Here is a 57,671-nt window from a genome sequence, read left to right on the forward strand (position 1 = left end):
CTCGTCGACGTGCACCGTGCCGTCCATCGGGTGGTTCCCGCTGGACGCCATGGCCTCCCTTACCTTGAGCATGAACAGGCGGGCGGTCTTTTCGGTGACACCGTAGCGCACGCCCATGCAACTGGCCGACAGGCTCTTTGTACTGGTCGACATCTCGAAACAGATGAAAAAGGCCTTTCGAGGACCGAACTTGACCTTATGGAAAAGCGTGTTGGCAGTGGCCGAATCGGTATGGCCGCAGATGTTGCACGTCCTCGAAAAGTCTTTTCTTACCTGCGCTGCGACATGGTTACATTTGACGCATTTGAAACCCTCTTTCCATTTGATCCCGGCGAGATACTCCTTGCAGTCCAGATCCGTTTTGAAGCGATCGGAGAACTCTAGAAGGTTTTGACCCTTGAAAATATCCATATAAACCCTATATTTATTGAATTCAAAAGTATGAATTTATCTACTGACCTTTATATCTTTTTATCGGATGTTGTCATTGTTTTAATTGTTTCTTTTCAGAAGTCGGTACTATAAATCATATTTAGAAAAATTGATTTTATTGACCCCAACTTGAAATTTTTACAATTGCTTTAATTGCCCTATTGTTATTTCCAACCGACGCAAGAGGTCATCATAGGTAAAAATATCAATTATGTTTTTGTACTTACGTTTGATGATTTCAAAATCTGCCAATTGATGTTTGTCCATGCCGATGTCACGACCCATGATTATCATCCCGTTTGGATTTGTGATTTTTATTTCTAATCCAAAAGGTAATTTCTCTTTGTATTTTTTGGTTAGTTTCTTTTCTCCTTGCACCCCTGATTTATTAAGATAGTAGATGTACTTTTCGATTTGCATAATCGTACCGGACAAATCTCGTTTTGGAATATGGTTGTCCCTATATTTTCCGGTGGTTACTATGCTCTTTTCAAAAGGAATTTTAATTTCTATAATATCCAAGTTTCCCATGAAATCAATTAGGCCATAGTCAAGCTTTCTTGTCTTTTTGTTGTATACATCTTTAAACCTTACCTCATCAAAAACAACAATATATTTTGGGAAGAGCATAAGAATGATTTGGATGATTTCTTCCTGCCATTGTTTTTCACTATACCTAACTTCATTATTGAGCATAGTCCGCAACCGGTCAAGCAAGGTTTCGTGCTTAATGATTTCAGAGTCTTTGAAAGTTTTCCTTAAATCGCTTTTGTAAACCGGAGTTTTCTTTCCGATGTAGGAATGATAACTCATTTCTCTGTCTAGTACATTATCAAAGTAATCTCTAAGTATTGCCGTAACTTTAGCCTCTCGGTACAGTTTCACCTCGTGTGTGGTTGGAAATATTTTAGTTAACTCAATAAAGGCTTTATAAGGTAAAATATCTTCCTTATCGCCTCCGATGAAAATGTCTTGATAAATTAGTCTATCAATTTGATTTAGAAGGGAAATCTTGGTTTTTGCGATGAAGTGTTTCTCACTTAAGGGCAAATCTTTATGGAAGTAAAAATCATTTTTAAGTCCAAAGACTGTATTGTCGATTTTAAAGTAGTCGCCGACAAGAAATCCAATTTCAAAAAAGTATTCTGGTTCCTCAAAATCTTCTTCCACTCTTTTAATCAATATCTCTCTTCTAACGTTGAATACTTTTTTAATCAAGAATGATTTCTTTGAAAGAAGTTTGTCATCAACCCAATAATTGGATTGGAAGTCCGAATAGTCATATTTCAGAATAAGTTTTTTATCTATTTTTTGAATTTCAATCACTAGGGTTTATCATTTATAAGCATTTACGTGTTTGAATTAATTCATGCTTTGATTACTGGTGCTTATGGCACTATAGAGATTTAAATTTATCCAGTTTGTTGAGCATCCAGATTATAGCTTTCGTAGATTTTGGAAATGTTTCAAGTATTTTGAAAAGACACCTCTCTAGCCACGTGGGATTTAGATTGCTTTTAGAGGCCTTCTTTCCAATTGCCACCGGAAACGTCTTTGAACTAAATGGAAAAAATTTAGGCATTCTACCATCAAGGTCTCCATCCTCATTTATCCACGCTTCTCTAATATTTTGAAATAGGCCTTTCTCTAAGGGTATTTTAGCATTCGGATTATGAAAAATAGAAACTCTCTCATTCCAGTCTTCCTTTATGTCTCCGGGTATTATCGACTGAGAAAATTCTACAGGATGTGCATTCGGGGTCATGTCAAAGGCTAAACCAGCACGCTCCATAATAATTGTTGTATCAGATAACCCGCTTTGATATCCCATCCGATTAAATTTATGCAGATCGCTATTATTGCTAAATATTACAGCACTTATATTTTCCGTGTAGGGCAGGGAAAAGAAGTTGGCCGGTATTTCTTTTTCTCCGTACGTATGCACCTTTACCTGTTTCACTTTTTTCGGGATTAGCCCCTCTGAAGTCGAATCTGCCTCATACGCTAATCCGTATAAATATTCTATAATCTTCGCGTCGGGTAAAAAGCTTGCTAAATAATTATGGGCAGGCGTTATCGCCAAAACAAGAGGTTTGCCTTTAACCCAGTCAAGTTCCCAATATTTTTTCTGTAGTTTAGAATAAAGAACACTCCCCATGGGTATAACATAGTGTTCTATCAATTCTTTTTGAACGGCTAAGTCATTATCCTTTTGAGCTTTTAAAATATACTCTTTGGTAAACTTATCTCCATCTACTTCACTTGATAGACTTGCTTCCACGTGAAAATCGGTCCCGTTTTTGGCCACATGAAAATCAGGACGGTTATGAGCGTCATTAAACGTAAAACCGTTCTCTTTGAAGAACTTGAACAAAAATATTTCCCAAAGTCGTGAATGGAAACCAGTCGTTTGAAATTGCTGAATAAAGTTCCCGTCACTATCGGGCATTTCAGCCGCAATTTCTTCAATTAAAAGTTTAGCTGGTTCAATTGGCAAATGCTCACACAGTAGTTCGAATACTGGATGTAGTTTATCCTCGGCAACAATATGTTTAAAAATGTCTTTCAACCTTAGCGATCTTTCGTGGTATTGCTACCTAATTCATAAGTATGTAAAATAGGTATTTCTGCTTCGATTCCTACTTAAAAGCTTTTCATAAAGTCTATCAATATTTGATTTTCCAATAGATTTCATTAAAAAAAGTATCGGCCTCCAACATATTTTTAAGCTCTAATTTTAGTGAAATCTCTTTTACAAGATCGCAGTATTCAGAGTAATCTACTCCTTTGTACGATGATGAATGTGCTTTGATTTTTACCTCACCCTCTTCCTTTAATACTGTGATCGGATTCCGATTTAAATTGGCAAAATCAACAGAATTATAGGTCATCATAATTTCGGTTACATAGTTGACGGCCGCGCCATTGACCTTCTTGACCATTTCTTTCGCCCTATCAAAAACAATATCTGCATTTTGATTCTTATTGTCACGGATATAGATTAACAGTTTTCGAAACTCCCTAAAATGAGGATAAACTTTGCGTCTAAGCCTAAATAGGCTGCCAGAGTGCCAAAGACTATATGCTTCTTTGCTTCCGACAAGTAAATCCAAAAGTGGTTCGAATTGTTTTTGTGTCAAACGGGGATTGTCCGCAATTTGGTTTAAAACCTTCTTGGCTTCTCTGTAATTGTTTTGCTTTTCCTTAAAGTTTTTTTGCCGCTCTGGAGTATTGAATTTTTTAAAATGTTTGACCAAGTTTGCATAATCGAACGCAATTTGAGATTTTGTTTTGGTGGGGATTGATTTGGATTTTTTATTGTGTCGTTTTTGCTGGTCAAAAAATGACTCATATTGTTTGATGACCAGTAAGTCCGCTTCATCGGCATTGGAAGGATGAATCATATAGTTAAAATAACCTATTGCATCTGTCCATATATCGTCTTTTGTTTCGCAATCTATATTAATGGATGATTCTTTATTATTTTGAAGTCCACCTTTGGTCATATTCGCGGAACCGGAAATAATGGAACAACTTTTTTTGGATTTGAACAAATACAACTTGGGATGAAAAACTGAATCTTTTGAATTCGCTTTTGCCAAATAGATTTTTGATTTGGAATGTGACCTGAACATATTACGAAATTCGAGTAAGGCCTTTGGTTCTGTCAGGGCAAAATTTTGTCCAACAACAACAGTCAATGTCCTTCCTGATTTTAGAAACCTAGTAAGAGGTTTTGATAGAATAGTCAGCCCTGACATTTTTAAGAATGCTACTGCAAAGTAGGCTTCATCTGATTGCTTTAGCTTTTCAGATAGTACTACACAATGGTTATTTGTTTCATTGATATTCGCTAAAAATCTCATTTTCTAATATATAGGTTTAGCCTGTTTTCTACTTGATATTTTAAAAAAATCATAAACTTTGGAACGATAATCAATAGACAATCATTAAATTTACATCAAATAATAATTTTAACACTACACTTATTAATAAATAATATACATCCTCTAATAATAATTTAAGCACAACATCAATTAATAATCAGTGAACAACGTTGAAATCTAGGTTTAAAAAGAGATATCTGTAAAATTAAAATATACAAATGGCAACACCGGGAGAGAAATTAGCTGAATCATTGGAAAAGTTAAAAGCACTTCAAGATTCGGGCATTGTTGCGATAAAGGCCGATGATTTTTCAAGGGTTCATAAGGAAAGATTGATAAAAAATGGATTTATAAAAGAAGTGATAAAGGGATGGTACATTGCCACACCGCATGACGAGCTACAGGGCGATAGTACTTCTTGGTTTACCTCTTTTTGGGACTTTTCCGCAAGATATCTACAAGATCGTTATGGTGAAGATTACTGTGTTTCAGCCGAACAATCCCTTATGTTCCATGCTGGAAATAATGCTGTTCCAGGACAACTGATTATTAGATCGACTAAGGGAAACAATTCGGCTACAAACTTGTTATTTGGGACCTCTATATTCGTTATGAAATCACCCTTGCCCGATGTTGCTGAAATCGAGATTCGTGAAGGAATGCGAATCGTTAGTTTGGCTTCTTCAATCGTACATAGTACCCCTTCAATATTCACGAAACAAGCCATTGATTCAAGAACAGCACTTATGATGATACAGGACGCGTCCGAACTTCTACCAATCCTGTTAGAAGGTGGGCACTCAACCATTGCAGGAAGACTGGTAGGAGCGTACCGAAATCTGGGACAGGATAAAATCTCGGACTCGATTTTAAAAACGATGACAGCGGCCGGGTATGATGTTAGGGAAACGGACCCATTTACAGCACCATCCCCAATTAAATTTGACCCAAGGGAACGTTCCCCATATGTGAATCGAATAAAATTGATGTGGGAAGAAATGAGGGAAGTTGTGATTGCAGTATTTCCGAAACCTCCGGGCATACCAGAAGATTTGAAATCATACATGGAAAAAATCGATGAAATTTACGTAACCGATGCCTATCATTCCTTATCCATAGAAAAATATAAGGTAACACCGGAACTTATCGAACGCGTTCGAAGTGGTAATTGGAATCCCGAGGATAATGAAGAGGACTTAAAACAAAAGGATGCCATGGCCGCTAGAGGTTATTGGCTGGCATTCAATGCGGTCAAGAAAAGTATACAGCGGATTTTTGAAGGAAAGAACCCGGGTAATGTCGCAGATGAAGAACATGGCGATTGGTACAGGGAATTATTTGGCCCTAGTATTACCACTGGAATATTAAAACCTTCTGATTTGGCGGGGTATCGAAATGCACAAGTATATATTGGACAGTCCAAACATACCCCTGTCAATGTGCATGGTGTAAGGGATGTGATGCCATTGCTCTTTGAGTTGCTGGCATCTGAAAAAGAGGCCTGCGTACGCGCTGTGCTGGGGCATTTTTTCTTTGTGTACATACATCCTTATATGGACGGTAACGGTCGTATGGGTCGTTTCTTAATGAATACGATGCTTATTTCTGGGGGGTATCCTTGGACGGTAATACCCATTGAAGAAAGGGATGTCTATATGAAGACACTTGAAAGTGCGAGTGTTGAAAATAATATTGAGCCTTTTGCGCAATTCATAGCTTATTTGGTAGATGCTGGGCTAAAAGGGAAGCCCATAGCAAAGAAATTGATATAAACGTATTTATCTGAGAAATGCGACCAATATTCCAAGGATATGATTTATCCATTTGTACAGCTATCAAATTTCAATTCGGAGTTGTTCACGCGAGCAAGGAAATTGATTCGCGGAAATAATCAAAACCATCCGTGGTTATCACTCTCCGACGAACAATTGTTGCAAAAGGCAGGGCTTTGGAAAAAGGGCTATGCCACTGGTAAAGAAGGGTACACTTTGGCAGCTATTTTGCTATTTGGTAAAGACGAAACCATACAGCAAATTCTAACACACTATAAAATCGATGCTTTGGTACGCAAAGATAATGTTGAGCGTTATGACGATAGGTTGTACTGTACCACCAATCTAATTGATGCGTACGACGAATTAATGGATTTCGTTGAAGAACATCTTTCGGATCCTTTCTTTTTAGAAGGCACACAACGAAGAAGTTTACGAGGAATTATTTTCAGGGAAATTATCGTGAATCGCGAATATACCCATGCACTGCCGGCCACTTTCATTATTTATAGGGATAGGGTCGAAACCGAGAATGCGAACAATCCGCATGGAGAAGGGGTTATCTCACCGATTGATTTTTCGCCTTTTCCCAAAAACTCTTCAATCGCCAAGTTTTTTATGCAATTGGGCAGGTTCGATGAATTAGGGTCAGGTATTTTAAATGTAAATAAGTACATCAAAGCATATTCGGGAAAGGATAACCCTCTATTTATTGAAGGAGCAACTTTTAAAACTATAATACCTGTTCCTATTCGTGGAGCAATTGAGGGAGGAATTAGTGGAGCTAATGAAGGAGCAATTGAGGGAGCAATTGGAGGAGTAACTGATGGTGTAAAGGAAAGACTTGTTCTTCTTTTAACTGCTATCGCCAGTATTGAAGGTAAAAGAGTTCCTGATTATAAAGAAAAAACTAATCTTCCTGAAAGTTCAATAGAAAGATACATTGCTCAGCTTCGCAACGCTGGTCTAATAGAATTCAGAGGAGATGCTCCTCAGACCGGCGGGTATTTTTTGAAAGATACAGTAAGACAATTGATAGATTGATTCAATATACTGCATTACAAATACTTAAAATCAGTTCTCCCCGTTAAATAATTATGGTTTTGTATATGTGTCTATTGAATTGAAAATAATGAAGGGAAAGCAAGCAATTTTCATTTTATTTCTACATGCAACAATTGTGTCCTGCAATAAAAAAGAGGTTGCCAAAACCTATATCTCCTTTTATCACTGGAAATCAGAAGCAAATTTTACCGAATCCTATAAAAAAGCCATTGACCCTCTGAAAAGAGAATCGAAGAGGGTTCCATAGTGACACATAAACCAACTGTTTTGTGAAGCGCCGTAAAGATTTAAGGGATTTCTTTATCTTTCTAAATCAAGAAACTAGAAATGGGTTCATGATAGCGACTAGTTGAACAGTACGAAGTGCGAAGAACGAAGAAGGCAAAAAGTAAGATTGTTTTATAATAATAATAAAGTATAGGGCATATGGAATCCGTTATGGAATTTGGTGATTGGATAGTCTTGGGAATGTATTTCCTAGTCCTAATAGGTGTTGCGGTTTGGGTGGTGCTTCAAAAGAACAAGGATACGGAGGACTATTTTTTAGCAGGTAGAAACGTAGGATGGTTTGTCATTGGAGCATCTATTTTTGCATCGAACATTGGTTCAGAACACGTCGTAGGCTTGGCCGGTACAGGGTTTGAGTCCGGAACACCAATGGCACATTACGAGCTACACGCTTGGATCGTGCTTCTTTTGGGATGGTTGTTCCTTCCATTTTATATACGGAGCGGGGCATTTACGATGCCCGAGTTTCTTGAGAAACGTTTTGATAGTCGCTCCCGATGGTTCTTATCCATTTTCTCTCTTGTAGGTTATGTAATCACCAAAGTTTCGGTAACCATATATGCCGGTGGTATTGTTGTTTCCGAGTTGTTAGGTGTATCCTTTTGGGGTGGGGCTATAGGCATCGTAATTTTTACGGGTATTTACACAATCGTTGGCGGAATGAAGGCGGTTATCTATACGGAAACCCTACAAACCATTATCCTAATTCTAGGATCATTGATCATCACTTTTCTTGGCCTACAGGAAATTGGCGGCTGGACGGCCATGACCGAAACCGTAAAAGAAGTGAGTCCACAACACTTTAATATGTGGCGACCTATGACCGACCCTGATTTTCCATGGACGGGATTATTGATAGGCGGCACCATAGTAGGTATCTGGTACTGGTGTACGGATCAGTACATTGTGCAAAGAACCTTAGCTGCCAATAATATTAAAATAGGTCGCAGAGGGGCTATTTTTGGAGCTTACTTAAAACTACTTCCCATATTTATATTTCTGATTCCTGGTATTATTGCTTTTGCATTAACTATCGAAAATCCTGATGTTTTTAGTGTAGACAAAGCAGACCGTGCTTTTCCAATGTTGGTAAAGACATTATTACCCGTAGGATTAAAAGGCTTGGTGGCCGGAGGGCTTATCGCCGCATTAATGAGTTCATTGGCATCCGTATTTAATTCTTGCTCTACAATTTTCACTATAGACATATATAAAAAAATAATGCCGCAAAAGAGCGAAAAACAGCTTCTCAAAATAGGAAAATTGGCCACGGGGGTAATCGTAATTCTTGGAATCTTATGGATTCCCATTATGGAAAAGATCGGTGGCGGTGTAATGTACCAGTACCTCCAAAATGTACAATCCTATATTGCTCCCCCGGTTACAACGGTTTTTCTATTAGGAATTATTTGGAAAAGGGTAAATTCCACTGCAGCCATTACCACCCTAATGAGTGGATTAGGACTTCTTATTGCTAGGTTGGGTAGTGAGATATACTACCAGCCAGCAATTGAACATTTTAAACAGACAGGAGAGCAATTAGCCTCTGGTTTTATATACACTTTTGCCACCATAAATTTTGCTCATATGGCTATTTTTATGTTCATTTTTTCTATGGCCTTATGTATAGGAACATCATTGGCCACCACTGCACCTAATTATCAAACCATAGGAGGTTTGTCTTTTGGAACATTGAGTGCTGAAGATAAGCAGTTGGCAAAGAAAAGCTACGATACTATCGACGTAGTCTTATCGATATTATTGGTGGTCATCGTTATAGGAATACTCATGTATTTTACAGGTTGATTTTCTTCCTTATCCCATACTTTGTGTCTCGTTCTTCCTTGGATGCTGCTTTTTGGCATTGAACACTTTTGTACTGGTCTTCATGTCAGCATATCTAGGGTCGGGAACGTAGTCTTGTTTCTGCATTTTAATGACTTCAATGCTCAAAAAACCGAATTCACTAACCACTTTACCGTAAAAACGGTAGATTCCTTTACCCCTAAAACTATACTGTGCAGCTACAGGCGGAAAAAGAACCGTATCAAAAACTTTTCCTTGCTGATCGATCATTGTTGCAAAATGCATACGCTTTCCCTTACTGGTACTCGTATGCTTAACCGTTACCAGATAGCCATAAATATCGATATGATGATTTAAAAAACGTGGTAGATCATCAACACATCTAGTATTTTTTGGCGCCTCTGCCAATAAAGCGAACGGACTGCAAAGACAGAAACCCAAAAGTTCTAGTTGTGTGAAGGCCATTTCAAGGTCCGTAGTGTGCAATTGCGGAATCTTAAAATTTTGATGCTTTGGCGGAAATAGTTTTGGATGGTCAACTTTTACGTTCTTGTTCAGGAAGAGGTGCGCTTTCCAAAGCAATTTATGTTTGTTTACTCCGGTAAACCGAAATGCATCGATACGGATAAGGATACTGATCTGGTCAACAGTAATAAAGACACGGTCTAAAAAACTTTCTAGGGAACTAAAATTTCCATTCTCCACTCGTTCCTTTAAAATGCGCTCTGCTACACGGTTCTCCAACTCGTGGAGGTAACCAAAGCCCAGGAAAATATCCTTTTCATAAATTACATTCTGCGTAAAACTTTTATTGATACAGGGTGGATGAATGGTGGCACCCAACATCCTAGCCTCGTGCACATAGAATTCGGCACGATAAAATCCGCCACCGTTGTTAAGCACCGCCACCATATATTCCAATGGATAGTAAGCTCTTAAGAACAGTGTTTGATAACTCTCTACCGCATAACTGGCGGAATGTCCCTTCGCAAAAGCATAACCTGCAAAACTGGCAATCTGATTCCAGATTTCAGAAATTAGTCTTTCATCGTAACCTTTCTTCCTACAGTTCTCAAAAAACTTTTCCTTTACCTTTTGAAACTCCGCTCGCGAGCGAAATTTTCCGCTCATACCTCGCCGCAATACATCGGCCTCTCCTAGGTCAAGGTCCGCAAAAAGATGCGCTACCTTAATTACATCCTCTTGGTAGACCATAACACCATAAGTATCTGGCATAATATTCAACATCACCGGATGCGCTAATTTCTCTGCCCTGCCTGCATTCCTGTGCCGTAAAATATACTCGCGCATCATACCACTTTTTGATACTCCAGGGCGAATAATGGAACTTGCCGCGACCAGACCCAAATAATTATCCACTTCCAACTTTTTCAACAGCATACGCATAGCGGGCGATTCTACATAAAAACAACCCATACATTGCGCTGTCTTCACGAGATTATTGATTATCGGATCTTTTATAAATCTCTTGACATCGTGAATATCAAAAGTAACCGCCCCTTTAAACTGATTGTAAGCAATGATCTCTAATGATTCCTTTATTTTAGAAAGTCCTCGTTGTCCTAGAATATCAAACTTAAAAAGACCCACATCTTCGGCGATGACCATATCGTATTGCGTTGTTGGAAATCCTTTGGGAGGCAGGTTGGTCGCCGAAAACCAGTGCAAGGGCTTTTCACTGATCAAGATACCCCCGGCATGGATGCTTAGGTAATTGGGCATACCTTTGATAAGGCGACCGTATTTTAGGACGAGTAACGCTATTTCATCAAGCTTTGAAAAATCGTATTGCCCTTCAGAAAGGGAATCTATTTCGCTTTTTGGCAACCCGAACACTTTCCCCAATTCACGGATAACTCCTTTATCTTTAAACGTTACGTAAGTGCCAAGTAATGCTACATGTTCAAAGCGGTCAAAAATATACTGCGTCATTATTGGGCGATCACGATGCGAAAAATCGATATCAAAATCAGGCGGATTTGCCCGGTACAGGTTAATAAAACGCTCAAAATACAGGTCCAGGTCTATAGGGTCTACGTCCGTAATGCGCAAAAGATAAGCAACGATGCTATTGGCACCGCTACCCCTGCCCACATAGAAAAACCCTTGCTCTCTTGCATGGGTTACGATGTCCCAATTAATCAAGAAGTAAGAGACAAAACCCATACGCTTGATAAGTTTCATTTCTTTTTCCAAACGTTCCATAATACCTACTCCCCCATCAGGGTATCTGTAGGCCAGCCCCTGGTGACATAATCTTTCAATCATTTCCTCATCCTCTTCCCTAGTACCGCAATAGGTTTGAAGATTCTGAGGTTTTCTTTCTTTGGAAAAATCAAAGTGAATACTGCATGAGCTCATCAATCGCTCCGTGTTTTCTAAAATAAAAGGATATTCTGAAAAGGCGGCAGTTAAGTTTTCAATAGGAAACATTTTATTTTCCTCATCACTTTCTTCCGTTTTTTCTAGCTTGCTCAACAGAATATTGTTGGCTATGGCGCGGAGCAATCTATGCGCATTAAAATCAGTCTTATTCCTGAAGGTGACGGGTTGTTGGACCACTAACTTATCCTTCAATTTAGATAATCTTGAAAAAGGTAGTTTCCTAAGGTTTGCAATGGATATTCCAATAAATTCATGCGGAGCAAAAACTTTTTGATTATTCTGAAGTACCTGCTCAAAAGGATACACGATATAGGCGTTTTCAAACTTTGGGGCAATGGGAGCGAACACTTTTTCCTCATGGAGGTCTTCTGAAAGAAAATTGTTCAACTCCAGATAACCTTCATTATTTTTAGCTATCCCTATAAATTGTTGATTTACCCCGTTCCTGAAATCGATTCCCAATAAAGGTTTAATACCATATTCCGGTGCTAATCGCACAAAATTGAGTCCGGCCGAAGTATTGTTAATATCCGTCAGCACCAGTTGTGTCACCTGATTATCTTGCGCCAATTGCAGGAGTACTTTTTCGGAAAAGGTTCCAAAGCGAAGACTGTAATATGTATGACAGTTTATATACAAATTGAATATTAGTTGCTAGTTGCCAGTTACTAATTATTCGTCCTTGTAGACAACGAGGAACTAGTAACCAACAACCGTATTATTGTTTTCGGTGCGCAAGCACGATAGGCGGTTGCCCATTGAACGGGTTGTGCATTCGGCCTATGGTATTCTTGCCCATCGCTGAAGCGCGTACTACACTCTTATCCCCATATTTATTTCGGATGTGGTCCATTGCTTGATATAGGCTCAAGGCCTCTTCAGTATCTTCAAATAAATTAATTTGATAATTACCACTGACCAAATGACTAAACCGGATACCTATTAACCGTACTAACAGCCTTCTGTTATAAAGCGTTTTGAATAGCTCCAAAATCTTTGGAATCAGGATATGATCGGCACTCGTATAGGGGATACGCATTTGCTTGGAATAGGTGTTAAAATCGGAATACCTGATCTTAACCGCAATACAGGCCGTTAACTTTTCCCCACGTCTTAGCTGGTATGCTAAATTCTCCGTCATGGCAATCAATAGACCCCTCAATTTTACCACATCAATAGTATCCTTATCAAAAGTGCGTTCATTAGAAATAGATTTACGTTCACAAAAAGGAACGACCGGACTATGATCAATACCGTTGGCACGCTTCCAAATGATTCCTCCGTTCTTACCCAGTACGCGCTGCATAACATCCATAGGCATTTTTTGTACCGTGCCTACTTTCCGTAACCCAAGATTTCTAAGGGTTTGATAGGTTTTATCCCCCACCATTGGAATTTTTTTAATAGAAAGTGGTGCTAAAAATTGTTTTTCGAGTCCATAATCTATTTTTAATTGATTGTTAGGTTTGGCCTGTCCCGTGGCCACTTTTGAGACTACTTTATTCACGGACAACCCAAAGGAAATAGGAAGTCCTGCCTCATTAATGATTCGTTGCCGAAGCTCGGATGCATATTTATATGATCCAAAAAAACGATCCATCCCTGTTAAATCGGCATAAAACTCATCGATACTAGATTTTTCAAACAGTGGTACGTACGCTTTAATAATATCGGTGACCACATCAGAATGGGTACTATAGGTACCTGCATTACCTTTGATCCTAATCGCTTCAGGACAGAGTTCCTTTGCCATTTTCATGGGCATCCCGGAATGTATGCCAAATCCCCGTGTTTCATAACTACAAGCTGCCACTACGCCACGGTCACTGAGCCCCCCGACAAGTATGGGCTTGCCTACTAAACGGTTGTCCAGTTTACGCTCTACGGACACGAAGAAAGTGTCTAAATCTAAATGTAAGATAGTTTTTTGCATAAGCATCCTGAAAAAGGGATAGCTAATTTATGGAATAATTCCTATTTTTTGGATTATTTCCAATAAATAAAGTATACTTTTTTAAATTGAATACTAATACCCAACATTTTAAGGCAATTAGCGTTAAGTAAAAACCAAACCATTAACTTGTTATTAAAGTCAAAAGTCTAACTTTATATTAGCATTTTTTTCATACGTATCTAGATTATGAAATTCCCCCATATCCTTTCTTTCAGTTTTTTATTCATAAGTCTCTTCTCTTGCTTTTCTCAAGAGGGGAAATCTGCGATTACCATCAATTATCCTACTCAAGGAACAGTGTGGTCCATACCCGAATTAGTGAAATTAGAGTGGGATGTTGAGCATATAGATACTACAAAATCTACACGCTTCTTTCTGGTTCGTGATGAAATGGTAGTTCAGGAACTAGGCTCCTATAAGAATAATGGTTTAGCGGAAAATATAGCACTAGCCAAAAATATTGGGTCTGGAGATAGATACCAAGTTGTTGGCATTGAATTATTTCCTAATGACAAGTATAACATCGCAAAATTTGTAACTCCATTTTTCTCCATTGTAAACGCGGCCTCAGATGCACGAAAAAAAGAACAGGAACAAGCATCGCAAGCAGCTATAGTTCCCAAGAAAAAAAGAGAAAAAAGAAAAAAGAGACCGAAAAAACAACCAAAAACCAAAACACAAAGTACACCAACGGCGATTACAAGGTCAAAAGAAGAAGCTAAGCCAGACATCAGGGAAGAATTTGAGGACCGAAAAATATCCTACACCAAAGAACTGAGTTTTACAAATGAAGACATTAGCATTAAAATATGGGACCACGGCAGGCAAGACGGGGATATTGTATCCATATTTTTAAACGGTAATTCTATTGTGTCCAAACACTATCTGACTTATTGGAAAAGAGAATTCAAAGTAACCCTGGACCCCAATAAATCTAATGATCTTTTCCTGTACGCACACAATCTTGGTGATGCACCTCCCAATACGGTATCTATGGAAATCACAGATGGCACCAAATCTGAAAACATCATCCTTAATTCCGATTTGGAAAGTTGTGAAGCGGTAATGATACGTGTAAAAAAGTAAAAAAAGCCGAGACGTAAATATCTCGGCTTTTCCTTTAAGTACTCGAGGTGGGAATCGAACCCACACTCCAAAGGAACTGGATTTTGAATCCAGCGCGTCTACCAGTTCCGCCACTCGAGCTTTCCCAAATAGGACTGCAAAACTAAAAAATATTTTGGTTTAACACCTAAAAATATAAACATTTATCCTTTAGCAACTCAAATTAATTTTTAAATTTGCACCTCCTTAGAAAACACCTGTGCTGAGCGCAGTCGACGCAGAGATTTCCATGTTTCAGAGGTTACAATATATTTGATTATGCCATATCAAGTTCCAGAACCAAAAATATTTGCTTGTACCCAAAGTATGGTACTTGGCAAAAAGATAGCAAAAGCCTATGGAATGGAGCTAGGTAAAGTCATTACATCGCGTTACAGTGATGGTGAGTTTCAACCTTCTTATGAAGAATCTATTAGAGGTACACGAATCTTTATCATTGGCTCTACCCATCCCGGCCCTGAAAACCTAATGGAAATGTTGCTGATGATAGACGCGGCCAAGAGAGCGTCCGCAAGACATGTAACGGCGGTCATGCCCTATTTTGGCTGGGCACGCCAAGATAGAAAAGACAAACCTAGGGTTCCTATCGCTGCAAAGTTGGTTGCGAAAATGCTTGAAGCTGCAGGGGCAACACGCATTATTACTATGGATCTCCATGCAGACCAAATTCAAGGTTTTTTTGAAAAGCCCGTAGACCATTTATTCGCTTCAACACTGTTTTTACCCTATTTAAAGAACTTAGGCCTGGAGAATCTTACTATTGCCTCCCCTGACATGGGCGGTTCTAAAAGAGCTTACGCCTACTCTAAAGCCTTGGAAAGTGATGTTGTGGTCTGTTATAAACAACGCGCAAAAGCCAATGTGATTTCGCATATGGAATTAATAGGTGATGTTCAAGGAAAAAATGTGGTACTGGTGGATGATATGGTAGATACGGCAGGCACATTGACCAAGGCGGCTGATTTGATGATGGAAAGAGGAGCTATCAGTGTACGAGCAATAACAACACATGGTCTGTTGTCGGGAAATGCTTACGATAAGATAGAAAAGTCTAAATTAACAGAATTGATCATTACAGATTCTATTCCGATAGAAATAAAAAGTGATAAAGTAAAGGCATTGAGTTGTGCTGATCTAGTTGCCGATGTAATGCATAAAGTACATAACAACAACTCTATTTCCTCCAAGTTTTTAATGTAGCTTCGGCTGTGCTGAGATAATCTAGAGGAAATAAGGTGACTGAGCGTAGTCGAAGTCACAAATTAGTTTTGAATTATTAATTTTTAATATATATAATGAAGTCAATTACAATTAAAGGATCAGAAAGAGAAAGCGTGGGCAAAAAGGCAACAAAGGCCCTACGTAATGCTGGAATGGTTCCTTGCGTAGTATACGGAGGGGAAAAACCACTACATTTTTCAGCACCTGAATTAAGTTTCAGGGATTTAGTGTACACCGCCGCCGCACATACCGTAAAGGTTGACTTGGGTGAAGGGCAAGTAAGAGCAATTATGCAGGATATTCAATTCCATCCTGTTACAGATAAAATCTTACATATTGATTTTTACCAACTATTCGATGATAAAGAGGTAACCATGAACATTCCTGTTCGTCTTCAAGGGAACTCTCCTGGGGTTAGAAACGGTGGTCGTCTTTTATTTAGAAAAAGAAAACTGGCCATTAAAGCCTTACCGGACAAACTTCCGGATTTCTTCGATATTGATATATCGAAATTAAAAATTGGCCAAAATATTTCAGTGGCTAGTTTGTTAAATGACGATTTTACCATCTTACACCCAGATAGTACTGTTGTAGTGCAGGTTAAAACTGCTCGTGCCGCCGTTGCTGTTGATGAAGATGAAGAAGAAGGAGAAGAAGGTGCTGAGGGCGCTGAAGGCGCCGAAGGTGCAGATGCTCCTGCAGCCGAAGCAGCTCAAGAATAAGAATTTTAATGTAAAGTTGATAGAAAGCATCCGCCAAATGGTGGATGCTTTTGTATTTTTATATGTCATAAACCATATAAAAGTCAATGTTCAAATATTTCTTATCGTTATTTGGTCACGATAATTTGTTGCTAGAAGAAAAAGACAATATGAAAAAGTTTTTGATAGTGGGTCTTGGAAATATTGGGGATGAATATGCTGAAACAAGGCACAATATTGGTTTTAAGGTGTTGGATAATTTGGCGCAGAAAAAAGAATTTTCCTTTGAAACCTTAAAGCTTGGTGATTTAGGCGTTTATAAGCTGAAAGGCAGAAGCATTCTTTGTCTAAAACCATCTACATACATGAACCGGAGCGGTAAAGCCATTAAATATTGGATGGATAAGGAGAAAATACCCTTGGAAAATATACTCGTAATTACGGATGATATTAATCTTCCGTTCGGTACTATTAGAGTTAAGACCAAAGGCAGTGATGGTGGACATAATGGATTAAAAGATACGCAGGAATATCTACAGACCACAAAGTATAATAGGTTTAGGTTTGGTGTAGGGTCCGATTTTGGTAAAGGAAGACAAGTAGAGTATGTCTTAGGCAAATGGACCGAAGATGAAGAACTTGCTTTAGAAGCACGGTTAAACAAATCTGTAGAACTTGTAGATTCCTTTGTGCTATCAGGTATTTCTAGAACTATGAACCAGTTTAACGGTTCGTAAGTAAGCTATAAAACCTTAAAACTATAAATCCCGGAGTTTGTAGCATTCCCTTCTTTATCCTTAGTAATAACACTCCAATAGTATACGGTATTGGAGGCCACACTAACTTTTAGTGTAGTCTCATCTTCATCAAGGGTGCCTACCAAGTCTGCGGATGGTGTTTCAACGGAAAGATATACTTCATATTCCAGAATATCGTCATCAAGGTCGGAAGCCGACCAAAACAAAGTAACTTCGTTATTCACATCCTTAAAGACATTTTCTGACATCCTAGGGTTTAGGATATCGGCAGGGAAAGGAGCAAAAGTGGTCCTAGAACCGGCATTATAAAAATTCCAGATTTGACTGGAAACCGTTTCTGGCACCTCATTATTCTTGGATCTTACAAACCAAGAAAATGGCTCCCCTTTTGCAATAGGTAGTCTTACCGATGTACTGGCGGTATTAATGGTTTGTACGGTACCCGTATTACCATTGGTAACCCTAAGCTCATAAGTATCTACATTGATTCCCTCTTCCCATCTGAATTCTACTTGACTTGTTTCCGCATTTAAACTTTGACCCGTAGTACATTCAGAATTCCTATCTGGAAAAATAAGTTGCACCTGCCCCGGTGGTTTTGGACTGTTCTTCTTCTTACAACTGGTAATTATAAAGAGAGAGACTATGAATAGTAAAATATAGCGTATCATCTTTTAATCAATTTTACGGTTCCCTTGCTATTCTCACCAAGAAACTGAACATAGTACAGTCCCGTTGAAAGTTCGCTAAGATCAATTCGTGTTACCGGTCCATTAAGCGTTAGGCTATCACTTTTAACCAATCTCCCGGTCGCACTAAAAACCTTTACAACTACATTTCCGGACTCCCTACCCAAATACGCTTCAATAAAATCTGTAAATGGATTTGGAAAAACCACGGGTGAGGTATTACTAGCGACTATAATATCTTCCTCGTAAACTCCTTGGCAAGGTAAATTAGTAGAAACCTTTAAAATATTAGCACCATCCTTCAAGTCCAAAGTTACTTCGGAAAGTTCCGTTTGTTGTACAACACCATTTAGTGCTACGTTGTACAAGGCAGAACCTTCTAAACTAACTGTCAACTGATTACTGTCTAAAGCAACGATAGCACTTACTTCTAGGATATCTGGCTCTGTAATAACAACATCTAAGCATTCTTCCTCATAGACTATGGTCCCGTCTGTACCATTGATACAAATAGCATATGTTCCGGCACTTAAATTTGGAAGTACAAATGAGTCCGTAAAATTTTGAACAACATTAACCCCCGACCCAGTAACCGTAACTTCATAGTCTAATCCAATCTTAGCCTCAATTTGAATTTGTCCGTCATTATTTGTTCTACAGGTTTCACTTTGTAGACTAACGTTGAAATTTTCCGTTGGAAATCGGAATATAGGACATCCGGAAGCATCTACCTCTTGACCCGTAGGGGTATCCAAGCAAAGGTCATCTCCATCATCAAAAACCCCGTCATTATCAGCGTCGGGCCTAAAATTTCCTTCTACACAGACTTCCAAGGCAAATGCATTTAACCTTCCCCCGTCCGAAGGGGCATTATCCTTCACTTCCAATATCCATTCCCCTAAGATGGATTCTCCATTGAAAGAACTTAAGGAACCTAAAGGCCTAACCGTACCATTTACCGCAGGGTTTCCGGTACAGGTAAATGGCAAGGCGTCATCATCAAAAACCGCATTAATATTACGCGCTTCCCCACAGGAACTCGATACCAAAACCACGGTTGTACCTGCCGGTGAGGTAAGACTTATGACCAGGTCTGCCAAAAAAGTATGTTCTAAGTCTAGATTTACATTTAAATCCGCCAAGGATAAATCCTCAAAAAAAGATATCCTGGAAATTATGGTCGGCGTTCCGCTAGAAGAAATATCCAGTGGAAGTCCAAAAGCATCTTGTGAAATACAGTTGAAATTTATGGTAGTGAAAGTTCTAGAAGCGCCAAAAACCCCTTCCCCACAACTATTGATCGGTTTTACCCTCCAAAAGTACTCTGTATTGTTTTCCAAGGCAGTTGGCATGTACACATTGGTACTTACCGTAGGAGATTCAATAATATTGGTAAAAGCTGCATCAGTGGCAATTTCTAGCACATAAGCTGTATTCTGAATATTGGACTCCCATTTCAAAGTAAGGTCTTTGGACGCGTTCAAGAATCCGTCCGTTGGAGCCACCAATTGCACTTCAGTAAACGTAGTATCATAAAGATTTAAAGTAATCTCCAGCTCCTTGGTAAAAGTGGGTGCTGTAGCCCTTACCGTTAAAGGGTAGTTCCCTATGGGCACGCTATTGGTTCCGGTAAAAGCTATGGAAATAGGCGTATTATTGGTGTTTGCAGTTGGTGATGAAAATGTTGCATTCAAGCCAGGAGGCAAGGATACTATGCTGAAGGTACTTTCTTCTGAGAAACCTAGATAGGTCTCATAGTTAAAATCAACTACCAAATCATCTGGTTTACATATCTCATATTCCAAGGCATCAAAATTGAGAACAATCTCCGATGCGGTAATAGTGAAATCAACACTGTTAATAGCGAAAAATATATTGTTGTGGGCTCTTACCATAAACCTGGCCGATGACGTGGGCTGTGCCGGAATAACTACGTCATGAGTACCATCGTTGGGCACATTTTGAGCGACTATCGTCGGATAGGTCAACCCTCCATCTATCGATAAAAAAATATCAACAGTTTCTGCAGAAACAGGAGCCAAATTGGTATTGGCGACATCCCAGCTAATAGTTTGTACTTCGCCTGCAACATATGCAGCTGGCGCGCTTTGCGAAGTAACTATAAAGGGGCCGGCATCATTACTGACCAATACTGCAATTTCATCAGATACCAATTGTCCGCCATTCAACGCATTGTCCCTAACCGTTAACGAGAAATTTAAATTTCGCTCTACACTTGAAACTGTTTCCCAAGCGTCTCCCAAACCTGGGTTGGTCTGGGTTAAACTACCTGATAAAATTCTGTCCAGATTTGGAAAATACCGTTCCGGAACCGTTGTAGGTGGCAAAGAGCGAAACATAGCTCCTGTAGGGCTTGTAGGTCCAAAAGTGGCTTGTGTAACTATGCCATTGTCTATTTGTTCCCAAGAATAAGTGATGATATCCCCCACATCCGCATCCGTTGCGTCCCCTGTTAAGACAAAAGCCGTAGTCTTCGGGATAATATAGTTCTGAACCGGGTTAAGAACCGGCGGAACATTGGTCAGCGCCATGGTCTCCCCACACGAAACAGTTTCCAGATATTCCCTAATTTGAAGAATACTGGAGTAATGAAAATAGTCGTCGCTATTAGAGGCAACATTGTTGGCCCCGGTAATACCTGCATAACCCATTATGGTAGTTCCGCTACCAGGCTCTACTTGAACAGAAGTGCCCTCTGAAAGATGAGAAAAGGTGTGATTTGCACCAAATTGATGCCCCATTTCATGCGCTACTAAATCAATATCAAAGACATCTCCCTCAGGATCGGAAAACGTGGTGTACGCACTCCCTTTTCGATTATCCCTACAGACTGAACCGATGAAACCTGAGTTACCATCTAGCGTATCGTCTTTTTGATTGAACAGATGACCGATGTCGTAGCTCTCTTCACCAAGAACACTTGTAAGAACGTTTTGGGTCTGAGAACTTAGGCTACCCGTAAACGGATCGGTTTCCGAATCTAAATAGATGACCTCGTCCGTAGTTCCAATAAGTTCCAGCGTAACTCCTAAATCACGCTCAAAAATACCGTTTACACGTGTAAGTGTTGCATTAATGGCTGTAAGAGCACCAGCCTTTGTGCCGCCGTGGTAATTCGTATATTCTCCAGAGGCAGCTATGGCCACCCTAAATTTTCTTAGGGTCTGGTCATCGACCAGTTTTGCAGTCGATGATAAACTTTGTTCAAGAATTTTAGGCGATGTTTTGCAGATAAACCCAATATCCTTGGCATTATGGTTATTGCGATTATATAGCACGTAGGTTAGACCTATACCCTTTTCCATGAACAACATTCCCTTCTCGCCGCGCCCTGTCATCATACTTTGGATGCCCTTGGGCGAAACACTAAAATGAATTCTCTTGGTGCTATTATCCATACTTACACCTCGATACGACTTTATATTTGGATATTTTATGGACAGTTCCTTAGAAAATACATTGGCCTCAAAAACTTTAAAAGCAATCTGTTTGCCGTCATCGTCCGGAAAATAAACGATGGAACCGGTCTGGACGTTATTTTGAGTGAGCTTCGCCCGAAAAAGTGAATCGTCTAAACTAAAAACTTTCACCTCCTCTACGGCCAATTTATTACGTACTATTCGTTTATTGGCGTCACTTAACACTGCATCATTCCAATAATTACTTTGCGCAGTACCATAAAAGGAGAAAAATACTATGGTAATTGAGAAAACTAGACGTAATTTTGTAACCATTGAGGGGGCTTTTATCTCAATATCAAATATAGTTCTTTTATTTTCCATCATAGGTGAATACAGTCCGTAGCATTTCCAAATATAACCAACAACATCCTGTTGCCATTACCATTGGCACTTTTGATGGCGTTCATATTGGTCACCGGAAAATACTGGAAAGGGTCATAAATCATGCCAAAGATGCCGAACTGAAATCTGCGGTGCTTACCTTTTTCCCCCATCCGAGGATGGTACTACAAAAAGATGCGGATATTAAATTGCTAAATACCATTAATGAAAAAACGACCATCCTCAAAAAAATGGGTCTGGATATTTTGGTTATTCATCCGTTTACCAAGGAATTTTCTAGACTATCCGCAACTGAGTTTGTTCGAGACCTTTTGGTAAATAAACTCAGGTCAAAGAAAATTATCATTGGTTACGACCATAGGTTCGGGAGAAATAGAAATGCCAATATCACAGATCTCATCTCTTTTGGAAACACGCTGGAATTTGAGGTAGAGGAAATACCCGCCCAAGAAATCGATAATGTATCCGTAAGTTCCACAAAAATCAGAAAAGCACTTGATAGTGGTGATATCGTAACGGCAAATATGTATTTAGGGTATGAATACATGCTCACCGGAACTGTCCAAAAAGGTAAAGGATTAGGTAGACAGCTCAGCTTCCCTACGGCCAATTTAGCTATTAAAGAAGACTATAAACTTATTCCAAAAACAGGTGCCTATACCGTAAGCAGTGTTATTGACGGTAACACTGTTCATGGCATGATGAATATTGGCTATAATCCTACGGTAAACGGCAAGACACAAACCATAGAAGTTCATTTCTTTGATTTTGAAAAAGACCTGTACGAACAGGAAATACAAGTGAATATGCTACACCGACTTAGGGAAGAATATAAATTTGAGTCTTTGGACGCACTCAAGGAACAACTTGCGATAGACCGTAAAAACGCTCTCGAATTCATATCCAAATAAGTATGTTGAACAGGTTGTTATTTCAGAGAATAGACAACAGTCCGCTACTAATTTTTAGAATCTTTTTTGGTATACTTATCTCATTAGAGTGTTTTGGAGCCCTCATTACAGGCTGGGTCAAAAAAAATCTGGTAGAACCGCAGTTTACTTTTCCGTTTATTGATTTTGAATGGCTTCAAAACCTTCCAGGACCAGGCATGTATCTCTACTTTGCCGTTATGGGAACACTGGGCATTACCATCGCCCTTGGCTATAAATATCGTTTTAGCATTATAGTCTTTACACTACTGTGGACAGCGGTGTATCTTATGCAAAAAACGGCCTACAATAATCATTATTACCTATTGATATTGATTGCATTGTTTATGTGTTTTTTTCCAGCGCATAAAAACTATGCCATAGATGCAAGGAACAGTGCGGCACCGAACCAAAATTCCATGTATGGTTATGTCAAATGGATTATCGTATTACAGCTTCTCATCGTTTACGTGTATGCCTCGGTGGCAAAATTATATGGAGATTGGCTAGATTTTGGTATGATTAAGATTCTAATGCGTCCTAAAGCCCATTACTTTTTAATCGGTGAGATCCTGCAACAACCTTGGGTGCATAAAATAATTGGTTCGGCGGGCATCCTGTTCGACCTTCTGATTATTCCTGCCTTGCTTTGGAAACCCAGCAGAAAAATTGCTTTTTTTCTATCCATCTTTTTTCACCTGTTCAATTCCATCGTTTTTCAAATTGGTATATTCCCCTATCTGTCCTTAGCTTTTAGTGTTTTCTTCTTCGAGACAGAAACAATTCGAAAAATTTTCTTTAAAAACAAGATTCCTTTTTTCTCTAAAAAAATAAGTCAGCCCTCTTACAAACAGGTATTTCTGGTAGGATTTGGGATTTACTTTACGATACAGTTGCTCTTGCCTTTACGGCATCATGCAATTGAAGACGATGTGCTTTGGACGGAAGAAGGGCACCGCATGAGCTGGCGTATGATGCTTCGCAGTAGAAACGGTAGAGGTCAGTTCAAAATTGTTAATCATACCATAGGTAAACAGATATTTGTCCGTCCAAACGACTATTTAAACCGTGGTCAAAAACGGAAGGTATTATCCTATCCTGATTTTGCCTGGCAATTTGCCAATTATATGAAAAAGGAATTTTCAAAGAAGGGCGAAAGAGTTTCTGTATACCTAATTGAATCTACGATCAGCATCAATGGGAGACCCTACGTTCCTTTTATAGACCCTAAGGTAGATTTAGCAAACACTCCATGGAATCCCTATCGGCATCATGAGTGGATATTGCCTTCGCAACTATCCAATAGACCATAACGTGCCTATTTAATCGATATACATCACAAAGGTAGCTGTATTAAATCGTAAGATTAGCTTAAATTTGCACTCTTAAAGATTTCACCCATGTTACAGCTACAGGCTATCCGCGAGCAAAAAAATGAAATGGTAGACGCACTTAAAAAGCGAAATATCGATGGAAATTCCTTGCTTAAAAACGTTATTCAGTTAGACGATAAAAGAAGAGCCACTCAAACACGTTTAGATGCGGTACTAGCGGAATCCAACAGTCTTTCTAAGGAAATTGGAATCCTTTACAAAACCGGAAAGGCTCAAGAAGCAACCGTTCTAAAAGAAAAAACAGGCGGTCTAAAGGAAGAATCCAAAAAACTGAGCGAGGATTTAAGTATTGCGGCAGAGGAGCTTAAAACGCTACTCTATCAAATTCCTAATATACCACACGCTTCCGTACCCGATGGAAATACCGATGAGGACAATGAGGAAATCTTCAAAGAAGGTGTTGTTCCTGAACTTATAGAAAATGCACTACCGCATTGGGAATTGGCTAAAAAATATGACATTATTGATTTTGAATTAGGTGTTAAAATAGCTGGGGCAGGCTTTCCTGTTTATAAAGGAAAAGGAGCGCGACTACAACGTGCCTTGATTGCCTATTTCCTTGATAAAAATGCCGAGGCAGGCTACACGGAGATACAGGTACCCCATTTGGTCAATGAACTATCAGGCTACGGAACGGGACAATTACCCGACAAAGAGGGCCAAATGTACCACGTTACGGCAGACGACCTTTATCTAATCCCGACCGCAGAAGTTCCCGTGACCAATATTTTCAGGGATGTAATAGTGGACGAAAAAGAATTCCCGATTTGCTATACGGGATACACCCCATGCTTTAGGAGAGAAGCGGGTAGTTATGGTGCCCATGTTAGAGGGTTGAACAGACTTCATCAATTTGATAAGGTTGAAATTGTACGTGTAGAACACCCGGAAAACTCCTATAAGGCTTTGGACGGCATGGTAGAACACGTTAAGCATATTTTACGCGAACTTAAGTTACCGTATAGAATTTTACGTTTGTGCGGCGGAGATTTAGGTTTTACAGCGGCCTTGACCTACGATTTTGAAGTATTTTCTACCGCTCAGGACCGTTGGCTGGAAATAAGCTCCGTTTCCAATTTTGAAACCTATCAGGCCAATCGATTAAAACTTCGCTTTAAAGACGAGAACGGGAAAAGTCAATTGGCACATACCCTAAATGGTAGCTCCTTGGCGTTGCCACGGGTCTTAGCGGGAATTTTAGAAAATTATCAAACGGCGAATGGCATTCAAATACCAGAAGTACTGGTTCCCTATTGTGGTTTTGATAAGATAGACTAGTTTACAAATCATTGAATTTTATCTTGTAGGATTCCCATTGGTACTACATTTGAACCCGCCTAAAAGCATAGATGTTTTCACCGTCCGTTCGTACGTTGATGATACCGGGTAGAATTTTTTTAAATCGCTGTCTTGCTTCGGCATTTGCAGCAGAACTGGAAAAATCCAAACCATCCATTGTAGTTTTTTTATAATAGTGATAATTTATGGATCGATTAAACTTATTTCCGTTATTTCAAAGAAGTCCGCACATATATTCTCCGTAGCAAAACTTTCATACACATATCCGCTGTACAACACTTGAATTCCTTCTTCCTGAAATTCTTCGGACAGATTGCATGGTGCAAACAATCCTAATGGTCTAGTTTCCACTTTGCAATCAGGCTCGATGGTAAAAGAATTACTACAAAAATTTTCTGTTGGTCCCCTTATGGTTCCTTCCTCATTTGTAACAGTTGCAACAATCTTCCGATTGTCCTCTTGGAAACAACCGATCTGCGGATCGTCAAGGCGACCGTATTCAACAACCTGATAACTAAAATGGTCGGAAAAGGAAAAGTATACCAGTCCAAACTAATATGCAGTTAACTACTGACCTCTATTAAGTTTAACTTGAATGCACAAAAAGATTTATAAAATATACTGCTTAATTAAAATGGGTTTCGATTTAATTTGTATAATCTTTTCTTAAATTAGACCAACAACATACTGTAAAACCTGAACAACTTATCTTGGAAGACAACACCAAGCCGTCATCGTGATATTTCTAATAATCTCCCTTTTAAAATCACACTCAACTTGATTAGATAAAAAAGAGTTCTTTAAATCGGCCGTTTTACGGTAAATTAAACCTGAATCAAAAAACATTCATTCCCAGTTCCATTTCTCGTTCTTTTTATTAGTACCATAAATAGACCTTTTATGGTACTAATAAAAATACTGTTTTTGAAATTCTATTTACTATAATTTTTTCTTTAACTCCAGTTCTGATTCGATATATCTTATAGGACTTGCGAGCTAAATTGTTGTTTTATGCAGCTATTAGGTTCTCATCCTTTGTTACCGGGTTTGTCCAATCTATATTTCCAGATTAAAAAGCCCAATGCCCTATCCTTTAGACCACCATCCACCAGAATTTTTTTGTTGTTCGGGGTAACGATAAATGAAGCATCCCCTTGACCAATATCCAAAAAGTAGTATTCAATACTGCGTTGCGGCGACATTGGTGTATTGGCGGCTATACTTCCTTGCCGATCCCTATAAAAGGCATCCCTCCTCCCCGTGACCGTTCCATCTTGCGTAGGGTCTACCGCTAATTCATCTCCATGGATAGCAACATAACTAACATCTGCTTGACCGTTATTAAAATAGAACCGTTTCGTTTTTGAGCTTAAAAATCGTTTTTCCATTCTATAATTTTTTTTAGTTACATTATAGCGTATTCTAAAGTTACGTCTTTATAAAAATTGACGTACGCTTTGTTTGTAAATGGCCCTATCTTTTGTACATCTGGCAAGATATATTCAAAAGCTACGGCACCTTTTACTGGAATTAGCGAACACTTAACAGATTGTTTTCTCAAGCTTGCTTAAATTTGATAAATTTCCGATATGCGGTTGTTTCTACTACTATTCCTGTTATTTTCAATTTCTCTTGGAGCTCAAGAAGACTTTCTTGCAAAACAGTATTTTGCGGATGGTGATTTTGAAAAGGCACTCGTTTTTTACGAAAAACTGACGGAGAAAAATCCTAGACGAACCGACTATCAACAGGGTTTAATTTCCTGTTACCAACAATTGGAACGGTACGCCGACGCAGAAAAATTTCTTTTGAAACAGTTGAAGCAGTGGAATCCACACCCAAGTCTATTTATAGAATTAGGCTATAATTATACCCTACAGGAGATGCCCGATAAGGCAAATGAGTATTACACGCAAGCCTTACAGATTATTGAGCAAAATCCTAATTATGGTTATGCCCTAGGATATCAGTTTCAGAAATACAGCTTGTTGGACAAGGCTGTTTTAGCCTATACTAAGGCAATGGAGTTGAACCCGGCCCTTGATTATAGCTTTCAATTGGCGCGATTATACGGCGAGCAAGGAAACATTGACAAAATGTACCGCTCCTATTTGGATTTAATAGGTAACGGAAAAACCTCAAAGTCCAACATTCTTAGGAATATAGATGATTTTATTACCGCAGACCCCGAAAACTATAATAATACCCTTCTCAAGCAAATTTTACTTGAAAAGGCACAGAAGACACCAAAAATTGTTTGGAACGAACTTTTGAGTTGGTTATTCGTACGACAAGAACAATATAGCAGTGCGTTTAGACAAGAAAAAGCAATTTACAAACGTATGGATGGCAGCACAACGGTACGACTGGAAAATTTAGCCCAAACCGTACTTGATGAGGAGGAGACCGAGGTTGCCAGGGAAATATTTAATTACGTTGTTAAGGAAACGGGAGATGAAGTTACGCGTTTGGAGGCCAACCTTAATTTGTTGGATATTGAGCTATTAGAGTCCACAAAAAGCGATTACCCTTCCATTCAAAAAAAGTATGAGGAACTTATAGACACCTACGGATATAGGACCCAAACCCTGCAATTGCAGGTGGCGTATGCCAAATTTCTGACCTTTAAAAAGGATAGTCCCGAGCTAGCGATTAAACTACTAAAAAATAGTTTAGAGTTACCCCTTAACGATAGAGGAACGGCTTACCTAAAATTAACCTTAGGGGACATTTTGGTCTATGACAGAAAATTTAACGAGGCCCTTATCTATTTTTCTCAAATTCAAAAAAAATTAAAGAACGATGTCCTAGGTCAAAACGCTAGGTACAAAGTTGCCGAAACCAGTTTTTACAAAGGAGATTTCGACTGGGCACTAACCCAATTAAAAGTACTGCGCGGTTCTACGTCTCAGCTCATTGCCAATGATGCTATGCAGTTAAGTCTTTTGATTTCTGACAATTCATTGGAAGATTCCACCCAAACTGCGTTAAAGAAATATGCCAGAGCAGATTTTTTAGCGTATCAGAATAAGACGGAAGAGGCCATTGAAGGCTTAGAGGATATACTACAAAATCATAAAGGGGAAAAAATAGAGGACGAGGCACTACTAAAACAGGCACAACTTTTTGAAGCACAGAAAAAGTATGAATCCGCCGAGTTCAATTATCAAAAAATAATAGAATTTTACGGCAATGGCATTTTGGCCGATGATGCCCATTTTGCGTTGGGAGAGCTATATCGAAAAACATTTGATAAACCCGAAAAGGCAAGAGGACACTATGAGAAGATAATTTATAACTACCAAGACAGCTATTACTTTCCACAGGCGCGGAAGAATTTCAGAATATTAAGGGGAGATGCCATTAACTAAAGACCCGTCCTAAATGCTTCTCAAGGGAAGGACTTTTAACTCTAAAATAAATTATCTTGGCAGATTTAAACAAAAATATTAATCCTCTCCCCTTTGGAGAGATAAGAGAGGGGCCAATGTACATCTATAACGTTACTACGAATATTGAAGAATCCGCTCACGATCATTGGGTCAAATGGATGAAGGACAAACACATTCCGGATATGTTGGATACCGGTAAATTCATTAGCGCAAAGATGAGTAAGGTACTCGTTGAGGAAGATATGGGAGGGGTAACTTATTCCGTACAATATTCCGTTTCCGACAAGGAAACACTTTACCGATATTATCAAGAAGATGCGCCAAAACTAAGAGAAGAAGCCAATACCCTTTTTGCAGGTAAGTTCGTTTCATTTAGAACAGAATTGCAAATTACACACGAGCAAACCTTGCAACGCCCAAGCGCAACCCAATATCTTTTTACGTACGGAACCCTACAAGAAACAGAGGTGCAACTGGGGGTATTTTCTAGGGTGCTCCAAGGTGAAGAAGCAATTTTGAGGGGATATATACTTTCGAATGAAAAAGTTGCGGACCGCTACCCTACCATAGCAGTGTCTAATGATAGCTCCAAAACCCTAACGGGAAAAATATATATACTATCTCCCGAAGAACTCATTAAGGCAGACGCGTACGAGGGAGATGCCTATAGAAGAATTCAAGTAGTTTTAGCCTCCGGTGAAAAAGCATGGGCGTATATTGCAAAATAGTGTAGTAAATTGTCGCAGGACAAATTGACAAGGTATTGAAAAGACGAGAATCGCGCTTAATTTCGAGGCAAGCGTTAGAGCATTTAAATCTCGATTATCGAGTAAAATGAGGGTATGGGAAAAAAAAGGAAGAAGAATAAGAACGATTTTTACGGGAATAAAGGCAAATCAAAACAGGAGAGTCCCGTTAAGGCAAAAAAATATTTAGGGCAGCATTTTTTAAAGGACGAAGGTATTGCCCAGCAGATTGCGGAGACCCTATCCTTTAAAGATTATAAAAATGTTATTGAGATTGGTCCAGGAACAGGCGTATTAACGAAGTATCTTTTGCTACAGGATATAGATTTGGTAGCTATGGATCTGGATTCCGATTCTATTATTTATCTAAACCATAGTTTTCCTTTAGAACATCCTAAGGTTTTACAGGGCACAAACTCTTTTAAGGTAATTGAGGCCGATTTTCTTAAATACGACCTAAAAACGTTATTTGGAACCGAGCAATTTGCCATCACCGGAAACTTCCCGTACAACATTTCAACACAAATTGTTTTTAAAATGCTTGAAATGCGCGAACAAGTACCCGAATTTACAGGTATGTTCCAAAAAGAAGTCGCGAAGCGTATTTGCGCCCAAGAAGGCAGTAAAACCTATGGAATCCTTTCGGTATTGACCCAAGCTTTCTATAGGGCGGAATATCTTTTTACGGTACATCCACAAGTCTTTGACCCACCACCAAAAGTACAATCCGGTGTGCTTAGACTAACCAGAAAAACCGATTTTGAAATAGATTGTGACGAGAAACTATTTTACCAAGTAGTTAAAACGGCTTTCGGTCAAAGGCGAAAGACACTTCGCAACAGTCTAAAATCGTTCTCCCTTTCAGATATTCTCAAAGAAGATGCTATATTTGACCAGCGTCCAGAACAACTGGCAGTAGCTGATTTTATAGCTTTGACAAAGAAAATAGCAGATGACACCGTTTAAACTTACAGAAGAACTTGTAAGCGAAATAGAGCAGCTTATAGAAACCCAAAAGGATTCTCAATTGAATTCCATTTTGGAGGAAGTACACTATGCGGATGTAGCGGAAATCATCAATGAGCTTAATGAGGATGATGCCACGTATCTCATAAAGCTTTTGGACAGTGATAAAACCTCGGACGTACTTACCGAGCTGGACGAAGATGTAAGGGAAGCTATTCTTAGTAACCTTTCCTCCAAAGAGATTGCCGAAGAACTAGAGGAATTGGATACGGATGATGCCGCGGATATCATTGCGGAACTTCCTCAGGAGATTGTACAAGAGGTCATTTCAGAAATTGAGGATAGGGAACATGCCAAGGATATTGTTGACCTATTGCGTTATGACGAAAACTCGGCGGGTGGTCTAATGGCCAAGGAACTGGTGAAGGTTAGCGAGAACTGGACAGTGACCAAATGCGTAAAAGAAATGCGGGCGCAAGCCGAGAATGTTACCCGTGTGCACTCCATTTATGTAGTGGACAAGGAAGAGAAATTAATGGGAAGACTTTCCTTGAAAGATTTATTGACCGTTTCTACCGCTACACACATTAGGGAAATATACATTCCTAAGGTAGATGCTGTAAACGTGAACGAAAAACCGGAAGAAGTAGCTAAAATCATGTCCAAATATGACTTGGAAGCCATTCCGGTAATTGATGAAATAGGCAGGCTTGTAGGACGCATTACCATTGATGATATTGTAGACGTTATTCGTGAAGAGGCAGATAAGGATTATCAAATGGCGGCCGGTATCTCCCAAGATGTGGAAGCGGATGACAGTATATGGGAGTTGACCCGAGCAAGGTTGCCCTGGCTTATCCTAGGCCTTTTTGGAGGTGCTGCCGCTGCGGTCATCATGGGTGGTTTTGAGGAAATGTTTAAAAAGTACACCATTTTATTTTTATTTACCCCTTTAATTGCCGCCATGGCAGGAAATGTAGGGGTGCAATCCAGTGCCATAATTGTACAGGGTTTGGCCAATGATGATATCAAAGGTAGCGTTGGAAATCGGTTATTGAAAGAAATGCTTCTGGCACTTTTGAACGGAGTTATTTTAGCAGCGTTGTTATTGCTGTTCACTTGGATATGGAAGGGAGACTTCTTGACAGCTCTGGCCATATCTACCTCCTTGATAGCCGTAATCGTCGTTGCCGGGTTTATTGGAACCTTTACACCCTTGTTCTTACATAAAAGGGGAATTGACCCCGCCATTGCTACAGGACCTTTTATCACCACGAGTAATGACATTTTCGGCATACTTATCTATTTTATGATTGCCAAGCTTATCTTAGGAATTTAAAATAGGTGTCAGTCGTAAAATATTCTTAGATCGGCACCATCTAAAATCAATGTTATGAAATCCATCAACCTTAGAGAAAAACATGCTTTATTTAGCAAGCAATGGCACCCCCATCAGATAGCCACCGTGGATAATATGCAAGTGATTTTGGCCAAAATACAGGGTGAATTCGTTTGGCATGCACATGAAAATGAAGACGAACTCTTTCAAGTGCTGAAAGGCACCTTGTACATGAAGTTCAGGGATAGAACAGAAGTGGTAAAAGAAGGCGAAATTATAGTAGTCCCTAAAGGAGTAGAACATTGCCCATCAACTAAAAATGATGAAGAAGTGCATTTATTATTGTTCGAGAAACAAGATACCGCGCACACAGGCAATGTAACCCATGAAATGACCCAAACTGATTATCCTAAAATTTAGATAAAAGGTTTACAGGAGATAATGAAAGACTCCAAAACCAATTTCAAACACTGAATACTGAATACTGAATACTGAATACTGAATACTGAATACTGAATACTGAATACTGAAACATATGAAAGTCCTCCACTTAGATACCAATCACCCATTGCTTTTAGAACAATTTTCACAATTAGGCTTCGAGAATGATGAGGATTATAGCTCTTCAAAATCTGAAATTGAGAAGAAAATTCAGCACTACGACGGGATAATTATACGCAGTAGATTTACCATTGATGCAGATTTTTTAGATAAAGCCACCAATCTAAAATTTATTGGAAGGCTTGGTGCGGGTCTGGAGAATATAGATGTAAGGTATGCAAAGGCAAAGGGAATCTTTTTGGCCGCAGCTCCAGAAGGAAACAGCAATGCCGTGGGGGAACATACTCTAGGAATGCTACTTTCCCTTTTTAACAAACTTAAAAAAGCGGATACGGAAGTACGAGGCGGAAAATGGGACCGGGAAGGAAATCGCGGATTAGAATTAGAGGGTAAAGTAGTTGGCATTATAGGTTACGGCCATATGGGCAAATCTTTTGCGAAAAAACTGAAAGGCTTTGATGTTGATGAAGTCATCTGTTATGACATCAAAGGAGGCGTTGAAGACGATAATGCAAGACAGGTAGGCATTATGGAACTGCAACAAAGAGCGGACATTATAAGTCTTCATGTTCCCCAAACAGAACTCACGCTTGGGATGGTCAATTCCGAATTCATATCAAAGTTTCAGAAACCTTTTTGGCTGTTCAATACCGCCAGGGGTAAATGTGTCAACACAGAAGATTTAGTCCATGCCTTGGAGTCCCAAAAAATCTTGGGCGCAGGGCTAGATGTATTGGAATACGAAAAAACATCCTTTGAAAACATGTTCACTGAACAAGCTCTCCCAAAGGCCTTTCAATACCTTATTAAGGCGGATAATGTACTGCTCTCTCCCCATGTTGCAGGTTGGACCGTAGAGAGCAAAGAAAAACTAGCCCAGACCATAGTTGCTAAAATCAAGGCTGAATTTTGTTAACTTTATTCCGAATCAATAGGAAAACAAAATGACCATCGATGCCCAAACAGTAGATGAATATATTTCCAAGCTTCCTGAGGAACGAAAAAAAGTAATCACGCTATTACGTAAAACCATCGAGGAAAACCTTCCTAACGGTTTTAAAGAATGTATCAACTATAAAATGATCGGGTATGTTGTACCACATACGATTTACCCAAACGGTTATCATTGCGACCCTAAGCTACCGCTACCTTTTATAAATATTGCTTCTCAAAAGAATTATGTAGCCTTATACCACTCGGGAATCTATGCCGATAAAAAACTTTTAAACTGGTTCGTGGCGGAGTATCCCAAACACTGTAATCGAAAATTGGATATGGGCAAAAGCTGTGTTAGATTTAAGCACATGGACGATATTCCATATGAACTTATCGCCGAACTCAGCACCAAAATGACCGTGACGGACTGGATTGGGATTTACGAGGAGCGGATAAAGAAATAGCTTTAAATCATAGTTCTACCGCATACAATGCAAACTTCTAAATATTGAAAAAATGAAAAATAGAGTAACCGGACTGGGCGGATTCTTTTTTAAGACCAAAGAACCAAATAAAATAAAAGATTGGTATGCCACACATTTGGGTCTGAATACGGACCAATACGGATGTACCTTTTGGTGGAAGGATAAGGAGGGTAATGACTGCTCCACACAATGGAGCCCTATGAATGAGGATACTGAATATTTTAGACCAAGCACCGCTACTTTTATGATGAATTTTAGGGTAGAGAATTTAGTGGAACTACTTCAAGTCTTAAAAAAAGAAGGTGTAACTGTCGTTGGGGAAATAGAAGAATATAGCTATGGTAAATTTGGGTGGATATTAGACCCTGACGGGAATAAATTAGAACTTTGGGAACCTATTGACAAAGCTTTTCTATAATAGCTATTAATTTATTACATTTAGAGATACTTTAACCACCAAAAACAATTAAAATGTCAGAAGAAAACAAAGACCTTGGGGACAAAGCGGAAGATGCTTTTGATGCGGCCAAGGATAAAGCAAAAGATTTAGGAGATAAAGCAGAGGATGCCTTTGATAGTGCCAAGGAAAAGGCTGGGGAGTTTGCGGACAAAGCAGAAGAAGCTGCAAAGGATTTCAAAGAAGATGTAAAGGAAACCTTTAATCCTAATAACCCTGATAGTGGAAAAACAGTGGCTATCATAGCACACATCACCTTCATTGGATGGATAGTAGCTATTATTATGAATAACAGCAATAAAACCGAGTTAGGAAGCTATTACATTAGACAGACCTTAGGGATTTGGATATTGACTTTTTTATTGGGTATAATTCCAATAATAGGTTGCTTTGCATGGATAATTGGGCTTATTCTTGTTATCATGAGCGTAATTAATGCCGCTAATGAGAAGATGGTCCCTACTCCAGTTTTAGGAGAGTACTTCCAAGATTGGTTTAAGAGTCTTTAAAAATTTTTAAAAGTCAGATTTTCTAAAGTCTGACTTTTTTTATTTCTTTTATTATCGTAATATTGCAATATATAAATATGTTATGGGTTTAACCAAGACACAAATATTCAATACCAAACAGAACGAACTTGCTACCATATTCAAGGTGCTTTCCAATCCTGCCAGGATTGCCATACTGCAATATATAAGTACGCAAGAAGCCTGTATCTGCAACGATATTGTGGATGAAATAGGTTTGGCACAACCCACCATCTCTCAACACCTAAAGGAGTTAAAAAGCATTGACCTCATCACAGGAGAAATTGAGGGTAAACGGGTCTGCTATTGCATCAACCTAAAAAAATGGAAGAAAATACAAGACCTTCTCAATACCTTTTTTGATAAAACTAAATTTAATTGTTGTTAATAACATAAACTATGAAAACGAACGAATTCTTATCCCTCTTAAAAGAAAATCCCAACAAAAACCTTTTGTTTGAATACAAACCGGGACAACTTGTACCGGCCAATTATCATATTACAGAGGTTAAAAATATAACTATTGATTCCGTAGACTGCGGTGCGGGGACTGACTTCTGGAAAGAAACCATTATTCAGCTGTGGGAAAGTCCAGAAGAAATTGGTAAAAGAGATTATATGTCCGCCTTTAAAGCCTTATCCATTTTAAACAAGGTAGATAAGATAAAACCCATGGAGAAAGAAGTAGAAGTAAAATTTGAATACAGCAACCCAAATTTTCATACCGCTCAACTTTTTGTTAATGCGCACCAAGTAGCGGGGAACAATTTGGTTTTTCATCTTGGCGTAGAACAAACAGACTGCAAAGCTAAGGACATTTGTGGTGTTCCTGTTGAAATGACTTCCAGTTCCGCAAATTCCTGTAGTCCGGAAAGTGGGTGTTGTTAACTAATCTAAAAGAAATAGGATGATTGTTATTAAACCGATGGATCAGGGTCACTGGGATGTTGTTTCAGAAATCTATAAAGAGGGTATAGATACAGGTATCGCCACTTTTGAAACACAAGTACCAACCTATAAGGATTGGGATAAGGCACACCTAAAAAGTTGTAGAATCGTTGCTCTCGACAAGACTACGGTGATAGGATGGGCGGCACTTTCTCCAGTGTCCGGCAGATGTGTTTACGGCGGGGTTGGAGAAGTGAGTGTGTATATCAGCAGGACCTCTCGAGGTACAGGAGTGGGAAAACTACTCATGAAGCATCTCATCTATGAAAGCGAAAAAGAAGGGTTATGGACTTTACAGTCGGGCATTTTTCCAGAGAACAAAGCCAGTATTAAGCTCCATGAAAAGGTTGGATTCCGGTATATAGGCAAACGTGAAAGAGTAGGCAGAACAAGCCAAGGAACCTGGAAAGATAATTTACTTTTTGAGCGTCGAAGTAAACTAGTTGGTATAGATTAGGATTCTTCTTTTCCTTTAGACTGGGTTTCCATTAATTTACGCTCCAACTCTGCCTGAAACTCTTCCATAACAGGTTTCACGGTAATTTCTGGTAAGTCGGCGATTTTAATGTACATTAAGCCATCTACAGAATTGTTGAATAACGGATCAACATTAAAGGCAACGACCTTTGCATTTTGCTTAATATATTTCTTTATCAATACCGGTAAACGCAGACTACCCGGTTCTACCTCGTCTATTAAACGGTCAAATTTATTTAAATCGGCCTGGGTTTCGTCAAAGACAAACTCCTTATCGGCATCATTCAATTTTACCTTAAATTCCTTTTTTGGTCTGATATACTGGGCAACGTAAGGGTCCCAATAATTAGATTTCATGAACTCTATCATAAGTGACTTAGAGAAATTTGAAAATTGGTTGCTTATACTTACCCCTCCGATTAAATATTTATGTTCTGGGTATCTTAGCGTGGTATGCACGATACCTTTCCATAGTAAGAATAACGGCATGGGTTTTTGCTGATATTCCTTTACAATATAAGCTCTACCCATTTCTATGGAATTTTGCATCATACCGTATAACTCCGGTTCTACGCGAAACAAATCCTGCAGGTAAAAGCCATCGATACCATACTCTGGAAAAATTTCCGCCCCCATACCCATTCTATAGGCTCCCACAATACATTTATCATCGCTATCCCAAAGAAATAAATGATGGTAATACGCATCGAATTTGTCTAAATCTATGGCATTATTGGTGCCTTCGCCAATGGCCCTAAAAGTAATTTCTCGTTGCCGACCAATTTCCTTTAAAATAAAGGGCATGTCCTTTTCTTTGGCCAGGAATACCTCATAGTTCTTACTCTGGAGTAGCCTACAATCCTTCTCACGAAGTTTTTCAATTTCGCCCTCCATAACCTCCTTGCGCATGGCACCGGCAATTTTTTTGGGAGGCTTGGGTATTTTCAGTGTCGCCGGTATCTGATCTATGAGTCGTTCTTTCTCATAGGCATTGGAAAGGATATAGGTTTTTTTGCGTAACAGATCAGTATACTCTTCAAGATTTTCCTGTTCTTTTTGGGACTGAACCGAAATAGGTTGCCCAATGCGCACTTTCATAGGTCTATTACGCTGAGAGAATACTTGAGAGGGAATTAAAGCTGTTCTAAAAATAGGACTCCATTTAGAAAGTCGATAAAACAACTTGGTGTTCTTTGCGTGAAAATATATGGGCACTACAGGCACTTCTGCCTTTCTTATCAACTTCAACACCGCCTCTTCCCACGGTTTATCTACCAGTAGCTTCCCTTCTTTATGGGTGGAGACTTCCCCAGCCGGAAAAATCCCGAGGGGATGACCGTTTCTTAAGTGAACCAAAGCCTTCTTAAAGCCTGCTATACTGCTCTTGGCATCTTTATGTTCCTCAAAAGGGTTTACCGGAAGAATATAGGGCGCCAGAGGAACCATCCGTTGTAAGAGAAAGTTGGCCATAATCTTGTAATCCTTACGGTTTGGTAACATTAACCGCATTAAAAGAATACCATCAATAGCGCCTAAAGGATGATTACTAATGGTGATGTACGCTCCCTCTTTTGGCAATCGCTTAAAATCTTCTTCGGGTATCTCGTAGTCAATCTCAAAATGCTTTAGAATGGCCGCTGCATAGTCCTCACAATCTAGATGTGCTATTTTATCGTAAAAAGAATTAATACTTGAGATTCTGGTGATTTTCATCAAGAGCCAGCCGATAAAAGTACCTACATAACCGTATTTAGAAAGGTTGATAGCCTTTGCTATCTCTTTTGCGGTCACTAAACCCATAGAAAGAAAATATTAGCGTGCAGTAAATATAGCAAAATCCCTAGTTGAGCCTGCTATTTTAACTTTTAAAAGATAAAAGACAGCACTACTTAACAACCAGTTGAACCGTTTCTTTTCCGCGTTGTTCCAGCAATATTTCATACCCGTTCTGCAAGGATTCTATGGATTTAGAATCAAAATGTCTAATGGTATACAGCGAAACATCTTCATGATGCACAACCTTAAATTTACTTTTAAGCTGATTCAGCAGCGGCTCAAGACCACCAAATTTATTATCCACACATACAGAAAAACTAATTGCAGAATTTTGGATTAAATCTACTTTCATTTTATGCTCATGAAAAAGTTTGAACAGTGCGCTGATGCTGTCCTCAACAATGAAAGAGAAATCCAATGAGGACAACTTCATTAAGACTTGATTCTTTTTAACGATAAAGCAGGGCACTTTTGGTTCTATCCCCACGCCCTTACCCACCGTGGTACCCTTGTTCTTAGGGTTGATAAAGGACTTTACGTGAAGTGGAATCTCCTTTCTTTGAAGCGGCTGTAGGGTTTTAGGGTGAATTACAGAAGCCCCGTAAAAAGCTAGTTCTATAGCTTCCCGATAAGAAATGTTATTCAGAAGTTGTGTTTCCTTGAAATACCTAGGGTCGGCATTCAAAACCCCCGGTACATCTTTCCAGATTGTAACGGAATCCGCATTAAGGCAATAGGCCAGTATCGCAGCTGTATAATCAGAGCCTTCTCTTCCTAAAGTGGTGGTGAAATTGTTGTCATCACTCCCTAAAAAGCCTTGGGTAATATTCAATATTCCCCTATTTATCTTAGCAATATTCTCCTGGGTCTTTTCCCAAGATACCGTCGTATCCCTGTAGGCGTTATCGGTTTTAATGAAATTCCTAACGTCTAACCATTGATTTTTGATTCCGATTTCCTTTAAATAAGCACTAATAATCGTGGTAGAAATCAACTCCCCGTACCCTACCACCTGATCGTACACAAAATTATAATTAGGTGATTTGTTCCAAGCAAGAAATCCAGTAACCTCATCCACCAAAGTCTTCACATCTTTATACACTTGGTGTTGGGTATTGGGGAATAAATCTTTAAGAATATCTTGGTGATAGACTACAATATCCTGTATAGTACTGGATATTTTGTTTTTATCCTTAAAATAAGCGTTTACCACAGCCTCCATGGCATTAGTGGTTTTACCCATGGCAGAAACGACTAAAATTGTATCTGCATGTCCAACTTCCTCTAATACTTTTACTACATTTTTTATCCCTGCAGCATCCTTTACCGATGCACCACCAAATTTAAAAACCCTCATAAAAAATTCTCTTTTCAATTCCTCACTTCATAGCAAGTTACAGTATTATATATTCTCCAAATATGCTTTAATTCCTTTTTCGTCCAACTGTACCACGTCCCAATTGCGCATAACGTTGGCTCCTTTGCTCTCGTAAAAGTCTATGGCAGGGTCGTTCCAGTCTATTACCTCCCAGCTGATGCGTTTTACACCCAAATCGTTTCCATATTTCACCACTTCATTCAATAAGGCCGTTCCTAGACCGCTACCCCGCATTTTTTCCGTAATAATGAGGTCTTCTAAGTGAATGACCGGTCCTTTCCAAGTAGAATATCTAGGATACACCAATGCCATTCCTACAATAGAATTCCCATGCTCGGCAACAAAACAATGAAACAACGGATTCTCTTTAAAACCATCAGCTATTAAATCATCAACGGTGACCTCAACAGCACTAGCCTCCTTTTCGAACCTAGCCAATTCATGAATTAGTTCAAGAACATGAGTCATGTCTTTTTCTTGTGCATTTCTAATCGTAAACTCCATATTGTTACAAATAAAACACAAAGTTATATATTTAAGAAATGCAAAATGTCCTAAAACGATGTAGTTTCACAAAATACCCGATATTTGTGGTCTAAACCTAGCTTCTTTTTTGATGACAAAAAAAAATCAGACCCTTGGAGAGTTCATTATTGAAAATCAGTCCTCATTTCAATATTCATCTGGAGAGTTGTCTAAACTGATCAACGCCATCCGTTTGGCGGCCAAGGTGGTTAACCACGAGGTGAACAAGGCAGGATTGGTAGATATTCTTGGAGATGCCGGAGATACCAACATCCAAGGCGAAGAACAAAAGAAATTGGATGTATTTGCCAATGAGAAATTTATTTCGACCTTAAAAAACAGGGAAATCGTCTGTGGTATCGCCTCTGAAGAGGAAGATAGTTTTATCAGTATAAATAGTAACGACAATAAACATCAAAATAAATACATTGTTCTGATTGACCCGTTGGATGGTTCTTCTAATGTAGATGTAAATGTTTCCGTTGGAACCATTTTTTCCATATATCGTAGGGTAACTCCAGTAGGCACTCCCGTTACTTTAGAAGATTTCCTGCAACCCGGAAATAAACAAGTTGCCGCAGGATATGTAGTCTACGGAACATCTACCATGTTGGTATATACCACGGGTGATGGTGTTAACGGATTTACACTAAACCCGGCCCTAGGAACATTCTATCTATCACACCCTAACATGCAATTCCCGGAAACTGGCAAAATATATTCCGTTAATGAAGGGAACTATGTGCATTTTCTCCAAGGTGTTAAGGACTACATTAAATATTGCCAACAAGAAGAAGGTGACAGACCCTATACCTCTAGATACATAGGTTCGCTAGTTTCCGACTTTCACAGAAATATGATAAAGGGTGGCATTTACATGTATCCCAAAAGCAGTTTGACCGAAAGTGGAAAACTACGCCTATTGTATGAGTGCAACCCTATAGCGTTTATTGCGGAGCAAGCAAATGGTCTAGCCGTTGGAGGTAAGACGCGTATTATGGACATTGAACCAACAGAACTACACCAGCGTGTTCCTTTTTTCTGTGGAAGTCGAAAGATGGTAGAAAAGTTACAAGAATTTTTAGATAAGTACCATTAATAAAAAAGGGGAGGCATTTGCCTCCCCTTTTTTAATCCATTTTTCCGCAATTGTTATTAGCGCTTTAATAAATAGCTATAATCTTCAAAATCTATCTTACCACTGAATATAGCTACGGATCGCTCTATTACTTTATTAGCGGCTTCCTCGGAGAAACCTAAGCCTATAGCATATCTTTTTAAGAGTATCATTTCTTCGTCGTCTATCATGTGGTCAGCGAAGATGATTCTAAAAAGATCGTATAAACGCTCCAATCTCTTTTCTGAATCTACAGGAGGTTCAATTGGATATTTATTTGAGGGTTTCATGACTTCCTTGTACTCACTATCGGAAATCTGCAACTTACGGGCAAATTTGTCCAATAACGATTGTTCCTCCTCGCTTATTATTCCGTCAGATGCCGCCAAGGTGGCCATAGCGGCAAAATGTGCTACGTTTTTCCTATGTTCGGGGTTTCCGTATAAATCTGTAAATGACATAAATTCTTTATTTATTGGACACAAATATAATTTTTTTAGAGGTCATAGTTTATATACTTCCCAACTTTGTTTTGCGCTCAAATTTGTAATTTCACAGGGCTATGAACAAACCTCTTTTAGAATTTACGGATAAAGGCATCTATTGCAATCCTGCAAAGGTTTACCTAGACCCTTGGAAGCCAGTGAAAAAAGCAATTATTTCACATGGTCATGCAGACCATAGCAGATGGGGACACCAACAATATATAACCCATCGTAGAAATGTACCCATAATCTCCCATAGGCTCGGGGATATAAACGTTACCGGTGTAAACTGGGGAGAACCCTTTGTTATTAATAACGTAAAATTCAGTCTTCACCCAGCGGGCCACATTATTGGATCTTCGCAGATTAGAGTCGAACATAAAGATGAAGTATGGGTGTTCACGGGTGATTATAAAACAGAGGATGATGGCATTTCAACACCTTATGAACCTATAAAATGTGACACCTTTATTACAGAATGTACCTTTGGCCTGCCGGCATTTAAATGGACACCACAAGCTGAAGTATTACAAAATATTAATCAATGGTGGGCAGCGAATAAAGCCGAAGGAAAAACATCCGTTCTTTTTGGTTATAGCCTGGGCAAAGCGCAACGTCTGCTCAAATATTTAGATAAGGATATTGGCAAAATATACACCCATGGCGCTATCGAAAATATGACGCGAGTGCTACGACCATTGGTCAATTTTCCGGATACCCATCTCATTACGAAGGATACCAAAAAAACCGAGCTTTTAGGAAATATCGTTTTGGCACCCCCAAGTGCGCATGGCTCCTCTTGGATTCGTAAAATGGTTCCCTATGTTACCGCATCGGCCAGCGGATGGATGGCCTTTAGAGGCGCCAGAAGAAGACGTGCCATTGACAGGGGTTTTGTTTTGAGCGATCATTGCGATTGGCAAGGATTGCTGGCCAGTATTGAAGCCACCGGAGCAGAAAAAATTATCTGTACGCATGGCTATACCGAAATATTTTCTAGGTATTTAAGAGATCAAGGCTATGATGCCAGAACAGAGGAAACACAATATGGAGAAGAAGAAAACGAAACTATTGTGGCCAAGGAAGAGGTAGAACCATGAAAAGATTTGCAGCGCTCATAAAAACACTGGACAGCACCAATAAGACCACCTTAAAGGTGAATGCCCTGGCGGATTATTTTGAACAGGCCAATGACAGGGATAAAGTCTGGACCATTGCCATACTTTCTCATCGGCGTCCGCCAAGACCTGTAAATACCACCTTATTACGGGAATGGGCTTCCGAATTGGCTAACATACCCCTGTGGCTCTTTGAGGAAAGTTACCATATTGTAGGTGATCTGGCAGAAACAATTGCTTTGGTACTGCCGACTTCTCAACAATCCACCGAAAAAAGTTTAACGCAGTTCTTAGAGGAGATGATTTCCTTAAAAGAGAAATCGGACGAGGATAAAAAAAATTACCTCTACGAGAATTGGAAAGTGTTGAATTATTATGAGCGATTTGTTTTTACCAAGCTCATTACCGGAGGTTTCCGTATTGGGGTAAGTCAAAAACTGATGACCAAGGCACTGTCCAAAGCCACAACAATTGACGAGGATATCCTAGCGTACAAATTGATGGGCAACTGGGACCCCAATAAAATCACCTTTCAAGAATTGGTATTGGAAGAAAACGAAAGCGATTTTCTTTCCAAGCCCTACCCTTTTTATCTGGCCTATGCCATCGAAGGAGCCGTAAATGATTTAGGAAATGTGAGCGAATGGTCGGCAGAGCATAAATGGGACGGTATACGGTCTCAAGTAATTCTTAGAAATAACGAACTATTTGTCTGGAGTCGTGGAGAGGAATTGGTGACGGATAAATATCCAGAATTTCAGGCTTTTGTGGGCACTATACCTAACGGCACCGTAATCGACGGTGAAATACTACCCTACCCTAACGGAGAAATAGGAACTTTTAACGATTTGCAAACTAGAATTGGCCGCAAAACAGTTTCCAAGGCATTACTGAGGAAAGTACCCGTCATTTTAAAAGCGTACGACCTATTGGAATGGGCAGGAAAAGATATTCGTCAGCAGTCCTTCATGGAACGCCGTAAACTCCTAGAGGACCTTTTCAGAACTACATTTGAAATACCAAGCGAGGACGAGAAAAACCTTAAGGGTAAAATTCCGTTATTTTTATCTCAAAGACTACAATTTAATTCATGGTCAGAAGTGGCCAAGGAACGAGAACGGGCTAGGGAAATGCGAAGTGAGGGGTTAATGCTAAAACGAAAAGACTCTCCTTATCTTGTTGGTAGAAAAAAAGGAGATTGGTGGAAATGGAAGGTAGACCCATTATCTATTGATGCCGTGCTTACTTACGCTATGCGTGGTCACGGAAGAAGAAGTAATCTTTTTACCGATTATACCTTCGCCCTATGGCAAGAGAATGAGCAAGGAGAAAAAGAACTCGTAACCTTTGCAAAAGCCTATTCAGGTCTTACGGATGCTGAATTTAAAAAAGTGGACGCTTGGATAAAGAAGAATACCCTAGAACGTTTTGGACCCGTCCGCAGCGTTACACCCCATCACGTGTTTGAAATCGCTTTTGAAGGCATAGCCTTTTCAAAAAGACACAAGAGTGGTGTTGCAACACGATTTCCTAGAATAGTTAGATGGCGACAGGATAAAACCATACACGAAGCAAACAACCTGGAAGATTTAAAGGCGATGATACCCAAGTAGGTAATGAACAGAAGCGATTTGTATAACATAGCCGAGACCTGGTTCCAAGAGCAAAACTGGAAACCCTTTAAGTTCCAAAAAGATGCTTGGAACGCTTTTCTACAGGGAAAAAATGGGCTACTGAACGCCCCTACAGGAAGCGGAAAAACTTATGCCCTTTGGTTTCCGATTGTGTTGAACTACATCAAAAAAAATCCCGACTACAAAACAAAACATAAAAAAGGCTTAAAGGCTATTTGGATTACACCCCTGAGAGCCCTTTCAAATGAAATTCAACAATCTGCCGAACGTATTACCCAAGATTTGGGAACACAGATGACCGTTGGTATCCGCACAGGTGATACCTCCGCCAAAGAACGTACTAGGCAAAAAACGAAAATGCCAGACCTCCTTATCACTACACCAGAGAGTCTACAACTTTTACTATCCTCCAAAGGGTACGAAAAAGTGTTTAAGGATTGTACCGCCATTGTGGTAGACGAATGGCACGAGTTATTGGGCACCAAGCGAGGCGTTCAAATGGAGTTGGGCCTATCCAGGTTAAAGGCCATCTCCAAAAATTTGCGCATATGGGGTATATCGGCAACAATAGGCAATTTAGAACAGGCAAGAGAGGTGCTATTAGGTCCAGAAACAGCGGCACTGAAAAATTCAGTGCTAATCAAAGCCAAACTGAATAAAAAAATTACGGTAAAAAGCATCATCCCAAAAGAGATGGAAACCTTTCCATGGCGTGGTCATTTAGGTCTGCGTTTGTTAGAAGATGTAGTACCAATTATCAATAGTAGCAAAACCACCCTACTTTTTACCAATACGCGCAGTCAATGCGAAATATGGTTTCAGAAAATACTGGAAAAACACCCGGAATATGCGGGCGAAATGGCCATGCACCATGGTAGCGTCAACAAAGAAACCCGGGTTTGGGTAGAACAAGCGATACGTAACGAAAGTCTAAAAGCAGTGGTCTGTACCTCCAGTCTGGACTTAGGGGTCGATTTTGCCCCGGTAGAAACTGTTATTCAAATTGGCGGACCTAAAGGTGTTGCGCGCTTTTTACAACGCGCCGGAAGAAGTGGGCATAGACCTGGAAAAGAAAGTGTAATTCACTTTTTACCCACCCACGCTATGGAACTTATTGAAGCATCTGCCATGCAACAGGCCGTTAAACAGGAAGCCGTTGAGGACAGAATCCCATACCTCAACAGCTACGATGTCCTCTTGCAATACCTTACCACGTTGGCAGTGTCCGATGGTTTTTATCCCGATGAAATTTATAATGAGATTAAACAGACATTCTGCTATCAGTCGCTTTCCCGAACTCAATGGCAATGGTTGTTGAATTTCTTGGTGATGGGCAGTCAAAGCCTGCAGTCGTATGATGAATACAAAAAAGTTGATGTGGAGGCAGATGGAAAATTTAAGGTAACCAATCGTGGTATAGCCATGCGCCATCGTTTTCAGATAGGGACCATTGTCGGTGATGCCAATATCTCGGTACGCTACCAAAAAGGTGGGTACATTGGTTCTATCGAAGAATATTTCATTTCCAAGTTAACCCAGGGAGATGTCTTTACCTTCGCTGGGAGAAACCTGGAATTTATAAGGGTTAAAGGAATGCAGGCCCATGTTCGTAATTCTACCAAACGCACGAATAAGGTACCCAGCTGGATGGGAGGCAGACTAAGTTTCTCCGCTCAAATGTCAGAATTATTGCGACAGGAACTGTACACGGCAACACTGGAAACAAAAGAGCAATCCATAGAAATTCAATCCTTGGCACCCATGTTCGCTAAGCAACGGGAAGAAAGTATAGTTCCTAAGCCCAGTGAATTTTTAATAGAAACATTTAAAACAAGAGATGGGCACCACCATATCTTCTATCCTTTTGAAGGTCGCGGAGTGCACGAGGCCATGAGTAGTTTATTGGCCTATCGGATAAGTCTGCTTTCGCCCATAACCTGTTCCTTAGCGTATAACGACTATGGATTTGAATTACTATCGGACCAACAGATAGACATTCAAGAAGTTCTGGACAATGACCTTTTCACTACGGACTATATGTTAGGAGACCTCCAAAAGAGCCTGAATTCCAACGAAATGGCTCGCCGTAAATTCCGTGATATTGCCGTAATAAGCGGCATGGTATTTACCGGATACCCCAACAAGGGCATAAAAATGAAGCACTTGCAAAGTAGTTCCCAACTCCTTTTTGATGTATTTAAAGATTTTGAGGATGATAATCTATTGTATCAACAAGCCTATACGGAAACCTTTGAACACCAATTGGAAGAAGGTAGGTTACGACTGGCATTGGAACGTATTGCACAACAGGAAACCGTGTGGAAGCAATGCACAAAGGCTACACCGTTCTCATTTCCTATAATCACCGATAGATTGCGAGAAAAATTATCCAGTGAAAAATTGGCGGATAGAATAAAACGTATGACGGCCATTTTGATGAAGTAACAAAAGGCCTTCTGTCCCTCTAAGAGGGAATTGTTATTCTTCCCTCTTGTAATGGTTAGTCCATAAAGCGAAATAAACAGGCTTAATTTATGTTGGGATGTTTTCCTAATTAATCGGTGCAAGTAGTAGTTTTTATCAAAGTAAAACCTCCCTCCTTTTAAGGAGGGATTAAGGGAGGTGTCCAATCTCTTGTACATTTAATTCGTAACAAATAGTATTGATGTTTATTATACTTTTACAAACCCATTAGGCTGTTTTTAGAAAAACTACAGTTAGACAGTATTGGTTAAAAAAAATAAATGACCTATCCCATCCAGATTAATGGACACAACTTTGCAATGCATGCCTCTGGCGTGTTGTTTTGGGAGGAGCAATCCATGTTGTTAATTAGCGATGTGCATTTGGGGAAAGTCTCGCACTTTAGGAAATTCGGGGCGGCGGTACCGCAACAAGCCGTTCAGAAGAATTTTGATGTTCTAAATGAAAGCGTTGCTTTTTTTAAACCAAGGACGATTGTTTTTATGGGCGATTTATTTCATTCTTCGCTCAACAAAGAATGGGCGTTATTTGAGGAATGGAGTGCGAAAATTACAGCTAAGTTGGTATTGGTATCTGGAAATCATGATATTATATCACCTTTGAGATATGAAGATTTGGGGATTGCAGTGGTATCGGAACTAGACCTACAAGGGTTCTTACTTACGCATCACCCGGCAGAACGTGAGGGATGGTTTAATTTTGCAGGGCACATACATCCTGCCATAAAACTTACAGGACTAGGCCGGCAATCCGTAAGACTCCCCTGTTTCTTTAAAACGAAAAATCAAATGATCCTGCCTGCCTTCGGGGAATTTACGGGAACCTTTACGATGCAACCAACAGATGACTGTGAGGCCTACGCCCTTTTGGGCGATTCCGTGTTGAAAGTTCCTATTAAGGAAGTTAAAAAAAGAAGGCGTTCCGCTAGGTAACCATTTGGGTTAATAATAGATACGACCCGTACAGGTCTAATCGTTATTTTTACAGAAACCCATACCGCATGAAAAAATACGCCATTCTTAATCTGGCCTCCGTCATACTTGTGATCGCCGTTAACTATCTCTCCCAGGCATTACGGTTGAACAATACCACCATTGGCGAAATAAGTGCTACCTATGATAATCTGTTTACCCCGGCCTCCTATGCCTTTTCCATCTGGGGCATCATCTTTTTAAGTCTACTCGCCTATGGTATTTTTCAGTTACGCCGAGCTTTTATTAGTGATAAGAAGAGTGTGTTTATTGGACAGACCGGTTACTGGTTCTGTTTTGCCAATGTATTGAACGCGTCTTGGGTAATAGCATTTGTCTACGATTATACTTCCGTGTCCGTTCTTATTATGTTGGGAATTTTATTTTCACTGTTGCAAGTAGTGCTGCGAACCAACATGGAACGATGGGATGCCCCTGTTTCCATTATTGCTTTTGTTTGGTGGCCCATTTGCATCTATAGCGGGTGGATTACCGTCGCAACCATCGCCAATTTTTCCGCCTATTTCAGTAAACTGGGTTGGAACGGGAATCCGCTATCGGAGGTAAGTTGGACCATAATTCTGATTGTAGTAGCGGTAATCCTAAATCTGCTAATGATTGTAAAACGGAACATGCGGGAATTTGCATTGGTAGGCGTTTGGGCGCTACTGGCCATTTATGTGAGGCACCAAGAGACTCAAGAAAATATTGCTCTTAGTGCTTTGATGGGAAGCATCGTGCTTTTTATTGCCATCCTCGTTCATGGATACCAGAATAGAAAAACCAATTTTTTTAAAAAATTAATGGAAAGAACATCCAATACCTAAACCATACTTTTAACATCGTTCACCCAGGAGGGATAGGTAAAAATAGTGGTCCTCAAATCTCTCGCCGTCATCTTCGCATTTATGGCCATGGTAAAAATATTGATGGTTTCGGCTGCTTCGGGACCCAAAAGGTGGGCGCCTACAATTTCGTCGGTTCTTTCGTTCAGTAGAATTTTATAACTGTAAACAGGCGCGTTGATTCTTTTGGCATTGAACCAAGCATTGACAACACCTTGTTTGATTATTATATTTTTAAAGCGCGCTTGGGCCTCTTCTTCCGAATAGCCTACCGATGCGAGGTTGGGGAGCGTAAAAACCACCGAGGGTATCACTGGATACGACAGTTTTTTCTGGTTGCCCTCTAAAATGTTCTTGGCTGCAATATGACCTTCTAGCCCCGATAAGGGGGTAAGGGGCAATCCATTGGCGGAAACATCGCCACAAGCATACACAGCGGTGTTGCTCTTACTCTGCAAAAACGCATTGGTTTCGATACCGGCATCGCTGAATAATACATTGGCCTTCTTCAAATTTAGCTGAGCAATAGCGGGAACCCTACCAGCGGTATTGAATACCATTCGGGATTTAAACGTTTGTTTTTTACCTCCTTTGATATAGGTAATCTTATAATATTTCCTTAGCTTTTGTAACGAAGTAATTTTAGCCTTAAAAATATAGTCGATTCCCAATTTCTTGGAATAGTGGGTGAGCTCTTTCACCAAATCCTTATCAAATGCGCTTAAAGGTCGCTCACCAGAATCGATGACGGTTACTTTGACTCCTGCCCGTGCCGCAATATGGGCAAGTTCCATTCCTACATAGCCCGCCCCCATAAAAGTAATGTGTTTGGGCAGTGCCTTTAAATTTAAAAATTCGTCACTACTTTTTAAATGCTTATGCCCATCAAAGTTAAATTTCCGAGGTTCGTATCCGGTTGCGATAATGTAGTGTTTTGCGGTAATCTTTTTACCTTCGACCAGCACCGTGCGCTCATCCAAAAATTTTGGAGATTGATGGTACAGGGTTATTCCCAAATTTTTTAATTTCTTCTCTGTGCTTTCGGGCACCTTGGTCGTAAATTTCTTTTTAAACTTCTGTAGCTTTTTCCAATTGAATTTGGGGGATTTTAAGATATCCTTCTTTTTAAGATTATGGGCGTTCTCCAAAATTTCGGTCAATGACATCAAGACCTTTTTTGGGTCGCACCCCCTATTGGCACAAGTGCCTCCAAACTCTCTATTATCCACTATAGCGACCTTCTTGCCCGCTTTTGCGCAAGTTTCCGCAACGGTCTGGCCCGCTATACCGCTTCCAATTACAAAAACATCGAATTCCTTTTCTTCCATCTTAACAAGTTGTTTTTATGAAATCTTCATTTACTGTCAATACCGCACTATTGCTACCGTTGATTAGATATCGAGCTCATGACTGGTAGGCAACAAGTTCTACATACCCGAAAAATACTAAACCAGTCCATGTCCTCGCACTGAGCCGCTAGGCACTGGAAGGTAAATCAATATTGATTTGGATGCAAATACCCCGACATTACAAATCTTGATTATCCAGTAAAATGCATTACTCAGGTCTTTTCCTATTTCATTCTTCACTCCCATTTTTGTAACCCGTAACCTGCGTTACAAGTTCCGTTTTATTGGCGCTATTTTATTGCTCATATTCGATAAAAATGAACGCAATACATTGACTCCGGATGTTTATATTTGCAGTTCACAAAATGTAACGGTTGACGCACTCCTCTATTCAACAACTGTTTTCACAGTCTTCCACCGCCGGAAAACTGAGGGATGCTATTGCCAATTCCGTTTCGTCACCAAGTTCCATTCATTTAAAAGGCCTTACGGGTTCATCGCTCTCCTTTGTTTTGGCCGATGCTTTTTTGCAAAGCGATGCGCCCTTCCTTTTGGTTTTCAACGATAAAGAAGAAGCGGCGTATTTTCTCAATGATCTGGAAAAACTTATCGGTGAGAAAGATGTACTTTTTTATCCAGGAAGTTACCGCAGACCTTATCAGATAGAGGAAACGGATAACGCCAACGTACTTTTAAGGGCAGAGGTCTTGAACCGTATCAATTCCAGAAAGAAACCATCAGTAATCGTTACCTATCCAGATGCACTTTTTGAAAAAGTGGTCACCAGAAAGGAACTGGATAAGAACACTTTAAAGATAAAACTAGCGGATACACTTTCTTTGGATTTCTTGAACGAAGTCCTTTTTGAGTATAAATTCAAGCGGGTGGATTTTGTGACGGAGCCTGGTGAATTTTCCGTGCGTGGTGGTATTGTAGATGTATTTTCCTTTTCCCACGACGAGCCCTATCGTATAGAGTTTTTTGGTGATGAAGTGGACAGCATTAGAACTTTTGATGTAGAGACCCAACTTTCTACGGAAAAAGTGACCAAAATCACCATTATACCCAACGTAGCCAATAAATTTTTAGAAGAGCGAAGAGAGAGTTTTTTAAATTACATATCCTCTAAAACTATTGTTTTTTCCAAGAATACCGACCTTCTTTTTGGTCGCTTGGATGATTTCTTTGAAAAGGCCATAGCAGCTTTTAAAGAGCTCTCGAAAGACATAAAACATGCCGAACCGGAAGAACTTTTCTTGAATGCGACGGAATTTAAAGCGCAGTTAGCAAATTTCATGTTGATTACATCCGGTGGGGCGGTGCTCCCTGCTACGCAAGAGAACATCGTTTCCCATACCAAACCCCAGCCCTCGTTCAATAAGAAATTTAATTTGCTGATTGAAAACCTGAACGATAATCATTCCAAAGGTTTTACCAATTATATTTTCTGTGCGTCAGAACAGCAGGCCAAGCGGTTTCATGACATTTTCGAAGAGGTCGGTAGAATCGTATACTACAAGACTATCGTTTTTCCGCTACATCAGGGCTTCATATCCGATGATTTAAAGATTGTCTGCTACACGGACCATCAAATCTTTGAACGCTATCATAAGTTTCACCTTAAAAATGGCTACGCCAAAAAGCAGGCCATCACCCTCAAAGAACTCAATAAATTAGAAATTGGAGACTATGTAACCCATATTGACCATGGTATTGGCAAATTCGGCGGATTACAAAAAATAGATGTCGAAGGGAAAAAGCAGGAAGCCATAAAACTGGCCTATGGAGAACGAGATATTCTTTACGTTAGTATTCATTCCCTTCATAAAATATCCAAGTTCAATGGGAAGGACGGCGCCCCACCAAAAATATACAAACTTGGTTCCGGAGCTTGGAAAAAGGTAAAGGACAAGACAAAATCCCGTGTCAAGAAAATTGCCTTCAACCTGATAAAACTCTATGCGAAAAGACGTTTGGAAAAAGGATTTCAATACGACCCGGACAGTTATCTTCAAAACGAACTTGAGGCCTCCTTTATCTACGAGGATACGCCCGACCAAAGTACGGCGACCGCAGACATAAAGAAAGACATGGAAAGCGAACGCCCCATGGACCGTCTCATCTGTGGAGATGTAGGTTTTGGCAAAACTGAAGTCGCGATACGAGCGGCATTTAAGGCCGTGGATAATGGGAAACAAGTTGCTGTCTTAGTGCCGACTACCATATTAGCCTTTCAGCATAGCCGTACGTTTAGTGAGCGTTTAAAGGAAATGCCCGTTACGGTAGATTATCTTAATCGGTTCAGAACGGCCAAAGAACGCAGGGAAACCTTGGAAAAACTGGAAGCGGGCAAGGTAGATATTATCATTGGCACACATCAATTGGTGAACAAGAACGTAAAGTTCAAGGATTTAGGTTTGTTAATTGTAGATGAAGAACAAAAATTCGGTGTGGCGGTCAAGGATAAATTAAAATCGATCAAGGAAAATGTAGACGTACTTACCTTAACGGCTACACCTATCCCAAGAACCCTTCAGTTCAGTTTAATGGCGGCTCGGGATTTGTCCGTAATCACTACCCCTCCACCCAATCGCTACCCCATTGAAAGTGCGGTAATCCGTTTTAACGAGGAAACCATACGCGATGCCATTACCTATGAAATACAACGTGGCGGGCAGGTATTCTTTATCCATAACCGTATTGAAAACATAAAGGAAGTTGCGGGTATGATACAACGTTTGGTGCCAGATGCCAAAGTGGGTATTGGCCACGGCCAAATGGAAGGCAAAAAACTAGAACAATTGATGTTAAGTTTTATCAATGGTGCTTTTGATGTTCTGGTTTCTACGACGATTGTGGAAAGTGGGCTAGACGTTACCAACGCCAATACCATATTCATAAACAACGCCAATAATTTTGGCCTCAGCGATCTTCACCAAATGCGTGGACGTGTAGGTCGCAGCAATAAAAAGGCATTCTGTTATTTCATTACCCCACCATACGAATCCATGACCAGTGATGCCCGCAAACGTATTGAGGCCCTGGAACAGTTTACCGAACTGGGAAGCGGGTTTAACATCGCCATGAAAGATTTAGAAATCCGTGGTGCCGGGGATTTATTGGGTGGCGAACAAAGCGGGTTTATTAACGAAATTGGTTTTGAAACCTATCAGAAAATCTTGGCCGAAGCTATAGACGAACTTAAGGAGAATGAGTTTAAAGACCTTTATGAAGAGGTAGAAGGTAAAACGAACAAAGTCTTTATTAAAGAAACCCAGATAGATGCCGATTTTGAACTCTTATTCCCGGACGATTACATTAACAATATTACCGAGCGGCTAAACCTATATACCGAACTGAACCAGATTAAGGATGAAGACTCCTTAAAGAAGTTTGAAGCACAATTGGTAGACCGGTTCGGGGAATTACCCCCACAGGCAGAAGACTTATTGAATTCGGTTCGTATCAAATGGATCGCCAATAGCATGGGTATTGAAAAAATAGTAATGAAGCAGGGCAAATTAATCGGATACTTCATTGCGGACCAGCAATCGGATTTCTACCAAACTGCCACCTTTACCAGGGTATTACAATATGTTCAAAGTCACGCACATCTTTGTAAGATAAAAGAGAAAAAAACACGTAACGGATTGCGCTTGTTGTTGGTCTTTGACGGTATCAGAAGTATAGACCGGGCCTTTTTAGCGTTAGAGCCTTTTAAGATTGATAAAAATAAAACGTAAGAATTCAGAGCGCTTCATCTTAAATTAATAATCTACAAAACTCCTTTAGTCTCCTTTATTAAGTAATGCCGTGCTAATGTCGGGTCAAATTTTGGGAAGTTCTTAGGTTTGGTTTTATCTTGATTGTAACATTGCTGAACACTTAAAATCTAAACAGATGAAACAACCAGCATTAGGTTCTAAAATTGTTGAGCTACGCAAGCAAAAGGGACTCACCCAAGAAGAATTGGTAGAACGCTGTAATATTAACGTACGCACCCTGCAGCGCATAGAAAATGGGGAAGTATCCCCTAGGAGCTATACAATCAAAACCATACTGTCCGCGTTGGACCATGATTATGAGGAGCTCTATTCCTCTACGGAGGAAACTACCGGTACCGATATCGTCGTTAACTCGGAGGGCGAAGCTAAATCTATCGGCACCTTGCTGATCGTAGCCAGTATTTTTGGTATCCTTTACCTCCTTATTGGTCCGTTCGAAGGTTTTGCCGATTACTATCGTTTTGGTGATGGCGAGCTCGTTTTTGGATTGGCCGGTCATATTATTATCAAAATCATTTCTTATATAGGCTATGCCGTTCTTATTTATGGCTTCCTTATCGTAGGAAAACTCTTGAGAAATTATTTGATGAAAATAGCTGCGGTGCTACTTATTGTGGTCCTTTTCCTGTTTTATGCTTATGATATTACATCTCTCTTTTTTGAAAGCACTTTTCCTATTGAAGGAATCCTTATAGCGGAATCCATCATATTAGGGACCTTGGGAGTGCTTTTCGGTATTTCAATCCTTAAATCCGCCAAGAAATTAGGCACATTAGGTTATGTAGCCGGAGGCTTAGAAATAATTACCGCGGTCTGTTTCCTTTTGGTAGTCCTATCCTTATTAGGATTGGTATTACAATTCCCTACCGTTATTGTAGAAGTCATCGTACTTCTTAAAATTAGGCAAGCTATAAAGGTGCACAGTGTTTGAGGCAGCACGTCCTTTTTACACGGTCAGCGATCTTGAAGAATATCGATTTAACAATATTCCCTATCTTCAAGGCCGTTAATTAAAAATACCGACCAAAACCATGGAGTTTAATTTAGCTGAAAAATTAGCCATCGTAAAGATGATTTATTCAATGGTGTATGCAGATGGCGTAGTGCATAAGGGCGAAATCAATGAAGTAAGTAAGCTCATGAACGTCATTGATTTTGATAGCAATCACATTCAGTTTGCCCAAAATATTGAAAAGCAACAGAGCGTAGCCATTTTACAAGAAATGACGCAAGAAAAGAAGATTGCTTTGACTAGAATTCTAGAGGACATCGCAAAGGCGGACGGATTTGTTCATGAAAAGGAAACAGAACTTTTAAACAGTCTGTATACCGCGTTGGAAGTTTAACCGCTTTCTTAAGGTACACTAATACTATCTTGCACAGCCTTTAATGCGGGACTTATGGCTTTGGTTCCGTAAAAAGGCAGCAGTTTATTTTTATCCGCAAACCTACCTCCTAAATCAGCATCTGTAGGGGTTTGTACCAAGACTGTATTCCATCGTCCCTCAACCCCAATATATATCTCGTTTGTCCTAGTGATACTATCCATCTGAAATAGGCAATCGTTTACCACAGCTATAATATCTTTTCTAAACTCTGGCTTTATTTTCTTTATTTCCTCTATACGTAAAAGAACCAATATGCTACTATCGTTTCGCTTTGTAAAGTATTCAATATTTTCAGTATTCAATCCGCCAACAATATGATGGGTTACGCATTGTTTTAAAGCGAAGGTTAAACTATCCGTTTCTGTGGTAACCAATTTTGAAAGTTTATCCATATCCGCATTTAAGAGTTCCGACCTTGGGTCAATTTCCACTTTATATTTCTCTGGGTTCTTAGAGCGCATGTAAACTCCATAGAATGAAATAGTCATCATAACGCCAAAAAATACTATCAGGACCAAACACCCAAGACCTTGCCACAGGGGTCTTTTTGCAGGGTTGAGTCGGTTTTCATTTTCAAGACTGCGTTGCATTTCCTTAGTGAATTGCCCTATACCGTAGCTCTTTTTACAATGGGAGCATTCCGCAATGTGGGTCTTGAACAACGGGATAATCGGAATCCAAAAAAAGTGAAAGTATTTACTGAAGGAGCTTACTATAAAAGAATCTCGGGATTGACAATAAGGACAGGTAGTTCCCTTTAGTTGTCGCTCTTTTATTTTTGAAGCACGGGTTCCAAAAAAGAAAATCATTGGCTAGGTCTAAATGGATTAATAAACCCAAAAGTAGCCTATTCCTTTACTGTTGTACTCCCCATTTTCAGGGATTTTACAAATACACGAATAGAAGTCTTAAATTTGGTCTGATTATTGTCTTTTTACTACTATGAAGTTTTATACTAGTTTATTCATTGTTCTTTTAACGTTCGGTCTACAGGCACAACAGTCCATCTCGGGGAATTTTACACCCGCTAAAGATTTTAAATGGCTCATTGCCTATGAGCTTACACCAGGTAGTCAGCGATATGTTGCGGATACGGCAGTCAATGACGGTTATTTTAAATTGGACTTGCCTGCGAATGCCGTCAAAGGCATGTACAGATTGGTCTATGCTATTCCGCAAGATGAATTTTACATTGATGTTATCTATAATGGTGCGGAAGAAATCAGTTTCAATTTTGATTTTGAAGAAGGGGTGTCTTTTACAATTTCAAAAGAAAATATAACGTTCGATTCCTATTTCTCAACTATTGGTGCCTTAGAAAGTAAGCTCGTCGCGTATTATCAGTCGGGAAAAACATCGGAAAAGGAATTTGAAGCTATTCTTAAAGAATTAAAAAATACCCAACAAGGCTTTGAAACGCGAAGTGAAGGTTTACTGGTCCGCTCCTTTATCATGGCCAATAAACCTTATATTCCAAAAAGTTATGAACCGGTCACATCCTATTTTAATCAGAAGAAGAAACGATATTTTGAGCATATCAATGTAGAAGACAACATGTTACAGGCATCGGGATTTTTAAAGGACAAAATAACGAACTATGTTTTTTCCGCCATACCTCTGGAACAAACCTCACAAACTGAAATTGAAAAAGCCATACAAGAAAATATTAGGATTATAGCAGCTAAGCTAGAAACTACCCCGGGTAATTTTCAGGTAGCTATTTTTCATGGTCTATGGGAAACAGCAAGAGAAAACAGTCTCAATACTATTGCGGAGGTCATCTACGACAACCACTTGAAGGCCCTAGCTATAGAAAACGGTCAACAGCAGTTAATAGACGAGATAACGGTACAGACGCGGCTTAGTATAGGAGCACCGTCTCCTGACATCACATGGAAGGAAAATGGTACTACCAAATCACTTTCTAGCCTAAACGGAGCGGAGCATTACGTATTGGTATTTTGGAGTAGCACCTGTTCCCATTGTTTAAAGGAAGTACCCGCATTGCATAAAGAATTAGCAACTTACGAGAATATTGAGGTAATTGCAGTAGGACTGGAAGATGATGAAGCGAACTGGAACATGGAAAGTGCCAAGCTGCCCAATTTTCACCATGCCATTGCCTTGGATAAATGGCAAAGCGAATACGCGCAACTGTTCGCTATACAACAAACACCAACCTATTTTATTCTGGATAAGGGAAAACGATTTATTTCAAAACCCCAGACGGATAAGGAAGTTGTAGCATTTCTAAAAGATTAGAGTCCCTTTAAATCTTTTATGGTTTTAAAAGCGATATCTACCTGCTCATCGTTTACCAATATGGTAAACTCATTGGTCGTAGAAATAACTTCGTACAGGACAATTCCCTCCCAAGCCAACCGCTGAAAAATAAAATAATAGATTCCTGGCACGGACACATTTTCGGCCGG

49 protein-coding genes, 1 tRNA gene and 2 pseudogenes (1 of these 52 running past the window's edge) are annotated in these 57,671 nt (G+C 39.6%); 33 read left to right on the forward strand and 19 right to left on the reverse strand.

Annotated elements, in window-relative coordinates; genetic code table 11:
* From BFP77_RS04925 to BFP77_RS04940, 4 genes and pseudogenes are all read right to left on the reverse strand, one after another.
* A pseudogene (locus BFP77_RS04925) lies at positions 1-411 on the reverse strand (IS1595 family transposase); the annotation flags it as partial.
* A gap of 159 nt (positions 412-570) precedes the next feature.
* Complete coding sequence (locus tag BFP77_RS04930; protein WP_218963456.1) at positions 571-1,650, reverse strand: Shedu immune nuclease family protein; 1,080 nt, start codon at positions 1,648-1,650, stop codon at positions 571-573.
* A gap of 178 nt (positions 1,651-1,828) precedes the next feature.
* Complete coding sequence (locus BFP77_RS04935) at positions 1,829-3,001, reverse strand: glycosaminoglycan attachment protein (protein ID WP_099572945.1); 1,173 nt, start codon at positions 2,999-3,001, stop codon at positions 1,829-1,831.
* 97 nt (positions 3,002-3,098) lie between these two features.
* Complete coding sequence (locus BFP77_RS04940) at positions 3,099-4,298, reverse strand: phospholipase D-like domain-containing protein (protein ID WP_099572946.1); 1,200 nt, start codon at positions 4,296-4,298, stop codon at positions 3,099-3,101.
* A gap of 239 nt (positions 4,299-4,537) precedes the next feature.
* Here BFP77_RS04940 and BFP77_RS04945 point away from each other — a divergent pair, with 239 nt between their 5' ends.
* The 3 genes from BFP77_RS04945 (at position 4,538) to BFP77_RS04960 (ending at position 9,250) form a co-directional block, all read left to right on the forward strand.
* The gene (locus BFP77_RS04945; RefSeq protein WP_099572947.1) at positions 4,538-6,091 is read left to right on the forward strand and encodes a Fic family protein; all 1,554 of its coding nucleotides are present in this window, start codon (positions 4,538-4,540) and stop codon (positions 6,089-6,091) included.
* A 39-nt stretch (positions 6,092-6,130) separates the two neighbouring features.
* Complete coding sequence (locus tag BFP77_RS04950; RefSeq protein WP_099572948.1) at positions 6,131-7,135, forward strand: hypothetical protein; 1,005 nt, start codon at positions 6,131-6,133, stop codon at positions 7,133-7,135.
* Positions 7,136-7,582: 447 nt separating this feature from the next.
* Positions 7,583-9,250, forward strand: a complete 1,668-nt coding sequence (locus tag BFP77_RS04960; protein ID WP_099572950.1) for a sodium:solute symporter — start codon at positions 7,583-7,585, stop codon at positions 9,248-9,250.
* 9 nt (positions 9,251-9,259) lie between these two features.
* Here BFP77_RS04960 and BFP77_RS04965 read toward each other — a convergent pair whose 3' ends face one another.
* Positions 9,260-12,295, reverse strand: a complete 3,036-nt coding sequence (locus BFP77_RS04965) for a DNA polymerase III subunit alpha (protein WP_099572951.1) — start codon at positions 12,293-12,295, stop codon at positions 9,260-9,262.
* Positions 12,296-12,374: 79 nt separating this feature from the next.
* A complete protein-coding gene (gene dinB / locus BFP77_RS04970; RefSeq protein ID WP_099573027.1) occupies positions 12,375-13,589 on the reverse strand; it encodes a DNA polymerase IV in 1,215 nt (404 codons plus the stop codon).
* Between the two features lie 207 nt (positions 13,590-13,796).
* Between dinB and BFP77_RS04975 the strand changes: the two genes are divergently transcribed.
* Positions 13,797-14,696 (forward strand): hypothetical protein, encoded by a 900-nt coding sequence (locus BFP77_RS04975; RefSeq protein WP_099572952.1) that lies wholly within the window; start codon positions 13,797-13,799, stop codon positions 14,694-14,696.
* 39 nt (positions 14,697-14,735) lie between these two features.
* Here the strand turns inward: BFP77_RS04975 and BFP77_RS04980 are convergent.
* A tRNA-Leu gene (locus BFP77_RS04980) sits at positions 14,736-14,816 on the reverse strand.
* Between the two features lie 177 nt (positions 14,817-14,993).
* Here BFP77_RS04980 and BFP77_RS04985 point away from each other — a divergent pair.
* The 3 genes from BFP77_RS04985 to pth all read left to right on the forward strand — a co-directional run bounded on the left by BFP77_RS04985 (position 14,994) and on the right by pth (position 17,394).
* On the forward strand, positions 14,994-15,935 hold the full coding sequence (locus BFP77_RS04985; protein ID WP_099572953.1) for a ribose-phosphate pyrophosphokinase: 942 nt from the start codon (positions 14,994-14,996) through the stop codon (positions 15,933-15,935).
* Positions 15,936-16,030: 95 nt separating this feature from the next.
* Positions 16,031-16,678: a 50S ribosomal protein L25/general stress protein Ctc gene (locus BFP77_RS04990; protein ID WP_099572954.1), complete on the forward strand. Its 648-nt coding sequence runs from the start codon at positions 16,031-16,033 to the stop codon at positions 16,676-16,678.
* A gap of 86 nt (positions 16,679-16,764) precedes the next feature.
* Positions 16,765-17,394: an aminoacyl-tRNA hydrolase gene (gene pth, locus BFP77_RS04995; protein ID WP_099572955.1), complete on the forward strand. Its 630-nt coding sequence runs from the start codon at positions 16,765-16,767 to the stop codon at positions 17,392-17,394.
* Positions 17,395-17,399: 5 nt separating this feature from the next.
* Here pth and BFP77_RS05000 read toward each other — a convergent pair whose 3' ends face one another.
* Positions 17,400-18,086, reverse strand: a complete 687-nt coding sequence (locus tag BFP77_RS05000; RefSeq protein WP_257212871.1) for a hypothetical protein — start codon at positions 18,084-18,086, stop codon at positions 17,400-17,402.
* The gene (locus BFP77_RS05005; protein ID WP_099573029.1) at positions 18,083-21,859 is read right to left on the reverse strand and encodes a zinc-dependent metalloprotease; all 3,777 of its coding nucleotides are present in this window, start codon (positions 21,857-21,859) and stop codon (positions 18,083-18,085) included. The genes BFP77_RS05000 and BFP77_RS05005 overlap by 4 nt, the downstream gene beginning before the upstream one ends.
* A gap of 53 nt (positions 21,860-21,912) precedes the next feature.
* On the opposite strand from BFP77_RS05005, the gene BFP77_RS05010 reads away from it, so the two are divergent.
* The 3 genes from BFP77_RS05010 to serS all read left to right on the forward strand — a co-directional run bounded on the left by BFP77_RS05010 (position 21,913) and on the right by serS (position 25,529).
* Positions 21,913-22,839 carry a bifunctional riboflavin kinase/FAD synthetase gene (locus BFP77_RS05010; RefSeq protein WP_099572956.1) on the forward strand — a complete coding sequence of 309 codons (927 nt, stop codon included), beginning with the start codon at positions 21,913-21,915 and terminating at the stop codon, positions 22,837-22,839.
* Between the two features lie 2 nt (positions 22,840-22,841).
* Positions 22,842-24,170 carry an HTTM domain-containing protein gene (locus BFP77_RS05015; protein ID WP_099572957.1) on the forward strand — a complete coding sequence of 443 codons (1,329 nt, stop codon included), beginning with the start codon at positions 22,842-22,844 and terminating at the stop codon, positions 24,168-24,170.
* Between the two features lie 87 nt (positions 24,171-24,257).
* A complete protein-coding gene (gene serS / locus BFP77_RS05020; RefSeq protein ID WP_099572958.1) occupies positions 24,258-25,529 on the forward strand; it encodes a serine--tRNA ligase in 1,272 nt (423 codons plus the stop codon).
* Positions 25,530-25,572: 43 nt separating this feature from the next.
* Here the strand turns inward: serS and BFP77_RS17265 are convergent, their stop codons facing one another.
* From BFP77_RS17265 to BFP77_RS05025, 3 genes are all read right to left on the reverse strand, one after another.
* Positions 25,573-25,707: a hypothetical protein gene (locus BFP77_RS17265; RefSeq protein ID WP_257212872.1), complete on the reverse strand. Its 135-nt coding sequence runs from the start codon at positions 25,705-25,707 to the stop codon at positions 25,573-25,575.
* A 26-nt stretch (positions 25,708-25,733) separates the two neighbouring features.
* A complete protein-coding gene (locus BFP77_RS16925; protein ID WP_180272313.1) occupies positions 25,734-25,901 on the reverse strand; it encodes a hypothetical protein in 168 nt (55 codons plus the stop codon).
* A 677-nt stretch (positions 25,902-26,578) separates the two neighbouring features.
* On the reverse strand, positions 26,579-26,938 hold the full coding sequence (locus BFP77_RS05025; protein WP_099572959.1) for a hypothetical protein: 360 nt from the start codon (positions 26,936-26,938) through the stop codon (positions 26,579-26,581).
* A 201-nt stretch (positions 26,939-27,139) separates the two neighbouring features.
* Between BFP77_RS05025 and BFP77_RS05030 the strand changes: the two genes are divergently transcribed.
* From BFP77_RS05030 to BFP77_RS05085, 13 genes and pseudogenes are all read left to right on the forward strand, one after another.
* Positions 27,140-28,921 (forward strand): tetratricopeptide repeat protein, encoded by a 1,782-nt coding sequence (locus BFP77_RS05030; RefSeq protein WP_099572960.1) that lies wholly within the window; start codon positions 27,140-27,142, stop codon positions 28,919-28,921.
* A 116-nt stretch (positions 28,922-29,037) separates the two neighbouring features.
* A pseudogene (locus BFP77_RS17270) lies at positions 29,038-29,343 on the forward strand (DUF4286 family protein); the annotation flags it as partial.
* A 6-nt stretch (positions 29,344-29,349) separates the two neighbouring features.
* Positions 29,350-29,670, forward strand: a complete 321-nt coding sequence (locus tag BFP77_RS17275; RefSeq protein ID WP_257212878.1) for a gamma-glutamylcyclotransferase family protein — start codon at positions 29,350-29,352, stop codon at positions 29,668-29,670.
* 114 nt (positions 29,671-29,784) lie between these two features.
* Positions 29,785-30,654, forward strand: coding sequence for a 16S rRNA (adenine(1518)-N(6)/adenine(1519)-N(6))-dimethyltransferase RsmA (rsmA, locus tag BFP77_RS05040; protein WP_099572961.1), 870 nt, complete (start codon positions 29,785-29,787; stop codon positions 30,652-30,654).
* Complete coding sequence (gene mgtE / locus BFP77_RS05045) at positions 30,641-31,993, forward strand: magnesium transporter (protein WP_099572962.1); 1,353 nt, start codon at positions 30,641-30,643, stop codon at positions 31,991-31,993. Before rsmA ends, mgtE begins: the two co-directional genes overlap by 14 nt.
* A gap of 54 nt (positions 31,994-32,047) precedes the next feature.
* Entirely contained in the window at positions 32,048-32,413 is a 366-nt protein-coding gene (locus tag BFP77_RS05050) for a cupin domain-containing protein (RefSeq protein ID WP_099572963.1), read from the forward strand.
* A gap of 115 nt (positions 32,414-32,528) precedes the next feature.
* A complete protein-coding gene (locus BFP77_RS05055) occupies positions 32,529-33,470 on the forward strand; it encodes a 2-hydroxyacid dehydrogenase (RefSeq protein ID WP_099572964.1) in 942 nt (313 codons plus the stop codon).
* A 28-nt stretch (positions 33,471-33,498) separates the two neighbouring features.
* Positions 33,499-33,954 (forward strand): DUF1801 domain-containing protein, encoded by a 456-nt coding sequence (locus BFP77_RS05060; protein ID WP_099572965.1) that lies wholly within the window; start codon positions 33,499-33,501, stop codon positions 33,952-33,954.
* A 52-nt stretch (positions 33,955-34,006) separates the two neighbouring features.
* Complete coding sequence (locus BFP77_RS05065; protein WP_099572966.1) at positions 34,007-34,393, forward strand: VOC family protein; 387 nt, start codon at positions 34,007-34,009, stop codon at positions 34,391-34,393.
* Between the two features lie 53 nt (positions 34,394-34,446).
* On the forward strand, positions 34,447-34,941 hold the full coding sequence (locus BFP77_RS05070; protein WP_099572967.1) for an antitoxin: 495 nt from the start codon (positions 34,447-34,449) through the stop codon (positions 34,939-34,941).
* Between the two features lie 82 nt (positions 34,942-35,023).
* Positions 35,024-35,347, forward strand: coding sequence for an ArsR/SmtB family transcription factor (locus BFP77_RS05075; protein WP_099572968.1), 324 nt, complete (start codon positions 35,024-35,026; stop codon positions 35,345-35,347).
* 11 nt (positions 35,348-35,358) lie between these two features.
* Entirely contained in the window at positions 35,359-35,847 is a 489-nt protein-coding gene (locus BFP77_RS05080) for a DUF6428 family protein (RefSeq protein ID WP_099572969.1), read from the forward strand.
* Between the two features lie 19 nt (positions 35,848-35,866).
* Positions 35,867-36,364, forward strand: coding sequence for a GNAT family N-acetyltransferase (locus BFP77_RS05085; protein WP_099572970.1), 498 nt, complete (start codon positions 35,867-35,869; stop codon positions 36,362-36,364).
* On the opposite strand, the gene BFP77_RS05090 is transcribed toward BFP77_RS05085, so the two are convergent.
* The 3 genes from BFP77_RS05090 to BFP77_RS05100 form a co-directional block, all read right to left on the reverse strand.
* Complete coding sequence (locus BFP77_RS05090; protein WP_099572971.1) at positions 36,361-38,184, reverse strand: GNAT family N-acyltransferase; 1,824 nt, start codon at positions 38,182-38,184, stop codon at positions 36,361-36,363. The two genes, BFP77_RS05085 and BFP77_RS05090, sit on opposite strands and share 4 nt — an antisense overlap.
* An 85-nt stretch (positions 38,185-38,269) precedes the next feature.
* The gene (locus tag BFP77_RS05095) at positions 38,270-39,517 is read right to left on the reverse strand and encodes an aspartate kinase (protein WP_099572972.1); all 1,248 of its coding nucleotides are present in this window, start codon (positions 39,515-39,517) and stop codon (positions 38,270-38,272) included.
* Positions 39,518-39,562: 45 nt separating this feature from the next.
* The gene (locus BFP77_RS05100) at positions 39,563-40,042 is read right to left on the reverse strand and encodes a GNAT family N-acetyltransferase (RefSeq protein ID WP_099572973.1); all 480 of its coding nucleotides are present in this window, start codon (positions 40,040-40,042) and stop codon (positions 39,563-39,565) included.
* A gap of 112 nt (positions 40,043-40,154) precedes the next feature.
* Here BFP77_RS05100 and fbp point away from each other — a divergent pair, with 112 nt between their 5' ends.
* Complete coding sequence (gene fbp, locus BFP77_RS05105; protein ID WP_099572974.1) at positions 40,155-41,162, forward strand: class 1 fructose-bisphosphatase; 1,008 nt, start codon at positions 40,155-40,157, stop codon at positions 41,160-41,162.
* Positions 41,163-41,218: 56 nt separating this feature from the next.
* On the opposite strand, the gene BFP77_RS05110 is transcribed toward fbp, so the two are convergent.
* The gene (locus BFP77_RS05110; protein WP_099572975.1) at positions 41,219-41,641 is read right to left on the reverse strand and encodes a TerB family tellurite resistance protein; all 423 of its coding nucleotides are present in this window, start codon (positions 41,639-41,641) and stop codon (positions 41,219-41,221) included.
* A gap of 101 nt (positions 41,642-41,742) precedes the next feature.
* On the opposite strand from BFP77_RS05110, the gene BFP77_RS05115 reads away from it, so the two are divergent.
* From BFP77_RS05115 to BFP77_RS05135, 5 genes are all read left to right on the forward strand, one after another.
* On the forward strand, positions 41,743-42,765 hold the full coding sequence (locus BFP77_RS05115) for a ligase-associated DNA damage response exonuclease (protein ID WP_099572976.1): 1,023 nt from the start codon (positions 41,743-41,745) through the stop codon (positions 42,763-42,765).
* The gene (locus tag BFP77_RS05120) at positions 42,762-44,396 is read left to right on the forward strand and encodes an ATP-dependent DNA ligase (RefSeq protein ID WP_099572977.1); all 1,635 of its coding nucleotides are present in this window, start codon (positions 42,762-42,764) and stop codon (positions 44,394-44,396) included. The genes BFP77_RS05115 and BFP77_RS05120 overlap by 4 nt, the downstream gene beginning before the upstream one ends.
* Positions 44,397-44,399: 3 nt before the next feature.
* On the forward strand, positions 44,400-46,862 hold the full coding sequence (locus BFP77_RS05125) for a ligase-associated DNA damage response DEXH box helicase (protein ID WP_099572978.1): 2,463 nt from the start codon (positions 44,400-44,402) through the stop codon (positions 46,860-46,862).
* 299 nt (positions 46,863-47,161) lie between these two features.
* The gene (gene pdeM / locus BFP77_RS05130; RefSeq protein ID WP_099572979.1) at positions 47,162-47,833 is read left to right on the forward strand and encodes a ligase-associated DNA damage response endonuclease PdeM; all 672 of its coding nucleotides are present in this window, start codon (positions 47,162-47,164) and stop codon (positions 47,831-47,833) included.
* Between the two features lie 68 nt (positions 47,834-47,901).
* Entirely contained in the window at positions 47,902-48,699 is a 798-nt protein-coding gene (locus BFP77_RS05135) for a hypothetical protein (RefSeq protein WP_099572980.1), read from the forward strand.
* Here the strand turns inward: BFP77_RS05135 and BFP77_RS05140 are convergent.
* On the reverse strand, positions 48,696-50,045 hold the full coding sequence (locus tag BFP77_RS05140) for a dihydrolipoyl dehydrogenase family protein (RefSeq protein ID WP_099572981.1): 1,350 nt from the start codon (positions 50,043-50,045) through the stop codon (positions 48,696-48,698). The two genes, BFP77_RS05135 and BFP77_RS05140, sit on opposite strands and share 4 nt — an antisense overlap.
* Positions 50,046-50,440: 395 nt before the next feature.
* Here BFP77_RS05140 and mfd point away from each other — a divergent pair, with 395 nt between their 5' ends.
* From mfd to BFP77_RS05155, 3 genes are all read left to right on the forward strand, one after another.
* Positions 50,441-53,809: a transcription-repair coupling factor gene (gene mfd, locus BFP77_RS05145; RefSeq protein WP_099572982.1), complete on the forward strand. Its 3,369-nt coding sequence runs from the start codon at positions 50,441-50,443 to the stop codon at positions 53,807-53,809.
* Between the two features lie 157 nt (positions 53,810-53,966).
* Complete coding sequence (locus tag BFP77_RS05150) at positions 53,967-54,782, forward strand: helix-turn-helix domain-containing protein (protein ID WP_099572983.1); 816 nt, start codon at positions 53,967-53,969, stop codon at positions 54,780-54,782.
* 100 nt (positions 54,783-54,882) lie between these two features.
* Positions 54,883-55,197 (forward strand): hypothetical protein, encoded by a 315-nt coding sequence (locus tag BFP77_RS05155; protein ID WP_099572984.1) that lies wholly within the window; start codon positions 54,883-54,885, stop codon positions 55,195-55,197.
* Between the two features lie 8 nt (positions 55,198-55,205).
* Here the strand turns inward: BFP77_RS05155 and BFP77_RS05160 are convergent, their stop codons facing one another.
* Positions 55,206-56,048 (reverse strand): zinc-ribbon domain-containing protein, encoded by an 843-nt coding sequence (locus BFP77_RS05160; protein ID WP_099572985.1) that lies wholly within the window; start codon positions 56,046-56,048, stop codon positions 55,206-55,208.
* 133 nt (positions 56,049-56,181) lie between these two features.
* Here BFP77_RS05160 and BFP77_RS05165 point away from each other — a divergent pair, with 133 nt between their 5' ends.
* A complete protein-coding gene (locus BFP77_RS05165) occupies positions 56,182-57,501 on the forward strand; it encodes a TlpA family protein disulfide reductase (RefSeq protein WP_099572986.1) in 1,320 nt (439 codons plus the stop codon).
* On the opposite strand, the gene BFP77_RS05170 is transcribed toward BFP77_RS05165, so the two are convergent.
* On the reverse strand, positions 57,498-57,671 hold the 3' portion of the coding sequence (locus tag BFP77_RS05170; RefSeq protein ID WP_099572987.1) for an aspartate kinase. Its footprint extends 486 nt past the window's final position; 174 of the gene's 660 nt are visible here — the last part of the coding sequence; the start codon falls outside the window, past its right edge; its stop codon occupies positions 57,498-57,500. The genes BFP77_RS05165 and BFP77_RS05170 overlap by 4 nt on opposite strands.

Origin of the sequence: Maribacter sp. 4U21, assembly GCF_002742365.1 — a bacterium.
In the GTDB taxonomy this organism is placed as follows: Bacteria; Bacteroidota; Bacteroidia; order Flavobacteriales; family Flavobacteriaceae; genus Maribacter.

What these genes read in the sequence shown, in the direction of transcription:
- BFP77_RS04950 (WP_099572948.1), top strand. Translation starts at nt 6,131, where the DNA reads ATGATTTATCCATTTGTACAGCTATCAAATTTCAATTCGGAGTTGTTC.
- BFP77_RS05125 (WP_099572978.1), top strand. Translation starts at nt 44,400, where the DNA reads ATGAACAGAAGCGATTTGTATAACATAGCCGAGACCTGGTTCCAAGAG.
- BFP77_RS05135 (WP_099572980.1), top strand. Translation starts at nt 47,902, where the DNA reads ATGAAAAAATACGCCATTCTTAATCTGGCCTCCGTCATACTTGTGATC.
- mgtE (WP_099572962.1), top strand. Translation starts at nt 30,641, where the DNA reads ATGACACCGTTTAAACTTACAGAAGAACTTGTAAGCGAAATAGAGCAG.
- dinB (WP_099573027.1), bottom strand. Translation starts at nt 13,589, where the DNA reads ATGCAAAAAACTATCTTACATTTAGATTTAGACACTTTCTTCGTGTCC.
- BFP77_RS05005 (WP_099573029.1), bottom strand. Translation starts at nt 21,859, where the DNA reads ATGGTTACAAAATTACGTCTAGTTTTCTCAATTACCATAGTATTTTTC.
- BFP77_RS04975 (WP_099572952.1), top strand. Translation starts at nt 13,797, where the DNA reads ATGAAATTCCCCCATATCCTTTCTTTCAGTTTTTTATTCATAAGTCTC.
- BFP77_RS05155 (WP_099572984.1), top strand. Translation starts at nt 54,883, where the DNA reads ATGGAGTTTAATTTAGCTGAAAAATTAGCCATCGTAAAGATGATTTAT.
- BFP77_RS05085 (WP_099572970.1), top strand. Translation starts at nt 35,867, where the DNA reads ATGATTGTTATTAAACCGATGGATCAGGGTCACTGGGATGTTGTTTCA.
- BFP77_RS05090 (WP_099572971.1), bottom strand. Translation starts at nt 38,184, where the DNA reads ATGGGTTTAGTGACCGCAAAAGAGATAGCAAAGGCTATCAACCTTTCT.
- BFP77_RS05015 (WP_099572957.1), top strand. Translation starts at nt 22,842, where the DNA reads ATGTTGAACAGGTTGTTATTTCAGAGAATAGACAACAGTCCGCTACTA.
- fbp (WP_099572974.1), top strand. Translation starts at nt 40,155, where the DNA reads ATGACAAAAAAAAATCAGACCCTTGGAGAGTTCATTATTGAAAATCAG.
- BFP77_RS04940 (WP_099572946.1), bottom strand. Translation starts at nt 4,298, where the DNA reads ATGAGATTTTTAGCGAATATCAATGAAACAAATAACCATTGTGTAGTA.
- pdeM (WP_099572979.1), top strand. Translation starts at nt 47,162, where the DNA reads ATGACCTATCCCATCCAGATTAATGGACACAACTTTGCAATGCATGCC.
- BFP77_RS05150 (WP_099572983.1), top strand. Translation starts at nt 53,967, where the DNA reads ATGAAACAACCAGCATTAGGTTCTAAAATTGTTGAGCTACGCAAGCAA.
- BFP77_RS05115 (WP_099572976.1), top strand. Translation starts at nt 41,743, where the DNA reads ATGAACAAACCTCTTTTAGAATTTACGGATAAAGGCATCTATTGCAAT.
- BFP77_RS05030 (WP_099572960.1), top strand. Translation starts at nt 27,140, where the DNA reads ATGCGGTTGTTTCTACTACTATTCCTGTTATTTTCAATTTCTCTTGGA.
- BFP77_RS05165 (WP_099572986.1), top strand. Translation starts at nt 56,182, where the DNA reads ATGAAGTTTTATACTAGTTTATTCATTGTTCTTTTAACGTTCGGTCTA.
- BFP77_RS05140 (WP_099572981.1), bottom strand. Translation starts at nt 50,045, where the DNA reads ATGGAAGAAAAGGAATTCGATGTTTTTGTAATTGGAAGCGGTATAGCG.
- BFP77_RS05120 (WP_099572977.1), top strand. Translation starts at nt 42,762, where the DNA reads ATGAAAAGATTTGCAGCGCTCATAAAAACACTGGACAGCACCAATAAG.
- BFP77_RS05065 (WP_099572966.1), top strand. Translation starts at nt 34,007, where the DNA reads ATGAAAAATAGAGTAACCGGACTGGGCGGATTCTTTTTTAAGACCAAA.
- BFP77_RS05000 (WP_257212871.1), bottom strand. Translation starts at nt 18,086, where the DNA reads ATGATACGCTATATTTTACTATTCATAGTCTCTCTCTTTATAATTACC.
- rsmA (WP_099572961.1), top strand. Translation starts at nt 29,785, where the DNA reads ATGGGAAAAAAAAGGAAGAAGAATAAGAACGATTTTTACGGGAATAAA.
- BFP77_RS04960 (WP_099572950.1), top strand. Translation starts at nt 7,583, where the DNA reads ATGGAATCCGTTATGGAATTTGGTGATTGGATAGTCTTGGGAATGTAT.
- pth (WP_099572955.1), top strand. Translation starts at nt 16,765, where the DNA reads ATGTTCAAATATTTCTTATCGTTATTTGGTCACGATAATTTGTTGCTA.
- BFP77_RS05080 (WP_099572969.1), top strand. Translation starts at nt 35,359, where the DNA reads ATGAAAACGAACGAATTCTTATCCCTCTTAAAAGAAAATCCCAACAAA.
- BFP77_RS04985 (WP_099572953.1), top strand. Translation starts at nt 14,994, where the DNA reads ATGCCATATCAAGTTCCAGAACCAAAAATATTTGCTTGTACCCAAAGT.
- BFP77_RS05100 (WP_099572973.1), bottom strand. Translation starts at nt 40,042, where the DNA reads ATGGAGTTTACGATTAGAAATGCACAAGAAAAAGACATGACTCATGTT.
- BFP77_RS05055 (WP_099572964.1), top strand. Translation starts at nt 32,529, where the DNA reads ATGAAAGTCCTCCACTTAGATACCAATCACCCATTGCTTTTAGAACAA.
- BFP77_RS05070 (WP_099572967.1), top strand. Translation starts at nt 34,447, where the DNA reads ATGTCAGAAGAAAACAAAGACCTTGGGGACAAAGCGGAAGATGCTTTT.
- BFP77_RS04945 (WP_099572947.1), top strand. Translation starts at nt 4,538, where the DNA reads ATGGCAACACCGGGAGAGAAATTAGCTGAATCATTGGAAAAGTTAAAA.
- BFP77_RS05050 (WP_099572963.1), top strand. Translation starts at nt 32,048, where the DNA reads ATGAAATCCATCAACCTTAGAGAAAAACATGCTTTATTTAGCAAGCAA.
- BFP77_RS05025 (WP_099572959.1), bottom strand. Translation starts at nt 26,938, where the DNA reads ATGGAAAAACGATTTTTAAGCTCAAAAACGAAACGGTTCTATTTTAAT.
- BFP77_RS05075 (WP_099572968.1), top strand. Translation starts at nt 35,024, where the DNA reads ATGGGTTTAACCAAGACACAAATATTCAATACCAAACAGAACGAACTT.
- BFP77_RS05095 (WP_099572972.1), bottom strand. Translation starts at nt 39,517, where the DNA reads ATGAGGGTTTTTAAATTTGGTGGTGCATCGGTAAAGGATGCTGCAGGG.
- BFP77_RS04990 (WP_099572954.1), top strand. Translation starts at nt 16,031, where the DNA reads ATGAAGTCAATTACAATTAAAGGATCAGAAAGAGAAAGCGTGGGCAAA.
- BFP77_RS05060 (WP_099572965.1), top strand. Translation starts at nt 33,499, where the DNA reads ATGACCATCGATGCCCAAACAGTAGATGAATATATTTCCAAGCTTCCT.
- BFP77_RS17265 (WP_257212872.1), bottom strand. Translation starts at nt 25,707, where the DNA reads ATGGATGGTTTGGATTTTTCCAGTTCTGCTGCAAATGCCGAAGCAAGA.
- BFP77_RS05110 (WP_099572975.1), bottom strand. Translation starts at nt 41,641, where the DNA reads ATGTCATTTACAGATTTATACGGAAACCCCGAACATAGGAAAAACGTA.
- serS (WP_099572958.1), top strand. Translation starts at nt 24,258, where the DNA reads ATGTTACAGCTACAGGCTATCCGCGAGCAAAAAAATGAAATGGTAGAC.
- BFP77_RS05160 (WP_099572985.1), bottom strand. Translation starts at nt 56,048, where the DNA reads ATGATTTTCTTTTTTGGAACCCGTGCTTCAAAAATAAAAGAGCGACAA.